This is a genomic window from Pseudomonas sp. Fl4BN1 (assembly GCF_009908285.1).
Taxonomy (GTDB): domain Bacteria; phylum Pseudomonadota; class Gammaproteobacteria; order Pseudomonadales; family Pseudomonadaceae; genus Aquipseudomonas.
Genome location: NZ_JAAARM010000011.1, coordinates 113,558 through 170,079, shown reverse-complemented (window position 1 = coordinate 170,079; position 56,522 = coordinate 113,558). Strand labels below are relative to the sequence as shown.

The 56,522-nt window shown below is 60.4% G+C and carries 48 protein-coding genes, 3 tRNA genes and 2 pseudogenes (1 of these 53 cut by a window edge); 31 read left to right on the top strand and 22 right to left on the bottom strand.

Annotated features, from left to right (window positions below; translation table 11 throughout):
- Window positions 1–124: 124 nt before the first annotated feature.
- Window positions 125–1,195: pseudogene (locus GV818_RS35030) on the bottom strand (HAMP domain-containing protein); the annotation flags it as partial.
- A gap of 523 nt (window positions 1,196–1,718) precedes the next feature.
- Between GV818_RS35030 and GV818_RS15030 the strand changes: the two are divergent.
- Together GV818_RS15030 and GV818_RS35305 are read left to right on the top strand one after the other, a co-directional pair.
- A complete protein-coding gene (locus GV818_RS15030; RefSeq protein ID WP_368668914.1) occupies window positions 1,719–3,035 on the top strand; it encodes a Na+/H+ antiporter family protein in 1,317 nt (438 codons plus the stop codon).
- Window positions 3,036–3,227: 192 nt separating this feature from the next.
- Window positions 3,228–4,907, top strand: a complete 1,680-nt coding sequence (locus GV818_RS35305) for a methyl-accepting chemotaxis protein (RefSeq protein WP_161776904.1) — start codon at window positions 3,228–3,230, stop codon at window positions 4,905–4,907.
- 178 nt (window positions 4,908–5,085) lie between these two features.
- Here the strand turns inward: GV818_RS35305 and yegQ are convergent, their stop codons facing one another.
- Window positions 5,086–6,411, bottom strand: a complete 1,326-nt coding sequence (gene yegQ / locus GV818_RS15020) for a tRNA 5-hydroxyuridine modification protein YegQ (protein WP_161776903.1) — start codon at window positions 6,409–6,411, stop codon at window positions 5,086–5,088.
- Between the two features lie 158 nt (window positions 6,412–6,569).
- On the opposite strand from yegQ, the gene GV818_RS15015 reads away from it, so the two are divergent.
- The gene (locus GV818_RS15015) at window positions 6,570–7,631 is read left to right on the top strand and encodes an AI-2E family transporter (RefSeq protein WP_161776902.1); all 1,062 of its coding nucleotides are present in this window, start codon (window positions 6,570–6,572) and stop codon (window positions 7,629–7,631) included.
- Here GV818_RS15015 and GV818_RS15010 read toward each other — a convergent pair.
- From GV818_RS15010 to GV818_RS15000, 3 genes are all read right to left on the bottom strand, one after another.
- The gene (locus GV818_RS15010; RefSeq protein ID WP_161757359.1) at window positions 7,628–7,810 is read right to left on the bottom strand and encodes a hypothetical protein; all 183 of its coding nucleotides are present in this window, start codon (window positions 7,808–7,810) and stop codon (window positions 7,628–7,630) included. The two genes, GV818_RS15015 and GV818_RS15010, sit on opposite strands and share 4 nt — an antisense overlap.
- Window positions 7,811–7,925: 115 nt before the next feature.
- Window positions 7,926–8,120, bottom strand: a complete 195-nt coding sequence (locus GV818_RS15005; RefSeq protein ID WP_161757360.1) for a hypothetical protein — start codon at window positions 8,118–8,120, stop codon at window positions 7,926–7,928.
- 249 nt (window positions 8,121–8,369) lie between these two features.
- Window positions 8,370–8,723: a hypothetical protein gene (locus tag GV818_RS15000; protein ID WP_161757361.1), complete on the bottom strand. Its 354-nt coding sequence runs from the start codon at window positions 8,721–8,723 to the stop codon at window positions 8,370–8,372.
- 255 nt (window positions 8,724–8,978) lie between these two features.
- Here GV818_RS15000 and GV818_RS14995 point away from each other — a divergent pair, with 255 nt between their 5' ends.
- Window positions 8,979–9,797 carry a shikimate 5-dehydrogenase gene (locus GV818_RS14995; protein WP_161757362.1) on the top strand — a complete coding sequence of 273 codons (819 nt, stop codon included), beginning with the start codon at window positions 8,979–8,981 and terminating at the stop codon, window positions 9,795–9,797.
- Window positions 9,798–9,823: 26 nt separating this feature from the next.
- Here GV818_RS14995 and GV818_RS14990 read toward each other — a convergent pair whose 3' ends face one another.
- Window positions 9,824–10,474, bottom strand: coding sequence for a YceH family protein (locus GV818_RS14990; RefSeq protein ID WP_161757363.1), 651 nt, complete (start codon window positions 10,472–10,474; stop codon window positions 9,824–9,826).
- A 233-nt stretch (window positions 10,475–10,707) separates the two neighbouring features.
- Window positions 10,708–13,227 carry a flavin-containing monooxygenase gene (locus tag GV818_RS14985; protein ID WP_161776901.1) on the bottom strand — a complete coding sequence of 840 codons (2,520 nt, stop codon included), beginning with the start codon at window positions 13,225–13,227 and terminating at the stop codon, window positions 10,708–10,710.
- 175 nt (window positions 13,228–13,402) lie between these two features.
- Here GV818_RS14985 and GV818_RS14980 point away from each other — a divergent pair, with 175 nt between their 5' ends.
- Complete coding sequence (locus GV818_RS14980) at window positions 13,403–14,431, top strand: AraC family transcriptional regulator (RefSeq protein ID WP_161776900.1); 1,029 nt, start codon at window positions 13,403–13,405, stop codon at window positions 14,429–14,431.
- Between the two features lie 71 nt (window positions 14,432–14,502).
- On the top strand, window positions 14,503–15,012 hold the full coding sequence (locus tag GV818_RS14975; RefSeq protein ID WP_161776899.1) for a DUF1993 domain-containing protein: 510 nt from the start codon (window positions 14,503–14,505) through the stop codon (window positions 15,010–15,012).
- Between the two features lie 114 nt (window positions 15,013–15,126).
- On the opposite strand, the gene sstT is transcribed toward GV818_RS14975, so the two are convergent.
- Window positions 15,127–16,359 carry a serine/threonine transporter SstT gene (gene sstT / locus GV818_RS14970; RefSeq protein WP_161776898.1) on the bottom strand — a complete coding sequence of 411 codons (1,233 nt, stop codon included), beginning with the start codon at window positions 16,357–16,359 and terminating at the stop codon, window positions 15,127–15,129.
- Window positions 16,360–16,713: 354 nt separating this feature from the next.
- On the opposite strand from sstT, the gene GV818_RS14965 reads away from it, so the two are divergent.
- Window positions 16,714–17,871 (top strand): MFS transporter, encoded by a 1,158-nt coding sequence (locus GV818_RS14965; RefSeq protein WP_161757368.1) that lies wholly within the window; start codon window positions 16,714–16,716, stop codon window positions 17,869–17,871.
- On the opposite strand, the gene nhaR is transcribed toward GV818_RS14965, so the two are convergent.
- Window positions 17,872–18,777: a transcriptional activator NhaR gene (nhaR, locus tag GV818_RS14960; RefSeq protein ID WP_161757369.1), complete on the bottom strand. Its 906-nt coding sequence runs from the start codon at window positions 18,775–18,777 to the stop codon at window positions 17,872–17,874. It abuts the gene before it with no gap.
- 134 nt (window positions 18,778–18,911) lie between these two features.
- On the opposite strand from nhaR, the gene GV818_RS14955 reads away from it, so the two are divergent.
- On the top strand, window positions 18,912–19,160 hold the full coding sequence (locus GV818_RS14955) for a hypothetical protein (RefSeq protein WP_161776897.1): 249 nt from the start codon (window positions 18,912–18,914) through the stop codon (window positions 19,158–19,160).
- 30 nt (window positions 19,161–19,190) lie between these two features.
- A complete protein-coding gene (locus GV818_RS14950) occupies window positions 19,191–19,946 on the top strand; it encodes a TerC family protein (protein WP_161757371.1) in 756 nt (251 codons plus the stop codon).
- Window positions 19,947–20,019: 73 nt separating this feature from the next.
- Here GV818_RS14950 and GV818_RS34130 read toward each other — a convergent pair whose 3' ends face one another.
- The gene (locus GV818_RS34130; RefSeq protein ID WP_178124920.1) at window positions 20,020–20,190 is read right to left on the bottom strand and encodes a hypothetical protein; all 171 of its coding nucleotides are present in this window, start codon (window positions 20,188–20,190) and stop codon (window positions 20,020–20,022) included.
- 223 nt (window positions 20,191–20,413) lie between these two features.
- Between GV818_RS34130 and GV818_RS14945 the strand changes: the two genes are divergently transcribed.
- Window positions 20,414–21,088, top strand: coding sequence for a peptidase C39 family protein (locus tag GV818_RS14945; protein WP_161757372.1), 675 nt, complete (start codon window positions 20,414–20,416; stop codon window positions 21,086–21,088).
- A 56-nt stretch (window positions 21,089–21,144) separates the two neighbouring features.
- Here the strand turns inward: GV818_RS14945 and pbpG are convergent, their stop codons facing one another.
- Complete coding sequence (gene pbpG / locus GV818_RS14940; protein ID WP_161776896.1) at window positions 21,145–22,083, bottom strand: D-alanyl-D-alanine endopeptidase; 939 nt, start codon at window positions 22,081–22,083, stop codon at window positions 21,145–21,147.
- A 297-nt stretch (window positions 22,084–22,380) separates the two neighbouring features.
- Window positions 22,381–23,235, bottom strand: a complete 855-nt coding sequence (folD, locus tag GV818_RS14935) for a bifunctional methylenetetrahydrofolate dehydrogenase/methenyltetrahydrofolate cyclohydrolase FolD (RefSeq protein WP_161757374.1) — start codon at window positions 23,233–23,235, stop codon at window positions 22,381–22,383.
- A gap of 280 nt (window positions 23,236–23,515) precedes the next feature.
- On the opposite strand from folD, the gene GV818_RS14930 reads away from it, so the two are divergent.
- The 9 genes from GV818_RS14930 (at window position 23,516) to GV818_RS14890 (ending at window position 32,763) form a co-directional block, all read left to right on the top strand.
- A tRNA-Arg gene (locus GV818_RS14930) sits at window positions 23,516–23,592 on the top strand.
- 32 nt (window positions 23,593–23,624) lie between these two features.
- A tRNA-His gene (locus GV818_RS14925) sits at window positions 23,625–23,700 on the top strand.
- A 57-nt stretch (window positions 23,701–23,757) separates the two neighbouring features.
- Window positions 23,758–23,842, top strand: a tRNA-Leu gene (locus GV818_RS14920).
- A 408-nt stretch (window positions 23,843–24,250) separates the two neighbouring features.
- A complete protein-coding gene (gene tig / locus GV818_RS14915) occupies window positions 24,251–25,561 on the top strand; it encodes a trigger factor (protein WP_161757534.1) in 1,311 nt (436 codons plus the stop codon).
- 92 nt (window positions 25,562–25,653) lie between these two features.
- Window positions 25,654–26,289, top strand: coding sequence for an ATP-dependent Clp endopeptidase proteolytic subunit ClpP (gene clpP / locus GV818_RS14910; protein ID WP_011062274.1), 636 nt, complete (start codon window positions 25,654–25,656; stop codon window positions 26,287–26,289).
- A gap of 112 nt (window positions 26,290–26,401) precedes the next feature.
- Window positions 26,402–27,685: an ATP-dependent Clp protease ATP-binding subunit ClpX gene (gene clpX, locus GV818_RS14905; protein WP_161757535.1), complete on the top strand. Its 1,284-nt coding sequence runs from the start codon at window positions 26,402–26,404 to the stop codon at window positions 27,683–27,685.
- A gap of 163 nt (window positions 27,686–27,848) precedes the next feature.
- A complete protein-coding gene (lon, locus tag GV818_RS14900) occupies window positions 27,849–30,245 on the top strand; it encodes an endopeptidase La (RefSeq protein ID WP_161757375.1) in 2,397 nt (798 codons plus the stop codon).
- Window positions 30,246–30,393: 148 nt separating this feature from the next.
- The gene (locus tag GV818_RS14895) at window positions 30,394–30,666 is read left to right on the top strand and encodes an HU family DNA-binding protein (protein WP_011062271.1); all 273 of its coding nucleotides are present in this window, start codon (window positions 30,394–30,396) and stop codon (window positions 30,664–30,666) included.
- Window positions 30,667–30,891: 225 nt separating this feature from the next.
- Window positions 30,892–32,763, top strand: a complete 1,872-nt coding sequence (locus GV818_RS14890) for a SurA N-terminal domain-containing protein (protein WP_161757376.1) — start codon at window positions 30,892–30,894, stop codon at window positions 32,761–32,763.
- A 93-nt stretch (window positions 32,764–32,856) separates the two neighbouring features.
- Here GV818_RS14890 and GV818_RS14885 read toward each other — a convergent pair whose 3' ends face one another.
- Both GV818_RS14885 and GV818_RS14880 read right to left on the bottom strand, forming a co-directional pair.
- The gene (locus GV818_RS14885) at window positions 32,857–33,138 is read right to left on the bottom strand and encodes a hypothetical protein (protein WP_161776895.1); all 282 of its coding nucleotides are present in this window, start codon (window positions 33,136–33,138) and stop codon (window positions 32,857–32,859) included.
- A gap of 42 nt (window positions 33,139–33,180) precedes the next feature.
- A complete protein-coding gene (locus tag GV818_RS14880) occupies window positions 33,181–34,386 on the bottom strand; it encodes an MFS transporter (protein ID WP_161776894.1) in 1,206 nt (401 codons plus the stop codon).
- A 122-nt stretch (window positions 34,387–34,508) separates the two neighbouring features.
- On the opposite strand from GV818_RS14880, the gene GV818_RS14875 reads away from it, so the two are divergent.
- Both GV818_RS14875 and GV818_RS14870 read left to right on the top strand, forming a co-directional pair.
- Complete coding sequence (locus GV818_RS14875) at window positions 34,509–35,408, top strand: LysR family transcriptional regulator (RefSeq protein WP_161776893.1); 900 nt, start codon at window positions 34,509–34,511, stop codon at window positions 35,406–35,408.
- Between the two features lie 92 nt (window positions 35,409–35,500).
- On the top strand, window positions 35,501–36,349 hold the full coding sequence (locus GV818_RS14870) for a DUF2242 domain-containing protein (RefSeq protein ID WP_161776892.1): 849 nt from the start codon (window positions 35,501–35,503) through the stop codon (window positions 36,347–36,349).
- A gap of 310 nt (window positions 36,350–36,659) precedes the next feature.
- Here GV818_RS14870 and GV818_RS14865 read toward each other — a convergent pair whose 3' ends face one another.
- Both GV818_RS14865 and GV818_RS14860 read right to left on the bottom strand, forming a co-directional pair.
- Window positions 36,660–37,700: an AraC family transcriptional regulator gene (locus GV818_RS14865; RefSeq protein WP_161776891.1), complete on the bottom strand. Its 1,041-nt coding sequence runs from the start codon at window positions 37,698–37,700 to the stop codon at window positions 36,660–36,662.
- Between the two features lie 4 nt (window positions 37,701–37,704).
- Window positions 37,705–38,835 (bottom strand): carbon-nitrogen hydrolase family protein, encoded by a 1,131-nt coding sequence (locus GV818_RS14860; protein WP_161757382.1) that lies wholly within the window; start codon window positions 38,833–38,835, stop codon window positions 37,705–37,707.
- A gap of 399 nt (window positions 38,836–39,234) precedes the next feature.
- Here GV818_RS14860 and GV818_RS34240 point away from each other — a divergent pair, with 399 nt between their 5' ends.
- From GV818_RS34240 to GV818_RS14835, 6 genes and pseudogenes are all read left to right on the top strand, one after another.
- Window positions 39,235–39,498, top strand: coding sequence for a hypothetical protein (locus GV818_RS34240; protein WP_218586303.1), 264 nt, complete (start codon window positions 39,235–39,237; stop codon window positions 39,496–39,498).
- Window positions 39,499–39,531: 33 nt separating this feature from the next.
- The gene (locus GV818_RS34235; RefSeq protein ID WP_368668915.1) at window positions 39,532–39,726 is read left to right on the top strand and encodes an HlyD family efflux transporter periplasmic adaptor subunit; all 195 of its coding nucleotides are present in this window, start codon (window positions 39,532–39,534) and stop codon (window positions 39,724–39,726) included.
- A 458-nt stretch (window positions 39,727–40,184) separates the two neighbouring features.
- Window positions 40,185–41,268: pseudogene (locus tag GV818_RS14850) on the top strand (fatty acid desaturase).
- Between the two features lie 204 nt (window positions 41,269–41,472).
- Entirely contained in the window at window positions 41,473–42,618 is a 1,146-nt protein-coding gene (locus GV818_RS14845; RefSeq protein WP_161776890.1) for a serine hydrolase domain-containing protein, read from the top strand.
- A 362-nt stretch (window positions 42,619–42,980) separates the two neighbouring features.
- Window positions 42,981–45,020: an NADPH-dependent 2,4-dienoyl-CoA reductase gene (locus GV818_RS14840; RefSeq protein WP_161757384.1), complete on the top strand. Its 2,040-nt coding sequence runs from the start codon at window positions 42,981–42,983 to the stop codon at window positions 45,018–45,020.
- A gap of 257 nt (window positions 45,021–45,277) precedes the next feature.
- Window positions 45,278–46,207 (top strand): 1-aminocyclopropane-1-carboxylate deaminase/D-cysteine desulfhydrase, encoded by a 930-nt coding sequence (locus GV818_RS14835; protein WP_161757385.1) that lies wholly within the window; start codon window positions 45,278–45,280, stop codon window positions 46,205–46,207.
- On the opposite strand, the gene GV818_RS14830 is transcribed toward GV818_RS14835, so the two are convergent.
- The 3 genes from GV818_RS14830 to GV818_RS14820 form a co-directional block, all read right to left on the bottom strand.
- Window positions 46,198–46,752, bottom strand: coding sequence for a cytochrome b (locus GV818_RS14830; RefSeq protein WP_161757386.1), 555 nt, complete (start codon window positions 46,750–46,752; stop codon window positions 46,198–46,200). The two genes, GV818_RS14835 and GV818_RS14830, sit on opposite strands and share 10 nt — an antisense overlap.
- 199 nt (window positions 46,753–46,951) lie before the next feature.
- Entirely contained in the window at window positions 46,952–47,779 is an 828-nt protein-coding gene (phnX, locus tag GV818_RS14825; protein WP_161757387.1) for a phosphonoacetaldehyde hydrolase, read from the bottom strand.
- A gap of 117 nt (window positions 47,780–47,896) precedes the next feature.
- Window positions 47,897–49,006: a 2-aminoethylphosphonate--pyruvate transaminase gene (locus GV818_RS14820; RefSeq protein ID WP_161757388.1), complete on the bottom strand. Its 1,110-nt coding sequence runs from the start codon at window positions 49,004–49,006 to the stop codon at window positions 47,897–47,899.
- Between the two features lie 110 nt (window positions 49,007–49,116).
- Here GV818_RS14820 and GV818_RS14815 point away from each other — a divergent pair, with 110 nt between their 5' ends.
- The gene (locus GV818_RS14815) at window positions 49,117–49,977 is read left to right on the top strand and encodes a LysR substrate-binding domain-containing protein (RefSeq protein ID WP_161757389.1); all 861 of its coding nucleotides are present in this window, start codon (window positions 49,117–49,119) and stop codon (window positions 49,975–49,977) included.
- A gap of 124 nt (window positions 49,978–50,101) precedes the next feature.
- Here the strand turns inward: GV818_RS14815 and GV818_RS14810 are convergent, their stop codons facing one another.
- Window positions 50,102–50,989 carry a LysR family transcriptional regulator gene (locus GV818_RS14810; protein WP_161757390.1) on the bottom strand — a complete coding sequence of 296 codons (888 nt, stop codon included), beginning with the start codon at window positions 50,987–50,989 and terminating at the stop codon, window positions 50,102–50,104.
- A 287-nt stretch (window positions 50,990–51,276) separates the two neighbouring features.
- Here GV818_RS14810 and GV818_RS14805 point away from each other — a divergent pair, with 287 nt between their 5' ends.
- The 3 genes from GV818_RS14805 (at window position 51,277) to GV818_RS14795 (ending at window position 54,889) form a co-directional block, all read left to right on the top strand.
- Complete coding sequence (locus GV818_RS14805) at window positions 51,277–52,602, top strand: MFS transporter (protein ID WP_161776889.1); 1,326 nt, start codon at window positions 51,277–51,279, stop codon at window positions 52,600–52,602.
- A gap of 82 nt (window positions 52,603–52,684) precedes the next feature.
- Window positions 52,685–54,076: an FAD-dependent oxidoreductase gene (locus GV818_RS14800; RefSeq protein ID WP_161776888.1), complete on the top strand. Its 1,392-nt coding sequence runs from the start codon at window positions 52,685–52,687 to the stop codon at window positions 54,074–54,076.
- 108 nt (window positions 54,077–54,184) lie between these two features.
- A complete protein-coding gene (locus GV818_RS14795; RefSeq protein WP_161757393.1) occupies window positions 54,185–54,889 on the top strand; it encodes a YebC/PmpR family DNA-binding transcriptional regulator in 705 nt (234 codons plus the stop codon).
- A gap of 76 nt (window positions 54,890–54,965) precedes the next feature.
- Here the strand turns inward: GV818_RS14795 and GV818_RS14790 are convergent, their stop codons facing one another.
- Both GV818_RS14790 and GV818_RS14785 read right to left on the bottom strand, forming a co-directional pair.
- On the bottom strand, window positions 54,966–56,279 hold the full coding sequence (locus GV818_RS14790) for a leucine-rich repeat-containing protein kinase family protein (protein ID WP_161776887.1): 1,314 nt from the start codon (window positions 56,277–56,279) through the stop codon (window positions 54,966–54,968).
- A 100-nt stretch (window positions 56,280–56,379) separates the two neighbouring features.
- Window positions 56,380–56,522, bottom strand: the end of a protein-coding gene (locus GV818_RS14785) for a hypothetical protein (RefSeq protein WP_161757395.1). It continues 232 nt past the right edge of the window; 143 of the gene's 375 nt are visible here — the last part of the coding sequence; the start codon falls outside the window, past its right edge; its stop codon occupies window positions 56,380–56,382.

Genomic DNA, 56,522 nt, shown 5'->3' with positions numbered 1-56,522 from the left:
CCTGGCGGTATTGCTGCTCCATGCCGGCACTGGTCTGGGTGGCGATGGCCGATGACTGATCGGCGGTGCCGCGGGCATCCTGCACCGAGCGTTTGACCTCGGCAATGATCGGTTGCAGTTTGTCGAGGAAGCGGTTGAACCAGCCGGCCAGTTGCCCCAGTTCGTCCTGTTTGTCGTAGGCCAGGCGGCGGGTCAGGTCGCCTTCGCCGCTGGCAATGTCTTCAAGCATGGCGGCCACGCCAAGGATCGGTCGGGTCACGCTGCGGGCCATCAGCCACACCAGCAGCAAGCCGACCACCGCGGCCAGCAGGCCCAGGCCCAGTTCGATCAGGGTGCCGCTGCTGTTGCTGGCGTCCAGTTCGTTTTTCAAGGCTTCGGCCGGGCCTACCAGGACTTTTTCCGGTACATCCAGCAGCACGCCCCAGGCTTTGCCGCCGGGGATCGGCGTGAACGGGGCCAATATTTTGAGTTTGCTGTTGCTGTGCAAGCTGTGGGTCTGGGTGCTGCTGGCCAGTTGGCGGATCAGTTCGGCACCGTTGGTGCTGTCGACGCTGTCCAGGCGCTGGCTGAGTTTGCTGGCGTCGGGGCTGTAGCCGGCCAGCAGGCCCACCGGGCTGAGGATGCTGACGTTAGTCTGGCCGGCGTAGAGTTTGCGGCTGGCGTTTTCGCTGACTGCCTGCAGGCTGTTGAGATTGATGTCCACCGACAGCGAGGCGATGACTTTGCCGTCCACCATCAGCGGGAAGACGATGCTGGTCATCAGCACCTTCTGGCCGTCGATGTCATAGAAGTAGGGTTCGATCACGCAAGGCTTGAGGGTGCTGCGCGGGCAGGTGAACCAGGCGTTGGCCGGCTGGCCGCTGGGGCCGGTGCGGGTGTCGCTCATGTCGCTTTCCGGTAGCGACATGGAGGTCAGCTTGCCGGGGGTGGGTTGCGACCAGTACAGGGCGAAGCGGCCTTTCTCATTGCTGCCCAGTTCGCTCTGGCCACTGAACAGCGAGTCCTTGGCGTCCAGGGCGTTGGCCTCGAACACCAGGGACAGGCCCAGCAGGTCGGGGTTGGCCTGCAGCGCCGACTTGACCTGGCGGGTCAGGTCTTCACGCAGGTCGAAGGCGTCGAGAAAGCGCTTCTCGGCCTGTTCGCGCAGGAACAGCACCTGGCGGGAAAAGCCGTGGCCGTATTGATAGGCGTCCATGAACTGCTGACGAATCCCCAGTGCCTGGACTTCACCCTGGGCCTCGATCCGCGACTGAGCGGCTTCGTTGAGCATCTCCATGCTCGAAGCTTTCACCAGCTCGGAACTGTGCTCCATGCGATACAGCGAAAGCCCCACCAACAGCGACACGATGCCCAGCAGACAGAGTCCGGCCAGCAAGGTGATCTTCCATTGAATGGAAAGTTGTCTGAGCGGCATGGAGGCGTCCTTTATTCGATAAATATCTGAGACTTTGCATTGTTACGGCCGACGAACGGTATTCTTTAAACACTTGTTCGAAATAACCCGGCGTTGCTCATTGCACCCTGTCGCCGCTGCCGCAAGGGGCGGGGCAGGGGCAGCGGGCAAAGCGCGCCCGGGTTTTGACAAGCCGGGCCCGCTGCTGCAAAGTGCGCGCCCTCTAACAAGACCCTCTTTTCATTCGATGTCGGCAGTCCGCTGCCTTCCGGTCGGTCACAGGCTTTTGCGCCGTTTTTGCCGGCGCAGTAATGAGGTAACGATGATTAACGCAGTAATTGCCGCGGTTGGCGTGATGTTGGTGCTCAGCCTGTCCCGCGTGCATGTAGTGATCGCCCTGATCATTGGTGCGCTGGTGGGTGGCCTCACCGGTGGCCTGGGGATCGAGGCCACGCTCAAGGCATTCAACAGTGGCCTGGGCGGTGGCGCTACCGTGGCCCTGTCCTATGCCTTGCTCGGTGCCTTTGCCGTGGCCATCGCCAAGTCCGGCCTGGCCCACGCCCTGGCGGACAAGATCCTGTCGCTGGTGGACCGTCAGGACAGCAGCGGCGGTGGGCAGGTCAAATGGTTGCTGATCGGCCTGTTGTGGGTGGTGGCGATTGCTTCGCAGAACATCCTGCCGATCCACATTGCCTTTATTCCGTTGCTGGTGCCGCCACTGTTGTACGTGCTGACCAAGCTGCAACTGGACCGGCGGCTGATCGCCTGCGTCATCACCTTCGGCCTGATCACGCCTTACATGTTCCTGCCGGTGGGTTTCGGCAACATCTTCCTCAATGAGATTCTCCTGGCCAACGTGGCCCGCAGTGGGGTCGATGTCAGTCAGGTCAACGTCACGCATGCCATGGGCATTCCCGCCCTGGGCATGTTGTTCGGCCTGGCGATGGCATTTTTCAGCTACCGCAAGAAGCGGGTCTACGACCTGGGCAAGATCGAGAAGGTCGAGCAGGTGGCGGTGCAATACAACCCGCAGACCCTGCTGGTGGCGGGGCTGGCGATTGTCGCCGCCTTCGTCGTCCAGTTGCTGCTGGACTCGATGATTATCGGGGCTTTGTGCGGCTTCCTGGTTTTTTCGGTGTCGGGCATCGTGCGCTGGCGCGAAACCGACGGCCTGTTTACTGAAGGCATGAAGATGATGGCGATGATCGGCTTCATCATGATCGCCGCCTCAGGCTTTGCCGAAGTGATGAAGGCCACCGGTGAAGTGCAGACCTTGGTCGAAACCTCGGCCGGTTGGATCGGTCACAGCAAGGGCGTGGGTGCGCTGCTGATGCTGCTGGTGGGCCTGCTGGTGACCATGGGCATCGGCTCGTCGTTTTCCACGGTGCCGATCCTGGCGGCGATCTTCGTGCCTTTATGTGTGCAGTTGGGCTTCAGTCCCCTGGCCATTGTCTGCATCGTCGGCACCGCCGGGGCGCTGGGCGATGCGGGCTCGCCCGCCTCGGATTCAACCCTGGGGCCGACCTCGGGGTTGAATATCGACGGCCAGCATCACCATATCTGGGACACCGTGGTCCCGACTTTCCTGCATTACAACCTGCCGCTGCTGGCCTTCGGCTGGGTTGCGGCGATGGTCCTCTGATTATCTCGCTCTCGTAGAAACCTGGGGCTGTTGTAGGAGCGGGCTTGCCCGCGAAGGCATCGGCAAGGTCGGTGCAAGGCTTCAAGGGCCTCTTCGCCGGCAAGCCGGCTCCTACGGGCTCAGGCTCAACTTTTGTTTTGGCGTGCCGTTAACGCGGTTATCACGCCAATAAAAACTTAGAGTGAGCCCACTATGCGCTTGAGCCTGAAGGCCAAAGTCCTGTCCCTGGCGGTACTCCCGGTACTGCTGTTCGCGCTGGTGATCAGCCTGAGCACGGTGTTCATGTTGCGCCAGCAAGCCCAGAAAGAGGTCGAGGAAACCCGTCATCGCCTGCTGGGCGAGGCCAAGGCCACGTTGCAGAGCTATGTCGAAGTGGCCCTGAACACGGTCAAGCCGCTGTACGACGCGGCGGCGCCAGGGGATCTGGCGGCCCGGGCCGAGGTGGTCAAGCTGCTGTCGAACATCAGCTATGGCAAGGACGGCTACTTCTTCGGCTACGACTCCGAGACCGTACGCCTGTTCAAGGGCAACAGCGCGGACGGGGTGGGCAAGAGCTTCAAGGACAACCGCGACCCCAACGGCGTGTACGTCAACCGCGAGCTGGTGCGGGTCGGCAAGGAGGGCAGCCACTACGTGCAGTACAGCTCGACCCAGCCGGGCAGCGATGTGCTGGTGCCCAAGCTGGGCTACACCGAATACCTGCCCAAGTGGGACATGGTGCTGGGCACCTCGGTCAACCTCGATGGCATCGACGCCCAGGTGGCGGCGGTCGAGACCAGTGTCAACCAGCGCATGGAAGGCATGGTCCTGAGCATTCTCGGGATTGCCGCGGTGGTGCTGCTGGTGATTGCGGGCCTGGGCATGGTGGTGGCCAATACCATGCTGCGTCCGTTGAACCTGATGAAAGCCAACCTTGATGACATCGCCGCCGGCGAGGGCGACCTGACCCGGCGCCTTGAGATCACCAGCCAGGACGAACTCGGCGACCTGGCCTGCTCGTTCAACCGTTTTGTCGACAAGATCCACGGCCTGGTGCGGCAGATCACCGAAATGACCGGGCAGCTCACCGAGCTGGTGACCCAGGTTTCTGACCAGGCCCAGCGTTCGGAACAGGCCATGGAGCGTCAGCGCCACGAGACTGACCAGGTGGCCACGGCAATCAATGAAATGTCTTCGGCGGCCCATGAAGTGGCGCGCAGTGCCCAGGGCGCGGCCGTTGCTGCCCAGCAGACCGATGAAGAAGGCCAGGCGGCCAAGCGCGTGGTGGATGGCAGCATCCAGCAGATCCATGCGCTGGTCAGCGATATCCGTAACAGCGGCACGTCCCTGGACAGCCTGCAGCAGGACGTATCGTCGATTGTCAGCGTGCTGGATGTGATCCGCTCGATTGCCGAGCAGACCAACCTGCTGGCCTTGAACGCCGCGATTGAAGCGGCCAGGGCCGGCGAGGCCGGGCGTGGTTTTGCCGTGGTCGCCGATGAAGTGCGGGCCCTCGCCAGCCGGACCCAGCAGAGCACCCAGGAAATCCAGGGCATGATCGATCGCTTGCAGCAGGGCACCCGGGTGGCGGTGGACGCCATGCGCCGTTCCAGCGACGCCGGCGACGGTACTTCGGTCAAGGCCAACGAAGCCGGGGCTTCGCTGGACACCATGGCCCAGTTGATCGGCACCATCAATTCGATGAACGCGCAGATTGCCAGCGCGGCGGAAGAGCAGACCGCGGTAGCCGAAGAGATCAACCGCAGCGTGCACCAGATCGCCGTGGCGGTGGACAGTGTTGCCGATGAAACCCAGCGCGGCGCCCAGACTTCTCGCAGCCTGGCCGATCTTGGTCAGCGGCTGGGGCGGCTGGTGGGGCAGTTCCGGATCTGAGGCGCTCGGTACTCTTGTGGTGTTTTGCCGGCTTTCGCCAGCCGCTGGCGAAGGCTGCGATCAGGCCGCAGGCCTTCGGTGTTTTGAACGTGCGGCCTGTACCGTCGAAATGCCGCCCACATCGTTTTTCCGGGCCAGCCAGCTAGCAGTCGCAGCCTGGCGCAAAGGCCCGGCTCGGTCAGGCGCTGACGTCGCGCATCAACAGACCGAAACGCAAGTCCACCTGATCGGGGATCGGCAGGTACACGGTGTGACCGTCGCCCGGCGCGACTTCGATGCCTTCACCCTTGGCGTTCTGCAGCTCATGCAGGTCGAAGTGGAAGTTGCCCTTGGGGGTCATCAGTTCCATGTGGTCGCCCAGGGCAAAGCGGTTCTTCACTTTCACTTCTGCCAAGCGATCACGGCGTTCGCCGGTCAGTTCACCAACGAACTGCTGGCGCTCCGAGACCGAGCTGCCGTTCTGGTAGTTCTGATATTCATCGTGCACATGGCGCCGCAGGAAACCTTCGGTGTAGCCACGCTGGGCCAGGGATTCCAGGTCGTTGAGCAGGCTGCGGTCGAACTCGCGTCCGGCTGCGGCGTCATCGATGGCCCGGCGATACACCTGGGTGGTGCGCGCGCAGTAGAAGTGGGACTTGGTCCGCCCCTCGATCTTCAGTGAATGCACGCCCATGCGGGTCAGGCGGTCCACGTGCTGCACCGCCCGCAGGTCCTTGGCATTCATGATGTAGGTGCCATGTTCGTCCTCGAAGGCCGGCATCAGTTCGTCCGGACGATTGGCCTCTTGCAGCAGGAACACCTGGTCAGTGGGTGCGCCCAGGCCCAGGGTCGACTCTGGTTGGTAGGTCTGGACGATTTCCCCGAGGGTGTTCTCGGTGGCTTCCTCGGCCTTGTATTTCCAGCGGCAGGCATTGGTGCAGGTGCCCTGGTTGGCGTCGCGCTTGTTCATGTAGCCCGACAGCAGGCAGCGCCCGGAATAGGCCATGCACAAGGCGCCGTGGACGAATATTTCCAGCTCCATGTCCGGCACTCGCTGGCGGATTTCCTCGATTTCCTCCAGGGACAGTTCCCGGGACAGGATGATCCGGGTCAGGCCCTGTTGCTGCCAGAACTCGACGCTCGCCCAGTTCACCGTGTTGGCTTGCACCGACAGGTGGATCGGCATGGCCGGGAAGTGCCGGCGCACTAGCATGATCAGCCCCGGGTCGGACATGATCAGCGCATCCGGAGCCATTTCGATCACTGGCGCCAGGTCCTTGAGGAAGGTTTTGAGCTTGGCGTTGTGCGGTGCAATGTTGACCACCACGTAGAAACGCTTGCCCTGGGCCTGGGCCTCTTTGATGCCGAGGGCCAGGTTGGCGTGGTCGAATTCGTTGTTGCGTACCCGCAGGCTGTAGCGCGGTTGGCCGGCGTACACCGCATCGGCGCCGTAGGCGAAGGCGTAGCGCATGTTCTTCAGGGTGCCGGCGGGAGCCAGGAGTTCGGGTTTGGCGAGGAGCGTCATGGGGCTGTCGATCGCAAAAGGTCGCGAGGGTAAGCCAGAGCCGCGGGGCATTCATTGACTTGGGTCTATGTCGGGCGCAGAAAAAACGCACTCGGCGGCGCGGCTGCGGACTAAACCTTAGGGCGCCGAATCCTGGCGTTGACTGAGTCGGATCGAAGATGAATCAAAACAACCTGCAAAACAAAAGCCTGGTGCTGTTATTGGCGCTGGTGACCCTGGCCTTTATCTGGATTCTGCTGCCGTTCTACGGCGCGTTGTTCTGGGCGGTGATTCTTGGCATCGTCTTCGCGCCCTTGCAGCACCGCCTGCAATTGAAGTTCGGCTGGCCGCGCAATTTCACTTCCTTGTGCACCCTGGGCATCTGCCTGGTGATCGCCATTTTGCCGGTGATCATCACCAGCGTGCTGTTGGTCCAGGAAGGGGCCGAGCTGTACCGCAAGATTGAAAGCGGCCAGCTGGACATTGCGGGCTACCTGGCCCAGTTCAAGCACAGCCTGCCAGCCTATTTACAGCACCTGCTGGACCGTTTCGGCCTGGGCGAACTCAAGGGGCTGCAGGATAAAGTGGTCAAGAGCGCGATGCAGGGCAGTCAGTACCTGGCAACCCAGGCTTTCAGTTTCGGCCAGGGCACCTTCGAGTTCATGGTGAGCTTCTTCATCATGCTGTACCTGCTGTTCTTCTTTTTGCGCGATGGCCCGGAGCTGGTGCGCAAGATCCGCACGGCGGTGCCCCTGGCGGAGTACCAGAAGCGTCGGCTGCAACTGAAGTTCAATCGGGTGGTGCGGGCCACGGTCAAGGGCAATGTGCTGGTGGCCGTGACCCAAGGTGCCCTGGGTGGGCTGATCTTCTGGTTCCTCGATATTCCCAGCGCGTTGCTGTGGGCGGTACTGATGGCTTTTCTATCGCTGTTGCCGGCGGTGGGGGCGGGGATTGTCTGGGGCCCGGTGGCGGTGTATTTCCTGGTCAGCGGGGCGATTTGGCAGGGGGTGGTGCTGGCGCTGTTCGGGGTGCTGGTGATCGGCCTGGTGGACAACCTGCTGCGGCCGATCCTGGTGGGCAAGGACACCCGGATGCCGGATTACTTGATCCTGATCTCGACCCTGGGCGGGATGGCGATCTTCGGCCTCAACGGATTCGTCATCGGGCCATTGATTGCCGCGCTGTTCATGTCTAGTTGGGCACTGTTCGTCGAGACCCGACCCCGGGTGCAGCTGCCTTAGGTGTGCATGATCCTTTCATTGAGTTGCCGCGACAGGGCCTGGGCGGCGGGTCGCGAGGTCAATGGGCCGCTGATGGGTTCGCCATCGCGCAGCACGTACCAGCAGGCAAGCACTCCCCGCTCTCTGAGCGGTGTGGGAACGGCGCTGCCGATGACCGACATGATCTGTACCTTGGGCATGGCAATCTCCTCATTACGAGGGGTTACCCTACACAGCGCCAAGTGCTACGAAAAATCACCCAGATCGATTGTGGACATTGATGGGGCGAGGGGGAGCGGGCGCGAAAGGGGGGGCTCAGTCCACCACCTGGTCGAGCATATTCAGCACTTCCTGCTCACTGAGCAGGCCCTTGCGCACCAGGTTTTGCGCCAGCAGCGAGAGAAACTTGGCGCTGCGGTGGCCTTCCAGGTGCTTGAGCTCGGTCAGGGCGTCATACACCCGGCTGGAGGTGCAGAGACCGGCAACGCGGTGCGGGTTTTGCGTGGGCATGAGGGTCGTCCTTGTTGTTATGGGCCTGGGGCAGTCGGACTCTTCCGATCTTGCAGGCCTTGAATGACACAAATATGACAGTCGTATGTCGCTCAGGGCATCCGTGCGAGCAACACACTATTGCCGGATTTAACAGCAAATACTGTTCCAATCGCGACATTCAACAGAATTATTCAGACATTCGGGTGGTGGCAAAATACAACAAGCCCCGCTTTGTGGGCGAGGCCTGTGGGTTCATGCGTCTGCCAATTACCAGCGACCGGGGCCGTAGTAGTAATGCGGGCGGCCGTAGTAGCCACGGGGCGGGCCGTAGTACACCGGTGCCGGTTGGTAGTAGACCGGCTGTTGCACATACACCGGTGCCGGCTGGTAGTAGACCGGTGGCGGCGGTGCGGCATACACCGGCTGGGGTTGTACATAGACCGGCTGTTGCACGTAGACCGGCCGATCCTGGTTGGCGATCACCGAGCCCACTACGGCAGCACCGACCACTGCACCCAACGCGGCGGGCCCTACCCAGCCACCACCACCGTGGGCTGAAGCCTGGCCTGCGACAGCGAGTGCACCTATGAGCAAGGCTATCTTGGGGATTTTGGAGATCATGGTTTTTCCTCGGTTCAACCCCTGCGTTTATGGTCTGCACCAGACTCAAGAACTGACGCGGGGATACTTCTAAGACAGCGGCACTTTCAAAATCTGCACAGCCGCTGAGTAAATATTGTGTAAGGTCTGTACCGGCCTCTTTACCGTCATCCCTGGGCGGTGGCGGAGGCACTGGAACAAGCGCCGATATGATCAGGCACAAGCACGGGGCTGACCAATCCCGTCTATCCGAAAGTGTCTTGCGAGGAGATGAATATGCAAATGAACCCCAACAAAGACACCCAGTTGTGCATGTCGTTGTCTGGGCGTCCGGGGAATTTCGGCCTGCGTTTTCACAATCATCTGTATGAGCAGTTGGGGCTGAATTTCTACTACAAGGCATTCAGCAGCCAGGACCTGCCTGGCGCTGTGCGCGGGATTCGGGCACTGGGGATTCGCGGGTGCGGGGTGTCCATGCCGTTCAAGGAAGAGTGCATTGCCCTGGTGGATGAGCTGGATGCGTCGGCCGAGGCGATTGCCTCGATCAATACCATCGTCAACACCAACGGTCATTTGAAGGCCTACAACACCGATTACATTGCCGTGGCGCAGTTGCTGGCGAGCCACGCAGTACCCCGGCAATCGACCTTCGTCTTGCGTGGTAGTGGCGGCATGGCCAAGGCGGTGGCCAGTGCCTTGCGTGACGGCGGTTATACCCAGGGCGTGATCGTCGCCCGCAATGCAGTGGCCGGTCGGGCCTTGGCCAGTGCGTTGGGTTATGAGTGGCAGGCGGAGTTGGGTGACCTGCGGCCGCAGATGCTGATCAACGTGACCCCGATTGGCATGAGCGGCGGGCCCCAGGCGCAGCAACTGGCGTTCGACGCCGAGGCGATTGCGGCGGCGCAGACGGTGTTCGATGTGGTGGCGGTGCCGGCTGAGACGCCGTTGATCGTACAGGCGCGAGCCGAGGGCAAACGGGTTATCACTGGGTTGGAGGTGATTGCGATCCAGGCGTTGGAGCAGTTTGTGCTGTACACCGGCGTGCGCCCGAGCGAGGAGCAATTCCACCAGGCGGTGGCCTTCGCTCGGGCTTGAAACCTGACGCTTTCTATCGCCGCAGATCAGCCTTCGAGTTGAGCCAGGCGCTCTTCCAGGGCGGCGATCCGCGCTTCCAGTTCTTCGATGCGCTCCACTGAGACGGCGCCGCCGGCACTGCGCTCCTGCGGATTGCTGCGGGCGGCGAGGATGGCTTCGATGTCCGCGGGGTCGCCCAGGGAGTGGGTATAGCGGTCTTCGCGCTGGCCGGCCTGACGCGGGATGTGCAGGGCCAGGCCCCTGGCAATCAGGCGCTCAAGCTGGTGCAGGACCTGCTCGTGGTCTTCAAAATCATGCATGCGCCCGCTGCGGGTCAGCAGTTCGTTGACTGTTTGTGGGCCCCGCAGAAACATCAGGCCGCACAGAATCAGCTGCGCCGGCACCAGTTCCAGGGCTTTGTCCAGGCGCTGTTCCCAGCGATCGGCACGGCTGCCCATCACCAGCCGGGTGAAACCTTGGGCTTCGAGGGCGCGCAGGCTTTGTCCGACCTGGCCCTGGGTCAGGTTCATCACCGGTTCGCGGCTGGTTTTCTGATTGCAGGCAATCACCAAGGCATTGAGGGTCAGGGGATAGGTTTCCGGGCTGGTGGCCTGCTTTTCGATCAACGAACCCAGGATGCGGATTTCCGTACTGCTCAGTTGCAGTGCTTCGCTGGGGGTTTCGTGCTCGCTGCTCATAAGTGCTGGTCCCTTGGTCACTTGATGGGTGGGGTCGTGGAAAACCCGGCGCCTTGCGCGCAATCGGTGTCGTGGGTTTTCCGTGGCCGTGTCGGCCACCTTCGAGGGGCTCTGTTTTACCTTCACAAGCCGGTTCTGGCCATCAGAACTTGGTCGAGCAGGGACAAACTGCAGGATTCCAGGCTGGTAACGCCGCCGCGCCTCCTGTAAAGGCCGGCGCGGCGGCGATTGCTTCAACCCGGTTGTGGCTCCGTTGCCGGTGCTGGTGCAGGTATCGGCTCTGCGGTAGGCGCGACCGAGCAGGATGCCTCCAGGCGCTGGCGAGCAAACCGGGCGACATTGCGCAGGGCGTCTCTGGCGGAGCGCAGGTACAACGCCTGTAGCTGAAAGACGTGCCAGCGGCCCTCGTGGATTTCCAGCTGGCAGGGCACCCTGGACTGTCGCGCGCGTTCGGCCAAGCGGCTGGAGTCGGACAGCAGCAGTTCCTGGTCGCCGACCTGCACCAGCAGCGGCGGCAGGCCGCGCAAGTCTGCCTCCAGGGGGCGGTGCGTGAGTGCCTGTGCGGGGGCGGCATAGGCCTGGAGGGCTTGTTCCAGCCAGTCGCGGCGAATCATCGGATCGGCGGCCATTCTGGATTGCATGCTGGTTCCGCCAAGGTCGGGGTCAGTGACCGGCGAGAGAAGAATCAGCCCGGCGGCGATCTCATCGCCACGCTCTTTCAAGGTCAGGGCCAGTGCCAGGACCAGGGCGCCGCCGGCGGAATCACCGGCAATCAGCAGTTTGTCCGCCGGACAGCCCTGGGCGCGGATCGCTTCGTAGCAGGCCAGGCAATCGTCCAGTGCTGCCGGGTAGGGATGTTCCGGCGCCAGGCGATAGTCCGGCACCCACACCGCGCAGCCACTTTCCCTGGCCAGGCGGCTGGTAACGCTGTAGTGGGTGCGTGGATTGCCAAGGCAGAAGGCGCCGCCGTGCAGGTAGAGAATCACCCCCTTGGCAGCCGCAGCTTTGGGTTCGACTACCTGCAACTCCAGCGCCCCGATGTGGCGCTGCTGTCGGGTGACGCCGAGACAGCCGGGCATCAGCCATGCAAGACCGTTGACGATCTTGCGCTGGGTGGCCAGATCCCGGGGCGGGGCCACTAGGGCCCTGAAGCTGGCACGCAGGAACAGTCGCAGGAAGGCGGCATTACCCCGTTCCAGCCAATTCCGCGGGGGCGCCACGCAGTGTCCATCCGCAACTGGGGACGGGCTGGGCAGCGGACTGGAAAGTCGATAGGCCGACAATCCGGCATACCGAGTCAGCCAGCGATAGGACCAGGTGAAACCTGGCCAGTTGGTGCTGTTGTGACCCTGCGCGTCGACATACCAGCTCTTGCACCTGCTCCATACCGAGGTGGCCAGGCATCGCTGGATCCGCTGTTGAAAGCGCTGGTAGGGCAGATCATCTACTTCCAGGGTTTTCGCCCCACTGTCCAGCAGCGCCCGGCGGGCATTGATGACGTGGGAGATCTGGCTTTCCAGCATATGGATGATGGAGTTGTGGCCGAGGTTGGTGTTGGGCCCGTAGAGCATGAAGAAGTTGGGGAAGCCGGGCACGCTGAGCCCCAGGTAGGCGGCCGCACCGTGCTGCCAGGCCGTGCGCAGATCGACGCCGTCGCGGCCGACGATGCGCATGGGGGCAAGAAACTCGGTGGCGCTGAAACCGGTGCCATAGATGATTGCATCCACTTCATGTTGCTGGCCGTCCAGGGTCTCGATGCCCTGTTCGGTGATCTGCCGGATGCCCTGGGTCAGCAGTTCGACGTGGGGTTTGTCGAAGGCCTTGAGGTAGTCGTTGGACAGCAGGATGCGCTTGCAGCCGATGGGGTAGTCCGGGGTCATTTGCCGGCGTAGTTCGGGGCTGGACACCGAGGCGTTCAACAGCTTGCGAAAGGGCCCGCCGACGACCCATTTGGTCAGGCCCTTCAGGTGGGTGAATGCCAGTGCCCGGGATTCGAAGTGTAGGTAATGGGCCATGCGCACCAGCTTCATCCAACCGGGATGGCGGAGGTAGCGCTGCTTTTCCGTTGGGCTGTAGGCGCGGTCGGCCTTGGGCATGATGTAGGCCGGCGAACGCTGGAAGACCTTGAGAGCTGCCACCTGGTCGGCGATCGCCGGAACGAACTGGATGGCCGAGGCGCCGGTACCGACGACCGCCACGCGCTTGTTGGCCAGGGGGTAGTGGTGATCCCAGGACGCAGAGTGGAATACATGGCCCTGGAAGCGTTCCATGCCAGGCAGGTTCGGCAGGGCGGGGCGGCTCAACTGGCCGGTGGCGCTGATCAGCAGGCGGGCGACATGCACCTGGCCGTTGCAGCAGGTAACGCGCCAGCAGCTGTTGCTTTCATCGAAGATGGCGTCACGCACTTCGCTGTCGAAGTGGATATGTCGCTGCAGGTCGTAGGCGTCGGCACAGTGCTGCAAGTAGGCATGGATCTCTACCTGGGGGGCGAATACCCGGGACCAGTTCGGGTTGGGCTCGAAGGAAAACGAATACAGGTGCGAGGGCACGTCGCAGGCGGCGCCGGGGTAGGTGTTGTCGCGCCAGACGCCACCGACGTCCCGGCCTTTTTCCAGCACGATGAACTGGCTGACGCCGGCCTTGCGCAGGGCGATGGCCATGCCCAGACCGCCGAAACCGGCGCCGATGATGATCGCCTCAAGGGGCGCAGTGGAGCTGGACTGCGCGTGCGCAGCAGGTGCGGATTCTGGCATGACGACCTCGTTGTTATTGTTGTGCGGCGCAAGGTTGATCGAACCGGGGCCTCTTCCTTGTGTCAGCGGTGCAGCCCCGATCAGTGAAGCATGCGGGTAACAAACCGTGGACCCCATGCTGTAACGGGACAAGTGTTTTAGTATTTGGGCCAAATCAGCCTTTTTGAGTCAGGCCATGAGCATTCAGTCGTTCACCCGGGGGCCGTCCAGCGCATTGCTGCTGGTGAGTTTCGGTCGTGAAAAGGGCCTGTCGGCAGCGCGTTTGCTGGCCGGTTGCGGATTGTCCCTGGAGCAACTGCAGGACCCCAACAGCCTGTTGTCGGCGGCCCAGGAGCTGCGTCTGGTGAGTAACCTGCTGACGCTGCTGGGGTATCCCCGGGGCCTGGGTTATGAAGTCGGCGCGCGCTATCACTTCTCCAGCTACGGTCTGTTCGGTTATGGCCTGATCAGCAGTGCGACCCCGGCGGATGCCTTGAGCCTGGCCTTGCGTTTCCTGCCGCTGACTTATGCCTTCGCCTCGATCAGCTACCGGCTGGAGCCTGGACTGGGGGTGCTGAGCTTCGTTGAGCCGCAGGTGGCGGATTCGTCGGTGCGGGAGTTTCTGCTGCAGCGGGACATGGCCGCCGCTGCGGTGTTGATGAAGGAAATTGTTGGCCCGGACTTTCGGCTGACGCGGTTTACCCGCAGCACTGCGTGCCCTGTGGAGCGCCCTGTGGGTGAGTCGGAGCAGATACTCGGCCTTGCTCCCGAGTATCGGGCTGACAGTCATGGCTTGGCGTTTGACCAGCGCTTCTTGAGCCGCCCCTTGCCCCAGGCCAATCCGCTGACGGTGTCCATGTGCGAGCAGATGTGCGTACAGCTACTGGAGCGTCGGCAGGCACATCAGGGCGCTGCAGCGCTGGTTCGCCAGCACCTCGATGTCTTGCCCGCAGGCTGCGTGCCGGATCTGCTGAGCATGGCCCGGCTGAGCCGCACCAGCGTGCGTACCTTGAAGCGGCGCTTGCAGGACGAGGGCACGAGCTACCGTCAACTGCTGGCCCAGCAACGTAGCGCCCGGGCCCTGGAGTTGCTGGGCAATCCAGGGCTGAACCTGACGCAGATTGCCGAACGGCTCGGCTTCAGTGACCTGTCGAGCTTTTCCCAGAGCTTCAAGCGCTGGTTCGGTGTTCCTCCCAGCGCTTATCGGCAAGGTCGGCCCGGATAAAGGCCCCTGGCCCATCCGCAGTGGCTATAATCGCTGCTCGCTGTATTCCCGCCATCCATGTCGAGACTGTCATGACTATTTCCCTGTACGCCGCTTCCGTTCCTGTCTTCAAGCAAATGCTCAACGCCTTGAGCGATGTGCTGAACAAGGCCGAAGCTCACGCCACGGCGAAGAATATCGAGCCTAACGCCTTGCTCCAGGCACGCCTGTACCCGGACATGTTCCCGCTGGTGCGTCAGGTGCAGATCGCCGTGGACTTCGCCAAGGGCGTGTCGGCCCGTCTGGCCGAGGTCGAGCTGCCCAAGTACGACGACACTGAAACCACTTTCGCTGACCTGCAGGCGCTGATCGCCAAGGTCCTGGCCTTTATCGAGGGCATCCAGCCTGCGCAGATCGACGGCAAGGAAGGCATCGAGATCGTCACCCGTCCTGGCACCCCGAAAGAGAAGCGCTTCAGTGGCCAGGCCTACCTGCTGACCTATGGCTTGCCGCAGTTCTTCTTCCACGTCACCACCACCTACGCGCTCCTGCGTCACAACGGTGTGGAAGTGGGCAAGCGCGACTACATGGGCGCGTTCTAAAGCTCCCGGCTACGTTCTCCGTGAGCATTTGCCGAGCGCTGATCAGGCAGTTTTCATAGCGTACAAAAAAGCCCGGCCAGGTTGATCCTGGCCGGGCTTTTTAGTGCCTGTTGATCAGGCCGAGGCTTGCGCCTTGTCTTCCTGGGCCATGCAGGCCGCCGCAGTGAAGAGTACGTCGGTGGAGGAGTTCAGCGCGGTTTCCGCCGAGTCCTGCAGCACGCCGATAATGAAGCCCACGGCCACTACCTGCATGGCGATTTCGCTGGGAATGCCGAACAGGCTGCAGGCCAGGGGAATCAGCAGCAGCGAGCCGCCGGCAACACCGGAAGCGCCGCAGGCGCAGACGGCTGCGACCACGCTGAGCAGCACCGCGGTGGGCAGGTCGACGGCGATGCCCAGGGTGTGCACGGCGGCCAGGGTCAGCACGGTGATGGTGATTGCTGCACCAGCCATGTTGATGGTGGCGCCCAGCGGGATTGATACCGAGTAGGTGTCTTCATGCAGGCCCAGGCGCTTGCTCAACTCCAGGTTGACCGGGATGTTGGCCGCCGAGCTGCGGGTGAAGAATGCGGTGATGCCACTTTCGCGCAGGCAGGTCAGGACCAGCGGGAACGGATTGCGGCGGATCTTCCAGAACACAATCAGCGGGTTCATCACCAGGGCCACGAACAGCATGCAGCCGATCAGCACCGCCAGCAGGTGCAGATAGCCGAGCAGGGCATCGAAGCCGGAAATGGCCAGGGTCGAGGCCACCAGGCCGAAGATCCCCAGGGGCGCAAAGCGGATTACCACGCGCACGATTAAGGTCACGCCGTTGGACAGGTCGTCGAGCACGGTACGGGTGGTTTCGCCTGCGTGGCGGATGGCGATGCCCATGCCGATGGCCCAGGCCAGGATACCGATGAAGTTGGCGTTCATCAGGGCGCTGACCGGGTTGTCCACCACGCTCAGCAGCAGGCTTTGCATCACTTCGCTGATGCCGCCAGGGGCGCTGATGGCGACGTCGTGGGTGGCCAGTACCAGGGAGGAGGGAAACAGGCTGCTGGCGATCACCGCCACGACCGCTGCGGCAAAGGTGCCCAGCAGGTAGAGCACCAGGATCGGCCGGATGTGGGTTTCCTGGCCGTGCTTGTGGTTGGCGATCGAGGCCATGACCAGCACGAACACCAGGATCGGTGCCACGGCCTTGAGCGCCGAGACGAATACCTTGCCGATGAAGGTGGTGGACTTCGCCAGTTCCGGCGCCAGCAGGGCAAGGATGATCCCGGCAATCAGGCCGATGATGATCTGCGTGACCAGGCTGAGGCGCTTGAGGGAGTGCAGCAGGGGCGGAGGTGAATCGCTCATAACGGTATCTCTGTTTTTTTAATGTGTGGAGCCTGCCTGCCGTGAGCCCTTGACTGCTAGGGAGTCTGGATTGAAACGGCAGGCGCTGGTGCGGTCGGAAACAGCGACGGGCCATCGAGCGGCTTGAGTGGTAAGTGCGCGCGAGGGCCTGATTTTTTGGCAGGGGCGGACTTTATCACAGCGATCCGGGTTACCGCGCCGATGTGACGATCTGCCACCTGCCTCGGCAGGGTGGGCGGCCACTAGGCGGTTCCCTTGACCCGTGCCGACTCTGTTAAGATTCGCCATCCCCTTTTCTATCCAGTCAGCGGGCCCTTCGGGCTGTCGCTGCTGTCGGTGTTTCTGGAGTTGTCGATGTTGTTGCCCATCCTGCTGTTGTCGGCCGCGGGGTTTACCGTGTTGACCACGGAATTCATCATCGTCGGCCTGTTGCCGTCGATTGCCCGCGACTTGCAGGTCAGTGTGTCCCAGGCCGGTTTGCTGGTGACTTTGTTCGCTTTTACCGTCGCCGCTTTTGGGCCGTTTCTGACGGCCTATTTCGCGCGATTCCCACGCAAGCAGCTGTTTATCAGTGTGCTGGTGCTGTTCGGCCTGGCCAATGCACTGGCGGCCCTGGCGCCGAATATCTGGGTGATGTCCCTGGCGCGATTGGTGCCGGCCCTGGGGCTACCAGTGTTCTGGGCCCTGGCCAGCGAGACTGCAGTGGACATCGTCGGTCCGGATTATGCCGGGCGCGCTATCGCCAAGATTGGATTCGGCATTGTCTGTGCCACGGTGTTCGGGATTCCTGTGGGCACCCTGATCGCTGATGCCTTCGGCTGGCGCAGTGCCTTTGGCATTCTGGCGGTGGTGGCCTTTGCCAAGGCCTTGTTGCTGTTTATCTATCTGCCGGTAACCAAGCGGCACAACCAGCAGGCGAGCCTGCGTTCGCAGTTCCGCATCCTGTACAGCCCGTTGATGCTTGGGCACGTGTTGTTGTCGATCCTGGTGTTCAGCGGCATGTTCACGGTCTACACCTACCTGGCGGACATTCTCGAACGCCTTGCCGGTTTCAACGGCACGCTGGTGGGCTGGTGCCTGATGGGCTTCGGCGCAGTGGGGCTGATCGGCAACTCCCTGGGTGGCAGGGCGGTGGACCGCCATCCGTTGATTGCCTCCATGGTGTTCTGCGCGTTGATGGTTGGCGGCATGGTGGCCCTGGTACCGAGTATTCATTCACCCCTGGGGCTGGTCGCAGCCATGGGTATCTGGGGGGTGACCCAGGCGGCGTTGTTCCTGGTCAGCCATGTGCGGCTGATCAAGGCGGCCCCGCAAGCCCCGGCATTCGCCGCGTCGTTGAACATCGCCGGGGGCAACCTGGGGATTGGTCTGGGGGCGATGGTCGGTGGTCGGGTGATCGATACCCTGGGCCTGGGTAGCCTGGGGTTCGTGGCGTCCGGCTTCATTCTGCTGTCGATCGCCCTGGCATTGCTGCTGATGAATCTGAAAGCGCCGGAGGCGTGCGCTTCCTGATCAGTGGTTGAGGGGCGGGAACAGTTCGCGGCGCGCGCCTTCGGTGATGGCCACGATGCCGGGGTGCTTGACCTTGCGTTCCACGGAAATGGCATAGAACGATTCGGTCACGGCGTCGGTCTGGCCAATCAGTTGCACGCCGTACTGTTGCCTGACTTCGTCGGCGATCACGCTGGGGGCGATAAAGATTCCGCTGCCGGATTGGCCGAACGCCTGCATCAGGGCGCTGTCATCGAACTCGCCGATGATTCGCGGCTGCAGCTGTTGTTCGGCGAACCAGCGCAACAGCCGGCTGCGGACCACAGTTTCCTGGCCGGGAATCAGTAATGGTGCGCCGTGCAGGCCGCGGGGGAAGTCCGCGCCGTGCACTTGGGCCAGGGCCTGGGTGGCGAAGAAGCTGATCCCGCATTCTCCGAGTTTCTGGCTATAGCCCTTGATGTCCAGGTGCGTGGGCATCGGGCTGTCGGAGATCACCAGGTCCAGGCGTTGGATGGCCAGGTCCGCCAGCAAGCGTTCGAGTTTGTCTTCACGGCAGGTCAGGCGGATAGGCTCGCTGAGTTCCATGGTCGGGGCGATCAGGCGGTAGACGATGGATTTGGGTACCACGTCCGCCACACCGACGCGGAACTGGATCTGCTGTTCATCGGGGCGGGCCCGGAGCATGGCTTCCAGTTCGCCGCCGAGCTGGAACATCTGCTCGGCGTAGGGCAGGGCTTGGCGCCCGGCTTCGGTCAATTCCAGCTGGCGTCCGACTCGGCGAAACAACTCGATGCCATAGGTTTGCTCCAGCAGGCTGATCTGTCCGCTGATGGTTTGTGGCGTCAGGTTCAGCTGCTCACAGGCGCGGACGATGCTGCCGGTCTTGGCCACAACCCAGAAATAGTGCAGTTGGCGGTAGTTGAGCATGGCGATTACAAGTTCGTAAAAACCGAAGTATAACTGCTAAAAATACGAATTTTCCTGAAGTATTGGCCTCCTTAGAATGCCTCGCTATCGACGGGGCCTTACTTGGCCCTGTCCGTTCTATCGAGGAAAACGGCATGTCATTCAAATCTTTAGCTGCGGCGTCGGTGCTGGCCCTGTCTATGCTGACCCTGGCAGGTTGCGAACAGGCGGAAAAGAGCGCCCAGCAGGCGCTGGACAAGGCTGCGCAATCGGCCAAGCAGGCCATCGACGACACCCACAAGGCGGCGGAGCAGGCATTGAGTGATGCGACGCAAGGCGTGATCGGCAAGGAAAAACCACAAGACGACAGCGAGAAACCGGCGTCGCCGTCCCAGGAAATCTGATCTTTCATACAACCGATTCAGGATTGACCCATGGATTACCTTTTACAGCTCGCTGCCAGCCCCACCGCCTGGGTCGCCCTGGCCACCCTGATAGTGATGGAGATCGTGCTTGGCATCGATAACCTGATCTTTATCTCTATCCTCACCAACAAATTGCCGGAAAAGCATCGGGCCAAGGCACGGCGCATCGGTATCGGCATGGCGCTGATTCTGCGTCTGGCGTTGCTCAGCACGATTGCCTTCATCGTCCAGCTCACTGAGCCGGTGATTGAGGTGATGGGACAGAGTTTCTCCTGGAAGGACATGATCCTGATTGCCGGCGGCTTGTTCCTGGTGTGGAAAGCCACCACGGAAATCCACCACAGCATGGATCCAGAGCCTGAAGAGACTGCATCCGCAACTTCCGGGGTGAGCATCGGCTTTGCGGCGGCCATCGGCCAGATTCTGATGCTGGACATGGTCTTCTCCATCGACAGCATTATCACTGCGGTGGGCATGACCGAGCATTTGCCGATCATGATCATTGCCGTGGTGGTGTCGGTGCTGGTGATGTTGCTGGCTGCCGAGCCGCTGGCCAAGTTCATCAATGACAACCCGACCGTGGTGATGCTGGCCCTGGGCTTCCTGATCATGATCGGTATGACCCTGATCGCCGAAGGTTTTGGCGCTCATGTACCCAAGGGCTATGTGTATGCGGCAATGGCTTTCTCGGCGGCCATTGAAAGCCTGAACATGTTGGCCCGCAGGGCTCGGCAGAAGCGTCAGGCGGATCAGGCCGGCGCCTGATTCAACGCTATGGCAAACGGCCGTCTGTACTCTTTCGAGTCAGGCGGCCGTGTTGTTTGGGGGAAAAACGCGTTCATTGCACGGTGGCTGGGCGCCGGGCAATTTTTTCCGCATTGATGTCAGGAGCGGACTGCTGGGGTTGATGATGACGGCGGCGAGTGATGCGCAACACGCCCCAGAGCATCGCGGCAGCTACTGCCAGCCAGCCCAGGATCAGCATCACAATGGTCGTTGTCAGGCTCATGAGTGCCTCCTTTCATGCCCCGTCCAGGGCACCGGCTGTTACCAATGCACAGTCTAGTAGCCTCTGTGTTTCAAGCTATTGACCAATAGTCGAGAGTCTTCGAATACTTCGCTCTATGGTTTTCAATTAACTGCGGCCTAACGCTATACCCTCGTCCACGAGCACCCTATGATCAAGGCCCCAGCCGGGAGAGGGTGATCCGGCGTCTGAATAGAGAGCAATGATGGTGCGGGTATTTCCTCGATATCGAGCGGTGTTGCTGGCCAGCGCCTGTGTCTTGAGCCTGGCCGGTTGCGCTGGCAGCGTGCAGCCTGAGATTCAGCGCCTGCCTGAGCGGGTGGAGCTCAGCAGCGTGCCATTTTTCCGCGGGGAGATGTATCAGAGTGGCCCTGGGGCCCTGGCCAGCATGTTGTCGCAGCAGGGCATCGTGATTACCCCCGGGTTGCTGGACAAGCCTTTGCACTTGCCGGGTGGCGAGGCGCAGCTACAGCAGAACATGCAGAGGCTGGCGCGGGAGTACGGTATGGTCGTCTATCCCTTGGATGATCATCTGTCGGCCTTGCTGACCCAGGTCGCCGCAGGTTATCCGGTATTGGTACGGTTCACCGAGGGCTCGACGTTCTGGGCCGAGCCGCGTTATGCGGTGTTGGCCGGATACAACCGGGACAAGCAGACGGTACTGTTGCGCGGCGCGAAAAGTCGCCGTCAGTTGATGAGCTTCAGCGCGTTTGAGTCGGCCTGGAAAAGTGCCGGTAGCTTTGCCGTGTTGATCCAGGCACCCAACCAATTGCCGGCCAAGGTTGATCGTCAGCGTTGGTTGAGCGCAGCCAGCGAGCTGGCTCAGGCGGGTCAGGAGCAAGCGGCGGCCAGGGCGAGTAAGGCGATTGACAGCCACTGAGTTGCTCGCAAACGACAACGGCGCCTAAGGGCGCCGTTGTCGTCAGGGTAACCGGATCAGTGGGACGCTTGAGCGGTACCGGTCGGGCGATTCTTGAGGTTTTTGTCGGCCTTGTAGCGCAAGGCTACGTCCGGTACCGACGTGCTTTTTCCGGTCTCCACCCAGTTGCGGATGCGGCTGGCATCGGCAAAGTGGGTGTATTTGCCGAATGCATCGAGAATCACCAGGGCTACCGGACGATTAGCCATGCTGGTGACCAGCACCAGGCAGTGGCCGGCCTGGTTGGTAAAGCCGGTCTTGGTGATCTTGATGTCCCACTTGTCCTTGTTGACCAAGTGGTCGGTGTTGCGAAAACCCAACGTGTAGTTGGGTTTGCGGAATGCCACGGTCTTTTCCTTGGTGGTGCTCAGCTCGCTCAGCATTGGGTATTTGCGTGCGGCCACCAGCAGCTTGCTCAGGTCGCGCGCGGTGGAAACGTTATGGATCGAGAGGCCGGTAGGTTCTACGTAGCGTGTGTGAATCATGCCCAGGGACTTGGCTTTGGCGTTCATTGCGGCAATGAAGGTGGCATAGCCCCCTGGGTAGTGATGGGCCAGGCTGGCTGCGGCGCGGTTCTCCGAGGACATCAAGGCGATCAGCAGCATTTCCCGGCGGCTCAGCTCACTGTTGAGCTTGACGCGGGAAAACACGCCCTTCATTTCCGGGGTGTCACTGATGTTTACCGAAATGTATTGGTCCATGGGCAGCTTGGCGTCTAGTACCACCATGGCGGTCATCAGTTTGGTGACCGAAGCGATGGGCACTACGACGTCCGGGTTGCTCGAATAGATGACTTTGTTGGTTTGCAGGTCCAGCAGTAGCGCGCTGCCGGAGGCAATGTGTAATTGTGAAGTGTCTCTTGGCGCCGCGGTGGTTTCGCTGGCATCGACGCTATGCGCGATCAAGGTGCCGGACACAGCAAACAACAAGCTGAGAATGGAGAGACGAATTTTCACGCGGGCGGACTCGATAAAAATGGATATGCCGTTTTGCAACGGGCTTTTTTTGGAAAAACGTTACATTTTATGAATATAGCTGAAGAACTGTCGATTGTTCTTCGACGGTCAGCCGAAAACCCTTAAAAACAAAGAAAAAACACGGTTTTTCCCCGAGTGACAAGGCTTCGGCAGAATAGGCCAGATGGGTATCTGAAGGCTAAGCGTCAGGGGCGATAAAGAGAGGGGGGGGTGTTGTGTCATTACAGAATAAAAAAAGCCCGCCAATGGCGGGCTTTCTTGTACGCAGTCGAGCACTTAGTCGTGCAGTGATTCGGCAGCGTACAGGGTGTTTTCCAGGAGGCAGGCACGGGTCATGGGGCCGACGCCACCAGGCACCGGGGTGATCCAGCCAGCACGGGGCAGAGCGGTTTCATAAACCACGTCGCCCACCAGCTTGCCGTCTTCCTGGCGATTGATGCCAACGTCGATGACGATCGCGCCTTCCTTGATCCATTCACCTTTGACCAGGCCTGGCTTGCCAGCGGCAACCACTACCAGGTCGGCGCGGCCGACATGGCCGGCCAGGTCCTTGGTGAAGCGATGGGTCACGGTCACGGTGCAGCCGGCCAATAGCAACTCCATAGCCATCGGGCGACCGACGATATTGGACGCGCCTACCACTACTGCATCCATGCCATACAGATCGGCCCCGGTGCTTTCCAGCAGGGCCATGATGCCTTTAGGAGTGCAGGGACGTAGCAGGGGGATGCGCTGGGCCAGGCGGCCGACGTTATAAGGATGGAAGCCATCAACGTCTTTGTCCGGACGAATGCGCTCTAGTAATAGAGAGGCATCCAGATGTTCGGGGAGCGGCAGTTGCAGCAGGATGCCGTCGATGTTCGGGTCATCGTTGAGGCGATCGATCAAGCCAGCCAGGGCTTCTTGAGTGGTGTTGGCGGGCAAGTCATAGGCTTGTGAAAGGAAGCCGACCTCTTCGCAGTCTTTACGCTTGTGCGAGACATAAACTTGAGAGGCCGGGTCGCTGCCGACCAGAATCACCGCGAGGCCCGGAGTACGCAGGCCTTGCTGGCGACGCTCGGCGACACGTTTGGCGATCTGCTGGCGCAGGCTAGCGGCGATCGCTTTGCCGTCGATTAGTTGTGCAGTCATGACGCGTGATTAACCATCGAGAGGGTGAGAAAAAGAGAACGTATTCTCGCATGTCGGAACGTGAGGGCAAAGGCGCTTGGTCTGCAAATTCCCCTAACCCCTTTAATTAAATGAATTTTTTTCAAAAAAGAGTTGACGACCTAACGGACCGTCTATAACATTCGTCGCACTTGTCGGGCACAGCCTAGCACTGGTTAAGAAGGTCGGGCAGAGTTGATGTTTAATTCGTAACGACTGAAAGCAATTAGTTTGTAATCGTTAAAGAATACAGATTAATAAGGCGCCCGTAGCTCAGCTGGATAGAGCATCCGCCTTCTAAGCGGATGGTCGCAGGTTCGAGTCCTGCCGGGTGCGCCATTAGGCAGCTTTGGCACAAGTAACGCAATATGGTGGGCGTAGCTCAGTTGGTAGAGCACAGGATTGTGACTCCTGTTGTCGTGGGTTCGATCCCCATCGTCCACCCCATATTCGAAGGAGGCGCCAGATTAACAGTCTGGCGCCTTTGCTTTAAAAGCTTGTTAAGCGGACGTGGTGGAATTGGTAGACACACTGGATTTAGGTTCCAGCGCCGCAAGGTGTAAGAGTTCGAGTCTCTTCGTCCGCACCAATAAAGTAGCTAGTTAATAGCAGATGACGGCGCAGCACCTGAAAAGGGCTGCGCCGTTTTCGTTTCTGGGTTCGACGCTGGCATGGCTGTATGTGCTGGGTTGGCCAGGCGATGAAATGGTTGCCCCTTGGTCGCAGAGTGTTTGGCTCCGGCTGGTGGGTGGTGGTTGTCGGGGGTGTGCTGATCGATGCCTTCTATATATAGAGGGGTTGGTGCAGAGGCCCTGGTTTGATTCGTAGTATTTGCTCTCATGGCGAGGTTCAATCCTTTGTCCCCGCCTTCACATTGTCGGCTGTTTTTTACCTGTTTCCAGTAGGGTGACTTCTTGAGTTTGACCCACTAGAATGCATGCCCTTGATTCTGGGGTCGGAAAACGGCCGGCTAACGTCTGTGCAACGAGGAATATCCATGCAAGTTTCTGTTGAAAATACTTCTGCTCTTGAGCGCCGCATGAGCATCACCGTGCCGGCTGAGCGCATTGAGAGCCAGGTCAACAAGCGTCTGCAGCAGACTGCCCAAAAGGCCAAAATTGCCGGCTTCCGTCCTGGCAAGGTTCCAATGAGCGTGATTCGTCAGCGTTATGAGGCTGATGCGCGCCAAGAAGCAGTGGGCGATGTGATCCAGGCTTCCTTCTATGAGGCAGTTGTCGAGCAGAAGCTGAACCCGGCTGGTGCTCCTTCGGTCGAGCCTAAAGTGCTAGAGAAGGGCAAGGATCTGGAATACGTTGCCACTTTCGAAGTCTTCCCAGAGTTCACGGTTGCCGGTTTTGAAAACATCGCTGTTGAGCGCCTGAGCGCTGAAGTGGCTGATGCTGACCTGGACAACATGCTGGAAATTCTGCGTAAGCAGAACGTACGTTTCGAAGTGACTGATCGCGCAGCACAAAACGATGACCAGTTGAACATCGATTTCGTGGGCAAGGTCGATGGCGAAGTCTTCGCCGGTGGCTCGGCCAAGGGTACTCAGCTGGTGCTGGGCTCCGGTCGTATGATTCCTGGCTTCGAAGAAGGCCTGGTCGGCGCCAAAGCTGGTGAAGAACGTGTTCTGAACCTGACTTTCCCAGAGAACTATCAGAACCTGGATCTGGCCAACAAGGCTGCCGAGTTCACCGTTACCGTCAACAGCGTCTCCGAGCCTAAGCTGCCAGAGCTGACCGAAGAGTTCTTCGCTCAATTCGGCATCAAGGAATCGGGTCTGGAAGGTTTCCGTGCCGAAGTTCGCAAGAACATGGAGCGCGAGCTGCGTCAGGCCATCAAGTCTAAAGTGAAGAATCAGGTGATGGACGGTCTGCTGGCCTCCAACCCGATCGAAGTGCCAAAGGCGCTGCTGGACAACGAAGTCAACCGCCTGCGCGTTCAAGCTGTTCAGCAGTTCGGTGGCAACATCAAGCCTGATCAGCTGCCAGCCGAGCTGTTCGAGGAGCAAGCCAAGCGCCGTGTAGTGCTGGGCCTGATCGTCGCTGAAGTTGTTAAGCAGTTCGATCTCAAGCCTGACGAAGCGCGTGTTCGCGAGTTGATCCAGGAAATGGCTTCGGCTTACCAAGAGCCTGAGCAGGTCGTGTCCTGGTACTACAAGAACGAGCAGCAATTGAGCGAAGTCCGTTCTGTTGTGCTGGAAGAGCAAGTTGTGGATACTGTTCTGCAGAAAGCTAGCGTGACCGACAAATCGGTCTCTTACGAAGAAGCGGTCAAGCCGGTAGAAGCACCTCAAGCCGACTGATTTTCTTCTCGTTCGAAGCACACACCATAAGCCAGCCTTCGCGCTGGCTTATGCGTATTCAAGACGTGACTATTTGGGAGTGACTGCAGAGCATGTTCCGTAATTCGTATATTCAGCAGAACTCTGATATCCAGGCCGCAGGCGGCCTGGTCCCGATGGTTGTCGAGCAGTCTGCTCGTGGCGAGCGCGCCTATGACATCTACTCGCGCCTCCTCAAGGAGCGAGTGATCTTTCTGGTAGGTCCAGTAGAAGACTACATGGCCAACCTGATTTGTGCGCAACTGCTGTTCCTTGAAGCGGAGAACCCGGACAAGGACATCCATCTCTATATCAACTCCCCGGGCGGCTCGGTGACAGCTGGTATGTCTATCTACGACACCATGCAGTTCATCAAGCCTAACGTTTCAACCACCTGTATTGGTCAGGCATGTAGCATGGGTGCGTTCTTGCTGACGGCCGGTGCTCCTGGCAAGCGTTTCTGCCTTCCGAACTCCCGAGTGATGATTCACCAGCCACTGGGCGGTTTCCAGGGTCAGGCGTCGGATATCGAAATCCATGCCAAGGAAATCCTTTTCATCCGTGAGCGTCTCAACACGCTGATGGCCAAGCATAGCGGGCGCACTCTGGAAGAAATCGAGCGCGATACCAATCGCGATAATTTCATGAGCGCCGAAGCTGCGCGTGAGTACGGGTTGATCGATGAAGTAATCAACCAGCGTCCCGCTTAAAATAAGCAGCTCAAAATAGGCTTGGTCGGTTGTTCCGATCAGTGGCGGGCTTGAAAAAGCCCGCAATAGCCTTCATCTTGTGTTGCAAGCCTATCGGATTTGGATCGAACGAATGACTGACACCCGCAACGGCGAGGACAACGGCAAACTGCTTTATTGCTCCTTCTGTGGCAAAAGCCAGCATGAAGTACGCAAATTGATTGCCGGCCCCTCGGTCTTTATCTGCGACGAGTGCGTCGACTTGTGCAATGACATCATCCGTGAGGAGGTGCAGGAAGCACAGGCCGAGAGCAGCGCGCATAAATTGCCTTCGCCTAAAGAAATCAGCGGCATCCTTGATCAGTATGTGATTGGTCAGGAACGCGCGAAAAAGGTTCTGGCGGTAGCGGTGTACAACCACTACAAGCGTCTGAATCAGCGCGACAAAAAGAGCGACGACGTCGAGCTCGGCAAGAGCAACATCTTGCTGATCGGCCCTACAGGTTCGGGCAAGACGCTGTTGGCGGAAACCCTGGCTCGCCTGTTGAATGTGCCTTTCACTATTGCTGACGCAACCACCCTGACCGAAGCCGGTTATGTGGGTGAGGACGTCGAGAATATCATTCAGAAGTTGCTGCAGAAGTGCGACTACGATGTAGAAAAAGCTCAGATGGGCATCGTCTATATCGATGAAATCGACAAGATTTCCCGCAAGTCTGATAACCCTTCGATTACCCGGGATGTTTCCGGCGAAGGCGTGCAGCAAGCCCTGTTGAAGTTGATTGAAGGCACGGTTGCCTCCGTTCCGCCTCAAGGCGGTCGCAAGCATCCGCAGCAGGAGTTCCTGCAAGTCGACACCCGTAACATCCTGTTCATCTGTGGTGGTGCATTCTCCGGTCTGGAAAAGGTTATTCAAAACCGTTCCACCCGCGGCGGTATTGGTTTCAATGCCGAAGTGCGCAGCAAGGAAGAGGGCAAGAAAGTTGGCGAGTCCCTGCGTGAAGTCGAACCTGACGATTTGGTCAAGTTTGGTCTGATCCCGGAGTTCGTCGGTCGCTTGCCAGTTCTTGCAACCCTGGATGAGTTGGACGAAGCGGCGTTGATTCAGATCCTCACCGAACCCAAGAACGCCTTGACCAAGCAATATGCCAAGTTGTTCGAGATGGAAGGTGTCGACCTGGAGTTCCGTGCCGATGCACTGAAGTCGGTCGCCAAGCGAGCGCTTGAACGCAAGACTGGCGCTCGTGGTTTGCGCTCGATTCTTGAAGGCGTTCTGCTCGACACTATGTATGAAATCCCCTCGCAATCCGAGGTGAGTAAAGTAGTGATCGACGAAAGCGTTATTGAAGGCAAGTCCCAGCCACTGTACATCTATGAGAACAGTGAGCCGACGGCCAAGGCAGCGCCAGACGCGTAAGCGTCGCACTGTCGGAATGAAAGAAGGGGCCTTCGGGCCCCTTTTCTTTTAGTGCTTTTAAAGTGCTGTCTTTAAGCTTGTTTTTTTTGCAGGCAGCCCCCATCTTGGTTTCAAGCTTACTTCCATCTGTTTACGGCCTTACGGCCGCCGTAGAGGCGAAATCATGAAGACAACCATTGAATTGCCTCTCCTGCCATTGCGTGATGTTGTGGTTTATCCGCACATGGTTATCCCGCTGTTCGTGGGGCGCGAGAAGTCGATCGAAGCCCTCGAGGCAGCGATGACGGGCGACAAGCAGATTCTCTTGCTGGCACAGAGAAATCCTGCTGATGACGATCCCGGTGAAGATGCACTCTATCGCGTAGGTACCATTGCGACTGTCCTGCAGTTGCTCAAACTGCCTGATGGCACCGTCAAGGTTCTGGTTGAAGGCGAACAGCGCGGTGCTGTAGAGCGCTTCAGTGAAGTTGATGGTCACTGCCGCGCTGAAGTCTCCCTGATTGACGAAGTGGATGCTCCTGATCGTGAGTCGGAAGTGTTCGTGCGCAGCTTGCTGTCCCAGTTCGAGCAGTACGTGCAACTGGGCAAGAAAGTCCCTGCCGAGGTGTTGTCCTCCCTCAACAGCATCGATGAGCCAAGCCGCCTGGTAGATACCATGGCCGCGCACATGGCGTTGAAGATCGAGCAGAAGCAGGAAATCCTCGAGATCATCGATCTGTCCGCTCGGGTCGAGCACGTCCTGGCGCTGCTGGATGCCGAGATCGACCTGTTGCAGGTGGAAAAGCGCATTCGTGGTCGCGTCAAGAAGCAAATGGAGCGTAGCCAGCGCGAGTACTACCTGAATGAGCAGATGAAGGCCATTCAGAAAGAGCTCGGCGACGGTGATGAAGGTCACAACGAAATCGAAGAGCTGAAGAAGCGCATCGATGCTGCTGGCCTGCCAAAAGATGCGATGACCAAGGCTCAAGCCGAGTTGAACAAGCTCAAGCAGATGTCGCCGATGTCGGCCGAGGCGACTGTTGTTCGTTCTTACATCGACTGGTTGGTTCAGGTGCCGTGGAAAGCCCAGAGCAAGGTTCGTCTCGATCTCGCGCGCGCCGAAGATATCCTCGATGCCGACCACTATGGTCTGGAGGAAGTCAAAGAACGAATTCTTGAATACCTCGCCGTACAAAAGCGGGTGAAAAAGATTCGTGGTCCGGTGTTGTGCCTGGTTGGTCCTCCCGGGGTGGGTAAAACGTCCCTGGCGGAGTCGATCGCCAATGCAACCAATCGCAAGTTTGTCCGCATGGCCTTGGGTGGTGTGCGTGATGAGGCGGAAATCCGCGGGCATCGTCGGACCTATATCGGTTCGATGCCGGGAAGATTGATTCAAAAAATGACAAAGGTTGGCGTGCGCAACCCGCTGTTCCTGCTCGATGAAATCGACAAGATGGGCAGCGACATGCGCGGTGATCCGGCCTCGGCACTGCTTGAGGTCCTGGACCCTGAGCAGAACCATAATTTCAATGATCACTATCTGGAGGTCGATTACGACCTGTCCGATGTGATGTTCCTCTGCACCTCCAACTCGATGAACATTCCGCCGGCATTGCTGGATCGGATGGAAGTGATTCGTCTGCCCGGCTACACCGAAGATGAGAAGATCAACATCGCGGTCAAGTACCTGTCGCCCAAGCAGATACAGGCCAACGGCCTGAAGAAGGGCGAGTTGGAATTCGATCCGGATGCGATCCGCGATATCATTCGTTACTACACTCGCGAAGCCGGTGTCCGGGGCCTGGAGCGTCAGATTGCCAAGGTTTGCCGCAAGGCGGTGAAAGAGCATGCAATGGAAAAACGCTTCTCGGTGAAGGTCACTCCCGAGCTGTTGGAGCACTTCCTGGGTGTGCGTAAGTTCCGCTACGGCCTGGCCGAGCAGCAGGATCAGGTTGGTCAGGTAACCGGTTTGGCGTGGACTCAGGTCGGTGGTGAGTTGTTGACCATCGAAGCCGCTGTGGTTCCCGGCAAAGGCCAGTTGATCAAGACCGGCTCTCTGGGTGATGTCATGGTCGAATCGATTACTGCGGCATTGACCGTGGTGCGCAGTCGGGCGAAGAGCCTGGGCATTCCCCTGGACTTCCATGAGAAGCGCGACACTCATATCCATATGCCGGAAGGGGCAACACCCAAGGATGGCCCTAGCGCAGGCGTAGGCATGTGCACGGCGCTGGTTTCGGCTTTGACCGGCATCCCGGTACGGGCTGATGTAGCGATGACCGGCGAGATCACCTTGCGTGGTCAGGTGCTGGCCATCGGCGGGCTGAAAGAGAAATTGCTCGCGGCTCACCGTGGTGGAATCAAGACGGTGATCATTCCGGAAGAGAATGTGCGTGATTTGAAGGAAATTCCTGACAATATCAAGCAGGATCTGCAGATTAAACCGGTTAAATGGATTGACGAAGTCCTGCAAATTGCGCTGCAATACGCGCCGGAGCCCTTGCCGGATGTGGCTCCCGAGATAGTTGCAAAGGACGAAAAACGCGAGTCTGACTCTAAGGAAAGAATTAGCACGCATTAATACGCATTAGCTTGAGGGGCTTCCTTGACAGCTTTTTAGAGCCCTTGTTATAAAGCGGCTCTTAAGTGTCTGTAGGCCATTCAGCACTCGTTTTTGCTTTCACCAAAAAACTTAGAATCATACTCATAGATATATAAGGGGACTTAGAGTGAACAAGTCGGAACTGATTGATGCTATCGCTGCATCTGCTGATCTCCCGAAAGCTGCTGCTGGCCGTGCGCTGGACGCTGTAATCGAATCCGTTACTGGCGCTCTGAAGGCCGGTGACTCTGTGGTGCTGGTTGGTTTCGGTACTTTCTCCGTAACTGATCGTCCAGCGCGTATCGGTCGTAACCCACAGACCGGTAAGACTCTGGAAATCGCTGCTGCTAAAAAGCCAGGTTTCAAAGCCGGTAAAGCACTGAAAGAAGCTGTTAACTAAGTTTCTTCAGGGTCTTTGCCCATCCGGGTCAGGGTCATGCCTGATCTGGCAGCGGAGCGCTAGTCGGCCGGTGTATCACCGGCTCACGCCGAGGGTCGCGGTTTCACTCTCGTCCGCTCCGCCAGTTACGAGAAGGCGCATCCTCGGATGCGCCTTTCTTCTATCCGGACTCTACCCACGCTCCACGGTTGCTCAAATTGAAGTACAGCCGTTTCTGGGGGACGCATGCTGCAGAATATCAGGGACAATTCACAAGGCTGGATTGCCAAAACCATCATCGGGGTCATCGTCGCGCTGTTGGCGTTGACCGGTTTCGATGCCATTTTCAAGGCCACAACCCATAGCCAGGACGCGGCCAAGGTCAACGGTGAGGAAATCACTCAGAACGAGTTGAGCCAGGCCGTCGACATGCAACGTCGTCAACTGATGCAACAGTTGGGCAAAGACTTCGATGCCTCCCTGCTGGATGAGAAGATGCTGCGCGAAGCCGCCCTGAAAGGGCTGATCGACCGCAAGCTGTTGCTGCAAGGTGCGCAGGATTCCAAGTTCGCTTTCTCCGAGGGCGCGCTGGATCAGGTGATCCTGCAGACACCGGAATTCCAGGTTGAAGGCAAATTCAGTCCAGAGCGTTTCGATCAGGTGATTCGTCAGCTGGGCTATACCCGCCTGCAATTCCGTCAGATGCTGGCTCAGGAAATGCTGATCGGCCAGGTTCGTGCCGGCCTCGCGGGTAGCGGTTTTGTCACCGACGCTCAGGTACAGGCGTTCGCTCGTCTGGAAAAGCAAACCCGTGATTTCGCTTCCCTGGCCATCAAGGCCGATCCGGCAGCGGTCAAGCTGACCGATGAAGAGGTCAAGGCCTACTACGACCAGCACGCCAAGGAGTTCATGACTCCGGACCAGGTGGTGATCGACTACATCGAGTTGAAGAAGGCCGCCTTCTTTGATCAGGTCAGCGTCAAGGACGAAGACCTGCAAGCGCTGTATCAGAAGGAAGTTGCCAATCTGTCCGAGCAACGTCGCGCGGCGCACATCCTGATCGAAGTCAACGACAAGGTGAACGAGGCTCAGGCCAAGGCCAAGATCGAAGAGATCCAGGCGCGTCTGGCCAAGGGCGAAAGCTTTGAGGCGTTGGCCAAGGAGTTCTCTCAGGACCCGGGTTCGGCCAACAATGGCGGCGACCTGGGTTACGCAGGTCCCGGTGTTTATGACCCAGTCTTCGAGAAAGCGTTGTATGCGCTGAACAAGGACCAGGTGTCGGCGCCGGTGCGTACTGACTTCGGTTTCCACCTGATCAAGCTGCTGGGTGTTGAAGCACCGGAAGTGCCAAGCTTTGCCAGCCTGAAGGACAAGCTGACCCGTGAGCTGAAAACCCAGCAGGTCGAGCAGCGTTTCGTCGAGGCGACCAAGCAACTGGAAGACTCGTCTTTCGAAGCTTCCGACCTGGCGCAGCCAGCTCAGGACCTGAAGCTGACCGTTCATACCTCTGCGCCATTCGGCCGTGAAGGTGGCGACGGCATTGCCGCCAACCGTGCAGTGGTGCAAGCAGCTTTCAGCACCGAAGTCCTTGATGAGGGTGCCAACAGCACCGCCATCGAGCTGGACCCGGAAACTGTCGTGGTACTGCGTGCCAAAGAGCATCGCAAGCCAGAGCAACTGCCGCTGGAAAGCGTTGCCAGCAGCATTCGCACGCAATTGGCCAAGGAGCACGCGAGTGCCGCGGCCAAGACCAAGGCTGAAGAGCTGATCGCCAGCCTGCGCGATGGCAAGACCGCGCTGAACAAGCCGGTGGATGGCCAGAACTGGAAAGTCGCGCAAGCAGTGACCCGTGGCCAGGACGGTATTGATCCGACTGTTCTGCAGGCCTTGTTCCGTATGGCCAAGCCTGAATCCAAGGACAAGCCGACCTTCACCAGCGTGACCTTGCCTAATGGCAATCTGTTGGTGCTGCAGCTCAACGGCGTCAACGAAGCCGCTGCGCCGAGTGAGGAAGAGAAGGCGCAGTACCGTCGCTTTCTGGCCTCGCGCGTGGGGCAGCAAGACTTTGCTGCCTATCGCAAGCAGCTGGAAAACCAGGCGGACATCAAGCGTTATTGATGCCTGATCCGCAGCGTTGAAAAGACCCCGTCCGCAAGGCCGGGGTCTTTTTTTCGCCCGGATAAATCTCAGGGCGCAGAGGTCTGCCAGCGTTTACGTGCATGCAGGTGAGCTGCCAGATCGTTGTAGCCCAGCTGTACAGCAACAGGCCAGCACCGGCTTCACTGGAAAGTCGGCGCCACGACGCAGTTGAGTGATGGACATGACGCCGTAGTGCTCAAGCAGGTAGCGCGCCAGTTCCACCGAGCTGTCGATATGGATCTCGATCCCCGACCCTCGGGCATCTTCCATCGGCTTGACGCTGTCGGTGTCCCGCACCCAGAGATCCATGGCCAAGGCAAGGTTGGAGCAGCAGAGGCTGGCGCAGGCAATCACGTGCCAAACCTGGAACAGTCCGCTGGATCGCTGGCGATTGCATCAGCGGTGAGCCGGAAAGCCTTGGTGCCTGGCGTTCACCGCCACCAGCAAGGTCATCAGCAGCAAGGCGCCAATCACCCAGGGGAAGGTCACGACCCCTGGCCCCTGCAACAGCAACGCACCGCCCAGGCCGCCCCCGGCGATTGCCAGGTTCCACAGGGTGACCAGCATCGACTGGGCGGTATCGGCATGCTCGCCTGCGGCCTTGGCCAGTGCGGTTTGCAGCAAGGTGGCCATGCCGCCGAACGACAGCCCCCAGATCGCCGTTGCACTGTAGATTGCTGCAGCCGAGTGACTGAACAGGCCCAACAGCACAGTCGAGGCGATAAACAACAGGCAACTGATCAGCACCAACTCGCGCAGCCAGCGGTCAATCAGCAAGCCGACCACCCAGATACTCAACAGCGCAGCCAGGCCGAACACCAGCAGCACCCGCTCGATCTGCCCGGTGAGTCCGACGGGCTCGAGAAATGGTGCGATGTAGGTGTAGAGAATGTTGTGGCCCAGTACATAGGCGAAGGTCACGAACAGCACCGGCCTGATTCCCGGCAAGGTCAGGACTCGGCGCAGGGGCAGGCGTTTTTGCGCACGCAGGCCGGGGAAGTCCGGCACTTGCCAGAGCACCCAGCCGATCAGCCCCAGGGTCAGCAAGGTCATGATGGCAAAGCTCATGCGCCAGCCCACCAGATTGCCCAGCAGGGTGCCAGCGGGAATGCCCACTGACAGCGCCACCGGAGCACCGAGCATGGCCAGGGCAATTGCCCGGCCTTGCAGGTGAGGTGCCACCATGCGGCTGGCATAACCGGCCAGCAGGGCCCAGAGCAGGCCGGCGAAGACTCCGGCGCAGAATCGGGCGACCAGCGTGAGGCTGTAGTCGGTGGACAGGGCGGTGATGCTGTTGACGATGGCAAAACCGCCGATGGCGATCAGTAGCAAGGGGCGTCGCCGCCAGCTCTGGGTGAGGATCACCAGGGGAATGGCGGCCAGCAATGAGCCCAGGGCATACAAGGTCACCAGTTGGCCGATCAGCGACGGCGATACCGCCAGGCTGGTGCTCATCTGTGGCAGTAGCCCCGCGGGAAGGGCCTCCGTCAGCAGGGTGATGAAGCCCGCAGTCGCCAGGGCCAGAAGGCCGCCGACGGGAAGTCGTTCACGGGTTGCGGCGGGGGTTTGCAGCAGCTCGCCGGCATTGACGGAGTTGTTCATGGAGGGTCCCGATTCGGATGCTCAGAAGTGAGGGACACAGGGTAGAGCGCTGTGCATGGCGGAAAAATAGGCTAAGGTTCCGAACTTATCGGACTCAGAAGTCCTTAATCATGGAGTGCCGAATGGATTGGCTGGGCAGTATTCCGGTGTTCATGCAGGTGGCGGAAACCCGCAGCTTTACCGAGGCTGGGCGTCTTTTAGGGGTGTCGTCCTCAGCGGTGGGCAAGAGCATTGCGCGGCTGGAAGAGCGTTTGGAAACCCGCCTGTTCCATCGCACCACCCGCAGTATTAGCCTGACCGCCGAAGGCGCCGGGTTCCTCGAGCGCTGTCGCAGGATTGCCGCCGAGGCCGAGGCCGCTGAATTCCAGCTGTGTGATTCCTCCAGCGCCCCTGTGGGTAAACTGCGGGTCAGCGCGCCTCAGGTCCACGGCTTGCTGATGCCGGTGCTGGCGGAGTTCATGCAGCGTTATCCGCAGATCGAACTGGACGTCGACCTTTCCGACCGCATGGTGGATGTGGTGGAGGAGGGTTTCGATCTGGTGGTGCGTACCGGCAACCCCAAGGACTCCAGGCTTCTGGCGCGGCAGCTGGGACGCTTTCACATGGTGCTGGTGGGCAGCCCCGGGTATTTCCAGCAGCGAGGTATGCCCCAGTCCCCCCAGGAGCTGCGGAACCATGCCTGCCTGCGACACACATTTCATCACACCGGCAAACCTGAGCCCTGGCCGTTCCGCCCCGAAGCCCATCTGTCAGAGCTGGTATTACCGACCCGCCTGACCAGCAGTTCCATCGAGGCCGTGGAGCACGCTGCACGCAGCGGCCTGGGCATCGCCTGCCTGCCGGACTTCATGGTGCAAGCGGCGGTACAGCGCGGTGAGCTGCAAACCGTGCTTGATGGGTACCTGGAGTACCACGGCGCGTTCTGGGTACTGTGGCCATCGAGTCGACATGCGGCAGCCAAGCTGCGGGTGTTGATTGAACATTTGAGCGAGCGACTTTTTCCGGCAAATCGCGGTCAGTAAACCTGTGTGAAATTTAAGACACCATTTACCCGCGCTGCGGGGCGCTGATCTGTTGCACAATACGCCCCAGAGCGTTTTCCTCAGGATTTTCGATGTTTAGATCATTTCATCTGCGCGCCACGGCCGGGGCGTTGCTGCTGTCCGCGGTCGCAGGTTGTTCGTCGCACAAGACCGCCATCTACGAGCATGAAAGCTTCGATGATTCTGGCACCTTCTCGCGCAATTACCCGGTGAGCGATGCTGCCTCATGTGAAGCCGCGCGGCGGGCCCTGCTCAGTCAGGGTTACATCATCACCAGCAACGACCCGAAGCTGGTCAGTGGCCACAAGAGTTTTCAGCAGACCGGCGAAACGCACCTGGAGATCAGCTTCAATGTGGTTTGCGCCGAGGATGGCAGTGGGGACCACCGCTCGACGATGTTCGCCAACGCGCTGCAGGATCGCTACGCGCTGAAGAAGGTGAACAACTCGGCGAGCCTGGGGGTTGGCGTGCTGGGTTCGGTGTCGATGCCGATTGGCTCCACGGACGATTCGATGGTCAAGGTGGCCAGTGAGACTGTGTCCTCCGCCAAGTTCTACGAGCGTTACTTCGCCCTGGTGGAACTGTTCCTGCCCCAGGAGGCGAAGAAGGCGGCGCATATCGAAGACAAGCCCAAGACGGATCTGGGAATGCCGGAGAACAAGCCGCAAATCCAGCCTGAGGCCAAGCCGCAGGGCCCGGTGCACGAGCCAGTGCCTGCGCTGAGCACGCCATTGGCCCCTGTCAGTGAACCCGAGCCTGCCGTTTCGCAACCAGTGGCCCCACCGGCTGAGGCCGCGCCTATCGTCGTGGCGCCTGTCAGCGAGTCAGTCCCGGCAGCTGAAACCATTACCCCGCCGCCTGTCAGCAACCTGCCGCCGCCGACCGAGCCGATTCCTACCCTGCCAAGCAGTGGCCACTAAGACGTTGGAACTGTGTTTGGGTCGGCTTTTTCACTGTCGATCCGTTAACAGCACAAGGCATCAACGGCCGCCATACAGGCTGTTACGTTTTAACGACAGAAATCTTGACCTGAGGGGTAGTATTTTTTCTGTCATCCCGGCACTTTATGCTGATCCCGATGGTCATTAGGCACAGGGTTATTCAATCAACGGGAAAAGGAGTCCGCGATGGACGATTACCAAGAGGAACTGCTGGAGTATCAAGCTTTCGAGCTGGATTCCCTGGAACCAGCAGATGACGCCACCGAGCTGTAACGCCGGTGGCTTTTTTTTAGCCAAATTGTCGATGGCTGCGCCGGAACTCCCCAGGGGTCTGACCGTTCCAGCGCTTGAACGCCCGTTGAAATGCCTCGGCTGAGGCAAAACCCAGCAGATAGGCAATCTCGCCGAACGCCAGTTCGGTATCGCGGATATAGGTCATGGCCAGGTCGCGGCGGGTGTCATTGAGAATTGCCCGGAACTGCGTCCCTTCTTCCGCCAGTTTGCGCCGCAAGGTCCAGGTCGGCAGCTTCAGGCGTGTCGCCACTTCTTCCAGGCCCGGCTCCCTTCCACCATTGAGCAACGGCCCGAGTAACTGAATGATGCGCTCGCGCAGGCTGCGGGTGCGGGTCAACTGTTCCAGCTCCCTTTCGCACAAGTGCACGAGATGACGCCAGGTGCTCGGGCAATGTTCCGGGTTACGCAGCGCCAGGCTGGCCTGGTTCAGGCGCAGTTGGTTCTGTTCGGCAGCGAACTGGATCGGTGCAGGGCCGAGCAGGGCGTAGGCGTCGTGATAGTCCGGGCGCTCGAACTCGATGTCGATCTGCTCGGCATGGATGGCTTGACCACAGAGGCTGGACAACTGCTGTAGCCAGCCAGACATGATCGAATCCACCACGAAGCGGTTATAGGCGTTGTACGGGCTGATTGAATAGAAGCGCAGCCACGCGCCATCGGCGTCTTCTTGAAAGCTCGACTGGCCACGATAGTTGGAACCGTACAAGGCTTCGAAACGTGTCAGGCAACGGGCCGCCTCACGCACGCTAGGGGCTTGCGCCGCGGTCACTCCGGCGAGGCCGGCCTGGCTCAGGCGGCTCAGGCGACCCATGCGCAGGCCCAATGCCGGGTCGCCGGTGAGCTGGATCGCCGCGTGGCCCAGGCGCATGTAGCGGGGGATCGACAGCCGCGCCCCAGCTTCTGCCAGCCTGGCAGGGTCCAGGGCGTATTGCGCCAGCAGGGGCGCAGGATCCAGTCCATGGCTGTGGATCGCGTCCGCCAGGCTGTGGACGAATCCCACCGACAAGTCGCCGAGGCGCATCTGTGGGGGCTTCATCGGCTTACAACCAGATGTTCAGCAAGCGAGCGCCTCGGGCGCCCTCGTCGGCAAAGGTCTGCCCATTGCTGTTGATGAAGCTGTGGCCACTGCTGCTCTGGTCCCAGAAATGGCCGCGCAGGAACACGCTGACCCCCGCAGTGGCCAGGCTGCTGGGGGGGCGGGCGGTCAGGGTCAGGCGATGCCAGGCGTCGCCTTCGCTGGTCTCCTCGGGCTTGAGGCTGACCTCACTGGGGGTGGTGATGCTCTTGTAGCCGTGCCAGGGTTTTTCCCAACTGCCTTTGCCCATGACAAAGGCCGGAACCGCCACCAGTTGCGCGTCTTGCTCATTGAGCTTGCGGTAGTTGTCGGGGTACCAGCTGTCGCTGCCGATCAGCACCCCGAGGCGGCCAGCAGGGGTGTCGATGACCTGGACCGATTGCCGGGTGTCGCCGTGGACGTAGCCACTTTCGGCATAGGTCGGATAGATCTGGCGCTGGGGCTGGCCGATGGGCAGGCCGTCGCTGCCGAACACCAGGCTACTGTTGTACAGGGCACCGCTGCCGATCTGCAGGTTGCCCTGGTTGACGCTGGGCTCCGGCAGAATGATCGAGCCGGCCACCAGGGTCACGTGGAATTCCTTGGCCAGTCCGCCGAACAGCAGTTGGTAGTCCTTGGCCATTTTTTTTGCCTTCATGCGCAGATGTGCATCATCCAGGCGGCTTTCCCCCTTGGCAGTGATCAGCGCCTTGAGGAAGGGCAACGGGTTGCTCACCGCGAGCCAGTTCATGGCTTCTTTCAAGGATGTGGCCTGATACAGCTCATTCTTTTCGCCGCTGACCATCAGCCAGGTGCCGACATGTTCCGGCAGCACGACAATGGTCTTGTCATTTACCAGGCCATGATCACGGGCCTGTTGCAGGTAGGCCGCGAGCTTGCGATGCAGGCGTTCGGTGCTCTGGTAATCGGTGGGAAAGAGTTCGGGCTCAATAGCCAGCAGGTTGCCGTGATCGGCGGGCACGCCTTGATCAACCGCGAGCTGGATACGCAAGTCCGACAGGTAGTGCGCCCCCGGACGGTCGCGGGTCCAGAGTGCATAACTGGTGATGGCGGCAAGCAGAGCCAGGGTGAAGGTGATGTAGAGAAGTTTGCGCATGGGAAAACAGTCAGCGGCCGTGTGCTGGATCGTGATATTTCTCTGATATTTGGGCTAAAGGTACAGCAGAACAATCTGTTAGATCGTTTTTTTGCACGAAATTGCATTTTTTTTGGTGAGCCGTTGAATTTTCACTGCATTGGCCGCCAAGGCACAATCTGCGGCGCCCAGATGCCTTCGCCACATAGCCCCGCGACGCAGTCACAGATTGGCGGCGGGCTTTGCAGTTGAGCGTCTTTGAAGGCTGTCGAGCTTGAGGTTTGGCCTCCACTGCTCTCAATGCATATATCGGCAGCTGACAGCGGGTGTTCGCCTGTTTTCAAAGGGCCCGAGCCTGATTCGAAAGCCTGCATGAGGAGCCTGGGGGGTTGACGTGCTTTGAGTACGACAGCGAGCCAGATGCGCAAAAAAGGTCCTGCGATCTATGCCTACAAGCTCGCAGACTTCACGGGCGTTTTTGGCCGAGCTTTTTTGCCGCTGGTACGCAGCGGCACTGCCAACGAAGTTGAGGTCTTGCGTTTGCAGCAACGGCTGGCCGAATTGACCAGCGGCTATCAGTCGACCCGCGACGACTATTTTGTGCGGCCCAAGGACGACTTCAGCAAAACCCACTCCGAGCTGGACCTTCGCTCAACGTACGCGAGGGCCGGGTCGACCAGCTGACCCGCACGGTGCTCACCGCACCGACCCACGGTTATCGTCAAGGATGTCTGGACTTCGGGCATTGGCGGGGTGTTGGCGCTGGGGGGCGAGTTGATGGAAATCGCGCCCTTGGGCGACCAGTTGCTGATCGAGGCGCGGATCAGCCCGCGGGACATTGCCTTTATCCACCCCGGGCAGGAAGCCAATGGGAAAAATACCGCCTACGGCTCGTTGCCGGGCAGGGTTTAGCGCATATCGCCAGACATCATCTAGGACGATGTCGATCGTCGCCTGCGCTGGGCAGCCTATTTTGGATGGTGTTGGCGAACCGGGAGCTCATGTGGCTTAACCATACCGATGGTTTTTTATGGCTCGCCAATGTTGCGGAATATAAACGCTCTGATAAGAGCTTATTCCAATTCTTCATTGAATTATGTGGTTAAGGTTGGTGTTTTTCATGGGTTGTTAGACAGGAATTAAGAATTCAATGCTCTTTTACTGTTATTACGTTCTGTAGCAATTCTAGGGACTTTATAGTGCAGATTTAGACCGGTCGGTCATTCATAACAGTTGCTGGGTAAACATGCGGCTCAGGCCGCCGCTTAGCTGGAGTAAGTACCTTTCATAGTTAATGGCTTGTTTCGTGATTCAAATATGTTTTCCTGTTTGGGCTCCTCTCCCACTCATTGTTTTTAAAGGATGAAGTGATGAATCCAATAATTAAGGAACCTGCTAACGGTCGTCCCATGACAGACCAGCAAATAATCGAAGATGTCACCCGGAAAATTTCCGAGCATGGCAATCAACTGCGCAAGCGTTATCCCATTTTGAAATATCAGAATACCTTGGGTGCTGGTGTCATGGTGTCATGGTGTCATGGTGTTTTCGGTATTCGGGATGGTGACTACTGGAGCCTTGTATATACAAGGCGCTATACCGGCGTGGTTATGTATTCTGGCGAACGCATTACTGACGTCATTTATTCATGAGGTTGAACATGACCTGATTCACCGTTTGTATTTTAGAAAGCAACCCCTGGCGCATAATCTCATGATGTTGTTGTGCTGGTTGGCTCGCCCGGGAATGCCCAGCCCCTGGGTCCGGCGCGGCTTGCATTTTCACCATCATAAGGAATCCGGCACCGCTACGGACGTTGAGGCATGGATCACCACCAGTGGCAATCCCTGGGGCGCCCTGCGGCTGTTGAAGTTGATAGACGGTTTCCTGTTTGGTTTGGTGAATGCTGTTCGTGCACCGGGATGGCGGCAGAAGGTCAAATTGCTGGGCAGGATCATCCGGCTGAATACGCCCCTTGGACTGTTGTACTGGGGCTGTTGGTATATGTTCCTGGGGTATCACCTGGTGACTTGGCTCGGACCCATGGCGGGCCTGGAGGTCCAGAGTTCAGCGGCGATGTTGCAGGTGATGGAGGTGGTCAATAGTGCGGTGGTTATTGTTGTTGCGCCGAATATTATTCGCCAGTTCTGCCTGTATTTCATCAGTTCCAATATGCACTACTACGGGGATGTTGCTCCGCGTAATCCCTTGCAGCAGACCCAAGTGATGAATCACTGGTGGTTGTGGCCCTTCCAATTGTTTTGTTTTAATTTTGGTAGTACCCACAGTATTCATCATTTCGTGGTAAGGGATCCGTTCTATCTTCGGCAGATGACCGCACCTGTCGCGCATAAAATCATGGCAGAGGCAGGTGTGAGATTTAATGACTTTGGTACCTATAAGCGTGCAAATCGCTTTGGAACTGAATCTGTGGATTTTCAGTCTAGGGGCTGATAACTGTTCATGAAACGCTGTACCTCTGCTGTTGCAACGGGCTTGTATCGCAATATGAGTGGCGCGGCTTAATTCTCGGATTCAACTGACTTTAATTAATGAAACTCGATAGGTGACATTGCTGTTGTCACTTGCGAGGGCTTCAGTTCGACCTTGGTTTGGCTAGGGCCAGGGTCAATATTCCAATTGAAAGGAGTTCTGGATATGGAAGCGAAAGGAACGTGCGCGAATGGCTTTGAAGCCGTTCAGCAAGCTTTCGAGGCGATTTTCGACGACCCCCACGAACGTGGGGGGGGTGTTTGCATACAGGTCGATGGTGAGACGGTTGTCGATTTGTGGGCGGGGGTAGCGGATGAGCAGGGCGACCAGCCTTGGACGCGTGACACCTTGGTCAACACCTTCTGCACGGTGAAACCCTTTGCTGCGGTTGCCACCTTGATGTTGGTGGAAGAGGGCAAGCTGGAACTCGATGTACCGGTCGCCCACTACTGGCCCGAGTTTGCCCAGGGTGGAAAGGGCCAGGTCACCCTGCGTCAGGTGATGACCCACACCTCCGGAATACCCGCACTGCGGGGCGCCAACCATAACGCGATGATGTATGACTGGGAGCACATGGTCGAGATCCTGGCCGCTGAGCCATTGTGGTGGGAGCCAGGCACCGCCATGGGTTATGCCACCACCATCTTCGGTTGGATTGTGGGTGAGCTGATTCGCCGGGCCGATGGTCGCGATCCTTGTACTTTCATCCACGAGCGAATCTCGCAACCCAATGACCTGGAGGTTCATCTGGGGGTGGATGAGCAGCATTTCCACCGTATCGCTCATTATGATGCGGCCAAGGGGCGGGTCGGCGACCCTTACTCCGAGGCATTGCGCAATGTGCTGATCTCCGAGCCGGAGCACGTTGCGACGCTGGCCTTCACCAATCCGGGCATGGTGCCCAAACGAACCTCCGATCCGCGCTGGTGGGCCTATCAGCAACCGGCGGTCAGCGGTCAGGGCACGGCCCATGGTCTGGCCGGTTTTTACAGTGCGCTGTTGGCCGGGCGTTTGATCGGGCCCGAGTTGCTGAAGGAGTTTACCCGGGAGCACAGCAATGGCATGGATCGCATCTGGATGCGGCCCATGCGTTATGGCCTGGGCTGCATGATGGAGCAACCGGCCGACCCGGCAGCATCACTAGGTATGGGGCCCAACACCTTTGGCCATATCGGGCTGGGCGGGCCGATCAGCTTCGCCGACCCTGATTGTGGTGTGAGCTTTGGTTTTGTGACTTCCACCTCGGGTCGCCACTCGATGATTGACCCTCGCCCGCAGGAACTGGCCGCGTTGGCCTACGCCGCGCTTTAGCGGCTGCTGACGCTGAGTTGTGGCCGCGACGACCCACCTCGTGGCGCAGGGCAGGACGCAGCAGTCTGATGAGGAGCGAGCAATAAACGGCTAGCGTCTGCGCTCTACGTCGTGCCTGGCCGAATTCGGCCAGGCAACGCGGCTCACAACGACACGTCAGCAGATTTGAAGTGCGACCTCTCACCTGGACTTCGGGGAGTGCACAGGCCAGTGATTGCGCAACGACGCTGCACATTTTGATCATTAAGTTGTCAGTTACGGTCATTGAGCGTCGGGTGCTGTGCTCTTAGTCTGTGGAGCACTACTGATGGAAGCCGCAGAGCTTCCACATTTTCCGTGATTGCCCGATCTGGAGTGACACCATGGCTGCCGCACCTTACCCGCACCTGCTGGCCCCCCTCGACCTGGGGTTCACCACCCTGCGTAACCGTACCCTGATGGGCTCGATGCACACCGGCCTGGAAGAGAAGCCCGGCGGCTTCGAACGCATGGCTGCGTATTTTGCCGAGCGCGCCCGGGGTGGCGTTGGCCTGATGGTTACCGGCGGTATTGGCCCGAACGACGAGGGCGGGGTGTATTCCGGTGCCGCCAAGCTGACCACCGAGGAAGAAGCACTCAAGCACCAGATCGTCACGCGGGCGGTGCATGAGGCGGGCGGCAAGATCTGCATGCAGATCCTCCACGCCGGGCGTTATGCCTACAGCCCCAAACAAGTAGCACCGAGCGCGATCCAGGCACCGATCAACCCGTTCAAGCCCAAGGAGCTGGACGAGGAAGGCATCGAGAAGCAGATTCGCGATTTCGTTACCTGTTCGACCCTGGCCCAGAAGGCCGAGTACGACGGCGTCGAAATCATGGGCTCGGAAGGTTATTTCATTAACCAGTTCCTCGCCGCCCACACCAACCACCGTACCGACCGCTGGGGTGGCAGCTATGAAAACCGCATGCGCCTGCCGGTGGAAATCGTCCGTCGGGTGCGTGAAGCGGTAGGTCCGAACTTCATCATCATCTTCCGCCTGTCGATGCTCGACCTGGTGGAAGGTGGCAGCACCTGGGATGAAATTGTGCAACTGGCCCAGGCCATCGAACAGGCCGGCGCAACCATCATCAACACCGGGATCGGCTGGCACGAAGCGCGGATCCCGACCATTGCCACCAAGGTGCCGCGCGCTGCATTCAGCAAGGTCACGGCCAAGCTGCGGGGTTCGGTGAGCATTCCACTGATCACCACCAACCGCATCAACACCCCGGAAATTGCCGAGCAGATCCTGGCCGAAGGCGACGCCGACATGGTCTCCATGGCCCGGCCATTCCTCGCCGATCCGGACTTCGTCAACAAGGCTGCCGAAGGCCGTGCGGATGAGATCAACACCTGCATTGGCTGCAATCAGGCGTGCCTGGACCACACCTTCGGCGGCAAGCTGACCAGTTGCCTGGTCAACCCGCGTGCCTGCCACGAGACCGAGCTGAATTACCTGCCGGTCACGCAGATCAAGAAGATCGCCGTGGTCGGTGCCGGCCCGGCCGGTCTGTCCGCCGCCACGGTGGCTGCCGAGCGCGGGCACCAGGTGACCCTGTTCGACTCTGCGAGTGAGATCGGCGGCCAGTTCAACGTGGCCAAGCGGGTGCCGGGCAAGGAGGAGTTCTTCGAGACCCTGCGCTACTTCAAGCGCAAGCTGCAGACCACCCACGTCGAGCTGTGCCTCAACACCCGGGTCGATGTCGAGCAACTGGTGGCGGGCGATTTTGACGAAATCATCCTGGCCACCGGTATCGCGCCTCGGCTACCGGCGATTCCCGGGGTGGAGAGCCCCAAGGTCCTGAGCTACCTGGATGTGTTGCTGGAGCGCAAGCCGGTGGGCAAGAGCGTGGCGGTGATCGGCGCCGGCGGCATCGGCTTCGATGTTTCCGAGTTCCTGGTGCACCAGGGCGTGGCCACCAGCCAGGATCGCCAGGCGTTCTGGAAAGAGTGGGGCATCGACACCCAGCTTGAAGCTCGTGGTGGTGTGGCCGGGATCAAGCCCGAGCCCCATGCACCGGCGCGCCAGGTGTTCCTGTTGCAGCGGAAAAAGACCAAGGTCGGCGATGGCCTGGGCAAGACCACCGGCTGGATCCACCGCACCGGTCTGAAGAATAAGCAGGTGCAGATGCTCAACAGCGTCGAGTACCTGAAGATCGACGATGCCGGTTTGCACATTCGCATCGGCGAGGCAGGCGAACCCCAGGTGCTGGCGGTGGACAACATCGTCATCTGCGCCGGCCAGGATCCGCTGCGCGAGTTACAGGATGGCCTGGTGGCCGCGGGGCAGAATGTGCACCTGATCGGCGGCGCTGACGTGGCCGCCGAGCTGGATGCCAAGCGCGCCATCAACCAGGGTTCGCGCCTGGCGGCCGAGCTGTAACGACAAGCTCCCATCGCAGCGGCCCTCCGCGGCCGCTGTATCTCCCATCCCCACCGCTCGCTGCGATCGGGCTGGGCGGTATTTCGTAGCAAGACTCATCCTCTGAGCCAGGGCACTTCAACTGACAGACTCAGTTGCCTGAACTCGCGCGTTCTGCGCACTCGATCGCAGCCTGTGCTGAGCCAAGCGTGGTAACAACGCTGGTCAGGGGTCCGCGCTGCTAGACTGCGCTCCCTTGCTCACTGAACCCGCCGCCGATGTCGTTTGCCGATTCCTTCGATTGGTTACCCCATGCACCGCTGCAACGGCTGGAGCTGGACTGGCTGTCCCAGGCCGAGGTCGAGGTGGCGGTGTTGCGCCTGGACCTGATCGATCCGCTGATTTCCGGCAACAAGTGGTTCAAGCTGATCGAGCATTTGGCGGCGGCGCGCCTGGCCGGTGCCCAAGGCATCATCAGCCTCGGCGGTGCCCACTCCAATCATCTGCATGCGTTGGCCGCCGCCGGTCAGCGTTTTGCCTTCAGCACGGTCGGGCTGTTGCGCGGTCATCCCCAAGACACCCCGACGGTGCTCGATTTGCAGCGTTTTGGCATGCAACTGCATTGGCTAGGCTACGCCGGTTATCGGGCGCGGCACGAGGCGGGTTTCTGGGCGCCCTGGCAGGCGCAGTATCCAGCGCTTTACCCAGTCCCCGAGGGCGGTGGCGGCCTGGCCGGTGCATCCGGCTGCATGCAATTGCTGCAACAGGTGCGGCAGCAGTTGCCGGCCCTCGGCTGGGCCGACTATCACGGTTGGTGGCTGGCTGCCGGTACCGGCACCACCCTGGCCGGGTTGGTGCTGGCGGAGGCCGGTGCGCATCCGGTGTATGGCGCGTTGGCAGTTCCGGAAGATCATGGGGTGGCGCAGCAAGTACAGGGCATTTTGCGAGAAGCCGAACAGGACTGCGGTCGTTATGAACTGCTGGACAGCAGTCGTGGCGGCTTTGCCAAGGTTGACGGGGATTTGCGGGCATTTATCCAACTCACCGAGCAACACAGTGCGCTGCCACTGGAACCGCTGTACACCGGCAAGGCCTTGCTGGCCCTGCAGGAGCAGGTCCAGGCCGGGCGATTCGCTGCAGGCTGCCGGTTGGTTTTCGTGCACACCGGCGGCTTGCAGGGCCGCCGGGCACTGATGGATCAGGCCTGACCGCGTTTGCGCCACATCCGTTGCAAGGTGTTATCGCGCATCACGTAGTGATGGTACAACCCGGCCAGGGCGTGCAGGCCGATCAGCCAATAGCCGATAGTCCCCAGCAGTTCGTGCCAGCCCTGGAATTGCTTGGCCAGGGTTTTGTTTTCCTCCACCAGCAGCGGCAGATCGAGACCGTAGAACATCACTTGATGGCCCTTGGCGCTGGTGGTCAGCCAGCCGAGGATCGGCATGGCGATCATGAACAGGTACAGCGCCCAGTGCATCAGCGTTGACAACAGCTTCTGCCAGAGTGGTGGAGTGGGCACGATCTTCGGTGCCACGCCCTGGGTGCGGGCGAACAGGCGCAGCCAGACCAGCACGAACACGGTCAGGCCCAGCATGAAGTGGGCTTCGGTAATCAGCGTGCGACCACCACTGCCCTTGGGAAATATGCCGCGAAATTCGATGCAGGCGTAAACCACCGCCAGCAACACCAGCATCAGCCAATGCAATGCGATCGACACGGTACTGTAACGCGCGTCGGTGTTTTTCCAGGGCATACGGGTATTCCTCGGTCAGCAGGTCTGAAGCCTCCGTTCTTGAATGACGGAGTGCTTTAACTGTAATCCGCTTTCCGCCGGTTTGCCTGAGCTGCTCGTGGCTTTTATTGCGTTGCCCGGGGCTCTGCGCCGCTCGTTACCAATAAAAAACGGCGGAACCGGGTGGTGCCGCCGCTTTTCAACTGGCCGCATTACTTGCTCAGTTGCTCTGGGGCATTTCTCCCCGTGCCAGGCGCTGGTTGATATCGGTGATGACGTGCGGCAGATCGGCGATGGTGTCGATCATGTAGTGCGGGCGCGAGCCCTCGAACAGCGCGTGGATGCGCGTGCGCTCGGTGGCCAGGGCGTCGCTGGTGAGGGCCTGGTAGGCGTCGTAGGTCAGGCCCAGGGCGTTGCCTGAACACGCCAGGGCCACGGTCCACATGCCGGCGCGGCGGCCTTCGAGAATTCCCGGCACGGTGTCGTCGATCTTCACGCAGGCGGCGACATCGTCGATGCCCAGGGCAATCACATTAGCCAGGGCCTGGGCCGGCCAAGGGCGGCCGTTGGGCACTTCGTCAGTGGCCACTACGTGGTCGGCGACGTAGCCGTTGCTGGCGGCCAGGGCCACCACCTTGTCCATCACTTGCTTGGGGTAGCCGGAACAGGAGCCGATCTTGATCCCTTGCTCGCGCAGCTTGGCGATGACCTCCAGGGCGCCGGGGATCAGCGCCGAGTGCTCGGCGATCTTGTCGATCTGCAGCGGCATGAAGCGCTCGTAGAGGGCTGTGACGTCGGCATCGGTCGGGGTGCGACCGAAGACCTTGCGGTAGCGCTCGGCCACGTCCGGCAGGTTGCACAGGGTGCGGATGTGCTCCCATTTGCCCATGCCCATCGGGCCACGGGCTTCTTCGATAGACACTTGGACATCGAACTCGGCAAAGGCTTCGACAAAGATCTGGGTCGGGGCGAAGGAGCCGAAGTCGACCACGGTGCCGGCCCAGTCGAGGATGACGGCTTGCAGCTGGGTGGGGTTGCGGTAGTTCATGGGGCGGATTCCTGTTGCGGCGTGAGGCCGGGGTAAGAAAGCGGGGATTGCGCAGGCCGGTTCGCTGGCAAGCCAGCTCCTACAGGCCTTTTCCATAGAAAAGCGCTCGGTAGCGGATCAAATGTCCAGGACTTCCATTTCTCGCAGCACTTCAGCGATGGCGGCGATGGCGGCCTGCATGCCATGGCGGTCGACATGGCCGATGCAGCCCACGCGAAAGGTTTCGACCTGGGTCAGCTTGCCCGGGTAGAGGATGAAACCCTTGGCCTTGACCCGTTCATAGAAGTCCTTGAACTGGTAGTGCGGGTCTCGCGGGGCATGGAAGGTGACGATGATCGGTGCCTGGATCGATGCTGGCAGGAAGCTGCGCAGGCCCAGTCCGGCCATGCCATCCAGCAGTGTCTGGCAATTGTCGGCGTAGCGCGCATGGCGTGCGGGCAGGCCACCTTCCTCGTGGTATTGCAGCAGCGCTTCGTGCAGCGCGGCGACGATGTGGGTCGGCGGGGTGAAGCGCCATTGACCCGTCTTGGCCATGTAGTTGTGCTGATCGTAGAGGTCCATGGCCAGGGAATGGGCGTTGCCTGCGGCCTGGGCCAGGGAGTCCTTGTAGGTGAAGACGAAGCCCATGCCGGGCACACCTTCCAGGCATTTGCCGGAGGCGGCGATCAGCGCCTCGAAGGGGATCTTGTGGGCGTCGATGGGCAGGGCGCCGAAGGAACTCATGGCGTCGATGATCAGGCGCTTGCCGTGACGGGCGACGAGCTGGGCGATCTCCGGCAGCGGGTTGAGGATGCCGGTGCTGGTTTCACAGTGGATCAGCGCTACGTGGGTGATGGCGCTGTCGGCCTGGAGCAGGCGCTCGACATCGGCGGCGGTGGTGGGTTGGTCCTCGGCGGTTGCAAAGGTGCTGAAGTCGCGGCCGAGCACTTCGCAGATCTTTGCCAGGCGCTGGCCGTAGGCACCGTTGATCAGCACCAGGACCTTGCCGTCCCGCGGGACCAGGGTGCCGATAGCCGCTTCCACGGCAAAGGTACCGCTGCCTTGCAGGGGCACGCAGTGGTGGCTGTCAGCGCCGTTGACGATAGCCAGCAGTTGTTGGCACAGGCTGGCAGTCAGCTGGTTGAACCGCTCATCCCATGAACCCCAGTCCACCAGCATCGCCTGGCGGGTACGGGCGGAGGTGGTCAAGGGACCGGGGGTGAGCAGGATTGGCTCGGCGATGCTCATGCTGTGTCCTCGAGAAAGATGGGCTGAAGCTACGGGGACTAAATTGCAGTTTGCCTTGTCATCAATCAAATTGTTTGTTGTTATGCCTGCCATCAGTGAGGCCGATAGCTATGAACCTGTTTCAACTCCGTGCATTCGACGCCGTGGCCCGTGAAGGCAGCTTCACCCGGGCGGCGGCGCGGCTGTTCATTAGCCAACCGGCGGTCACCGGGCATATCAAGGCCCTGGAAGAGCATTACCAGATCACTTTGCTGCGACGCACCGCTCGACGGGTGGAGCTGACTGAGGAAGGCATCAAGCTGGCGGCGATTACCCGGGCCATGTTCGGCCTGGCGGAAGAGGCCCAGGTGCTGCTGGAGGCCAATCGGCAGTTGCTCACCGGGCGCCTGGAGGTGGCCGCGGACGGCCCGCACCTGGTCATGCCAATGCTGGCCAGCCTGCGGCTGCGCTACCCGGGGGTGACGGTCAACCTGCGCCTGGGCAATGCCCAGGAAACCCTGGCGGCGCTGTTATCCGAATATGCCGACGTGGCGGTACTGACCGAGGTCGAGGCGCGCAAGGGCCTGCACCTGCAAAGCCTGGGCGAATCTCGGATGTGTGCCCTGGTGCCCGAGGGGCATCCTTGGCTGGAGCTGCCTGAAGGCATTGCGATCGAGCAGCTGGATCAGGTGATCATGGTGCTGCGTGAGCCCAGCTCCATCACTCGGCGCACCTTCGATGAGGCCTGCGCGCTGGCCAAGGTCCAACCCCGGGTGCTGCTGGAGCTGGACAGCCGCGAAGCGGTGACCGAGGCGGTGGCGGCGCAGTTGGGGGTGGGGGTCGTCAGTTCGGTGGAAGTCGGCCACGACCCGCGGGTGCGTACCGTGCCGATTCGTGGTGCCGGGCTGGTCAACCGGCACATGATCGGATGCATGGCGCGACGCCGGGACCTGCGTTTGATCCGGGCGTTTTTCGCCCTGGCTCCCGCCTGAGCCCGCCTCCACTCTTGTAGGAGCAGGCTTGCCAGCGAAGAGCCCCGAAAGATCGCCTTTTCCGGCAAGCCAGGCTTCTGCAGTAGCGGTGCCTGGGCGATCGCCTTCGCCGGCAAGCCGGCTCCTACGGGGCGGTGGGGGAGCCCAGGCTTTCGCGGACGAGGTCGAGGAAGGTCGCGACGATGCGCCGTGAACTCTGTTCCCGCAGGCATACCAGGGTTTCTGTCATGCGCCGCTGACAGTCGATGATCGGCAGGGCGCAGACCCGCGAGTCAGCGCCAAATTCGGCCGCCGAGACCACGCCCACGCCAATCCCCACCACCACTGCCTCGCGCGCCGCTTCACGACCTTCGACCTGGATGGTCGGGCGAATCCGCAAACCGGCGCGATTCATCTCTTCTTCCAGGGTCTGGCGAGTCACCGAGCCGACTTCCCGCAGCACCAGCGGGGTGTCGTCCAGATCCGCCAGGCAGATGGATTGACGGTCGGCCCAAGGGTGATGGCGGGAGACAAACGCCACCATCGGGTCGTTGCGCAGGGTCAGCGACAGCAGGCGTTCGTCGTTGACTTCACGGCCGAGCAATGCTAGGTCGGCCTGGTAGTTGAACAGGCGCAGCAGGGATTCGTCGGTGTTGCCGGTCTCGATCTTCACATTGATCCCGGGGTAGCGCTCGCAGAAACGCGCGATCTGCGGCAGTACGTGCACCGGTGCGTCCACCGCCAGCACCAGGCTGCCGGTCTGCAGGGCCTGGGAGTCCTGCAACAACTCCTTGGCTTCGGCCTCCACCACGAACAGGCGCTGGGTGATGCCCAGCAAGCGCTCGCCGAGGTCGGTGAGGCGTACCGAGCGTTTGTTGCGATGAAACAACAAGACGCCAAAGCGCTCCTCAAGCTTGCGTACCTGATCGGAAATCGCCGGCTGGGTCAGGTACAGGCGCTCGGCGGCCCTGGTGAAGCTGCCGTGCACGGCCACTGCATGGAAGGCTTTCAACTGTGCATGGGAAACCGACACGGGCAGGTCCTCTTACAATCTGAACTTATATTTGAAATACGATAAATCGATTTCACTTATTAGTCCGTAATTGCTTCCATCTTTCAAGGCCTGGTGACCGGTCAGTCGACCGCCGCCCGGCCCTGATGCCTGTGCGTGCACCTCCAAGTCCCGAAACAGGGAAAGCAACAGGACTCATCTGACCAGCAGTGCCCGCCTCAAGGGCTCTGCTGCAGTGCTCAACAATAAAAAACACAGGCGTTTGCTCCTCATTCTGCCGGCACACTCACCCTGAGGTCAGAACCACAATGAACAAGCAGATTGGCACTCTCAAACGTTGGCGCGTGCAGATTTTCGCTATCACCTGGATCGCCTACGCGGCGTTCTACTTCACTCGCAAAGCTTTTTCCGTGGCCAAGCTGGGCATCGCCGACGATGCCGATTTCACCCTGGACAAGATGGCCATGGCCAACCTCGACGCCATCTACCTGGCGGCGTACGCAGTGGGCCAGTTCACATGGGGGATCCTCACCGACCGTTTCGGCCCCCGAGTGGTGGTACTCGGCGGCTTGCTGGTATCCGCCGCTGCGGCCCTGGTCATGGGCAGCTTCGCCACCTTGCCGATCTTCGCTACCTGCATGCTGATCCAGGGGCTGGCGCAGTCCACGGGCTGGTCCGGGCTGTGCAAGAACATCGGCAGTTTCTTTCCCGCCGACCAACGCGGCCGGGTCCTCGGATTGTGGAGCTCCTGCTACGCCTTTGGCGGCCTGGTGGCCTCGCCCTTTGCCGGCTGGTGGGCCTATACCCTGATGGGCACCTGGCACGCGGCGTTCATTTCCAGTGCCGTCGTGGTTGCTCTGACCGCCGTGCTGTTTTTCATCTTCCAGCGCAACACTCCCCAGGACGTGGGGTTGCCGGCGGTGGAGCCTTTGCCGCCGCAGAGCGCCGAAGAGGATGCCGCCGAGCGCCGCCTGAGTGTCTGGGAGCCGCTGCGGGAGATCCTGCGTAACCGCACGGTGCTGGTCCTCGGGCTGGCGTACTTCCTGCTCAAGCCGGCGCGCTACGCGATCCTGTTGTGGGGGCCGGTGATCGTCTACGAACAGATGCCTTCGGTGGGCAAGGTGGGGGCGGCGATCGTGCCTACCACCTTCGAACTGGCCGGGTTGCTGGGTCCGATCATGATCGGCCTGGCTTCGGACAAGCTGTTTGGCGCCCGGCGCATGCCGGCCTGTGTCCTCAGCCTGTTGGCGCTGACCGTGTCCCTGGTGTTGTTCATGGGAGTGCTGCACACCGGCAGTGTGGTGCTGGTGATGGTGCTGCTGTTTTTCATGGGCCTGACCCTGTACGGGCCGGATTCGATGATCAGTGGCGCTGCGGCCATTGATTTCGGCTCGGCCAAGGCCGGGGCCACGGCGGCGGGGTTCGTCAATGGCTGCGGGTCGGTGGGGGCGGTGCTCGGTGGTTTGCTCCCGGGTTACTTCGACACGGTCACGGTGTTCATCGTGTTTGCCGGTTGCGCCCTGGCCTCGGCGCTGTTGCTGATGCCGTACTGGAACAGTCGACCCGATGGGGTCGAACCGGTGCACGGGATGGTTCCCAATGAACCGTTGTTGATCAAGCCATTGCGCTCCTGACTTTCGGGCTTCTTCGCCGGCAAGCCGGCTCCTGCGAGGTGTTGCTAGGAGCTGGCCGGCCATTGCTTCCTGGAGATTCACCATGCGACCTTTCTGGCTGGAACAGGCCCTGCAACAGGAAAACCCGGACGCTTGCCCGCCGCTGCAAGGCGATACCACCTGCGAGGTGGCGATTGTCGGCGGCGGTTATACCGGGCTGTGGACCGCGATCATGCTCAAGGAGCAGAACCCCGGGCTGGATGTACTGTTGATCGAGGCCGATATCTGCGGCGCCGGTGCCAGCGGGCGCAACGGTGGCTGCGCGCTGTCCTGGTCGGCCAAGTACTTCACCCTGGAGCGTCTGTTCGGCATCGAGGAGGCGGTGCGCCTGGTCAAGGAATCGGAGCAGAGCATCCATGCCATCGGCGCCTTCTGTGAGCGTTACGGGGTGGATGCGCACTTTCGTCTCGACGGCACCTTGTACACCGCCACTAACCAGGCCCAGGTCGGCTCCACCGACGGGGTGATTGCCGCGCTGGAGCGCCGGGGCATCAACTCCTTCGAGAAGCGTTCGGTGGCCGATGTGCAGCGCATGGCCGGTTCCCGTCAGCACCTGGAAGGCTGGTATTCCCCGGCCGCTGCCAGCGTGCAGCCGGGGCTGCTGGTACGTGGACTGCGTCGGGTGGCCTTGCAACTGGGGGTGAGAGTCCACGAGAACACCGCCATGACCGGGCTGGAAGAGGGATGTCCGGCGCGGTTGCGCACGCCTCGGGGGCAGATCCGTGCCGAGCGCGTGGTGCTGGCGATGAATGCCTGGATGGCCCGGGCCTTCGCGCAGTTCGAGCGCAGCGTGGCGATCGTTTCCAGTGACATGCTGATCACCGAGCCGCGCCCGCAGCTGTTGCAGCAGATCGGTCTCACCAGTGGGGTGACGGTGCTGGATTCGCGGATTTTCGTGCACTACTACCACAACACCCCGGACGGCCGAATCATGCTCGGCAAGGGCGGTAACACCTTTGCCTACGGCGGCCGGATGTTGCCGGTGTTCGACCAGCCATCGCCTTGCGCCGGCTTGCTCAAGCAGAGCCTGGGGCAGTTCTTCCCGGCGTTTGCCGAGGTGCCGGTGGCGGCCACCTGGAACGGTCCGTCGGATCGATCGGTCACCGGTTTGCCGTTCTTCGGCCAGATGAGCCGCGCCGGCAATGTCTTCTATGGTTTTGGCTATTCCGGCAGCGGCGTCGGCCCCTGCCATATGGGCGGGCAGATTCTCGCCTCGCTGGTACAGGGCCTGGACAATCCCTGGACCCGTTCGCCGCTGGTCAGCGGTCCCCTGGGTTACTTCCCCCCGGAGCCGATCCGCTACTTGGGCTCGTTGCTGGTGCGCAACGCCATCCGCCGCAAGGAACACGCCGAGGATCACGGCCGCCGGCCGCGCCATCTGGATGTGCGTCTGGCGCGATTTGCCGCTGCGGCAGGCAAGGCCGACAAGGGCTGAAGCCGGAGGAATACCGACTTTTTGGTCGATCAGGGCCTTGAGGACGTATAAACTTGTCCATCGCGTCGGCCAAATCCAACTCGACGCCACAGATCAAGAGAGTGAGTAATGGGCGCACAGTGGAAGGTTAAACACAAAGAAGCGGCAGCCAATGCCAAGGGCAAGATCTTCGGCAAGCTGGTGAAAGAGATCACTATTGCCGCACGCAACGGCGCTGATATCAGTACCAACGCCCACCTGCGGCTGGTGGTCGAGCAGGCCAAGAAAGCCTCGATGCCTCGTGAGACCCTTGAGCGCGCAATCAAGAAAGGTTCGGGTCAACTGGGTGAAACCGTGCAGTACCACCGCGTGACCTACGAAGGTTTCGCCCCGCACCAGGTGCCGCTGATCGTTGAATGCGTGACCGACAACATCAACCGTACCGTGGCGGAAATCCGCGTGGCTTTCCGCAAGGGCCAGCTGGGTGCCTCGGGTTCGGTGTCCTGGGACTTCAACCATGTGGGCATGATTGAAGCCGCGCCGGACACTCCGGACGCCGATCCGGAACTGGCGGCCATCGAGGCCGGTGCCCAGGATTTCGAGCCGGGCGAAGACGGCGCGACCCTGTTCCTGACCGAGCCTGCAGACCTCGATGCGGTACAGAAAGCCTTGCCGGAGCAAGGCTTCACCGTGTTGTCGGCCAAGCTCGGCTACCAGCCGAAGAACCCGGTCACGGGCCTGAGCGATGAGCAGATGGCCGAAGTCGAGGCGTTCCTCGAAGGCCTGGACAACCATGACGACGTGCAGGACATGTTCGTCGGCCTGGCTGGGTAAGACAGACCCTGACGGCCCTTCGCCGGCAAGCCGGCTTCTGCAGGGTTTTGCAGAAGCCGGCTTGCCGGCGAAACGTTTAAACAGCCTCCAACACCTGGCTCACCTGCATGAAGTCGGGTCGTGCCAGTACCTCTGGCTGACAGCAGCTCTGCACCAATGCTTGCAGTTTCTGTCGCTGTTCGAAGGCCAGCGAGCCATCTCCTCGCTCCAGCAACTCCTCCAGCAAGATCCCGAAGGCACGTACTTCGAGGCGTTGCAGCGCCCGGGTTTCGGGGGTATCGCCTTGGGCGTGGAAGGAGGCCGCGCCAAAATCCCCCAACAGGCAGTCACCTTGTTCGTTCCACAAGATGTTGTGGCCGTAGAGATCGCCGTGGGTAATGCCCTGGGCGTGCAGGTGGCCGCCCACCGAGGCAATGCCACGGGCAATGCGCAGGGTTACAGCAGCGCTGTAGCGCGCTTCGTCCGGGTAGATGTCGCGGGAACAGGAGTCCAGGCTCGGCAGCGCTGCAAGGTTGCCGTAGCTGGAGTCGATCAACTGCATCACCAGGCCATTCTGCTCCTGGGGATGATCAACGATGCGGCCCTCGATCCGGATCAGGTTCGGGTGCAGCCCGGCGCTGATGCAGGCGTTCATTTCATGCAGCGGCGAGCCGTCGCTGGTCATCTCGCCCTTGTACAGCTTGACCGCCACCACTCGCGCCGGTTGTCCGGCCGGCTGCCACTGTGCCTGGTGAATCACCCCAGAGGCGCCTTCCCCCAAGCGCTGCTCCAGGGTCAGTTGGTTCCAGGGAATGTTCGGGGTGGACTCCAGGGCACTAGCGTCCGCCTCCGATTCCAGCGGGTTACCGGCGTAGGCCAGCCAGGTCAGGCTTGGCAGTGCCAGGAGGAACGGCGGCAGTGCGCTCAGGCGGTTGGCGGCGATTCGCAGCAGTTCCAGGCGGTGGCACTGGCTCAGGCTCTGGGGTAGCTGGGTCAGGCGGTTGCCGGCCAGCATGAGCTTTTGCAGCAGCGGGCGGTTGCCCAGCTCTTCCGGCAACTCGCTGATGCGGTTGTCGGTGAGGATCAGCCAGCGCAGTTGCGGCGGCAGGGCAGCGGCCGGCACCCGTTCGATACGGTTGGCCTTGAAGCCGATCATGCTCAGTTGTGCACATTGGCCGATGCAGGCCGGCACTTCATCGAACCGGTTGTCCGAACAGAACAGGATGCGCAGGCGGGTGAGCCGGTGCAGGTCGTCGGGCAGGCTGCTTAGCGCATTGCCGCTGAGGTTGAGAATTTCCAGGGAGTCGGCGAGATCGAAGATCTCCCGGGGGAACTCGGTCAGCCCGCAGGACAGGTCCAGGCGTTTGATTCCGGCCAATTGGCCGGCCCGCAGTTGGGCAAGGGTATCCATGAACAGCGTCAGCACTCGAAACAGGGGGAAGGGGCAGCAGGATAAAGGAGATCAGCCGGTTTGGCTGCCTGCCTGAGCCTTTGCTGCCGGGACCTGGGGGTCACTGTGTCTCCAATAGTCTGAATCTCAGGGCGGCTTGCCCGTGGTTTTCCGAGTAGTCGGCAATCAGGGTGAGATCCGTCTTCACGCCTGCGGACCATAACTGGCAAGCCACTCGCCTTGACTGGGGATCGGCCTCTGTCT

What these genes read in the sequence shown, in the direction of transcription:
- GV818_RS15010 (WP_161757359.1), bottom strand. Translation starts at nt 7,810, where the DNA reads ATGCCCAAGGTACAGATCATGTCGGTCATCGGCAGCGCCGTTCCCACA.
- GV818_RS14845 (WP_161776890.1), top strand. Translation starts at nt 41,473, where the DNA reads ATGGAAGCGAAAGGAACGTGCGCGAATGGCTTTGAAGCCGTTCAGCAA.
- GV818_RS14945 (WP_161757372.1), top strand. Translation starts at nt 20,414, where the DNA reads ATGGTGCGGGTATTTCCTCGATATCGAGCGGTGTTGCTGGCCAGCGCC.
- GV818_RS14985 (WP_161776901.1), bottom strand. Translation starts at nt 13,227, where the DNA reads ATGCCAGAATCCGCACCTGCTGCGCACGCGCAGTCCAGCTCCACTGCG.
- GV818_RS14860 (WP_161757382.1), bottom strand. Translation starts at nt 38,835, where the DNA reads ATGCGCAAACTTCTCTACATCACCTTCACCCTGGCTCTGCTTGCCGCC.
- GV818_RS14820 (WP_161757388.1), bottom strand. Translation starts at nt 49,006, where the DNA reads ATGAGCATCGCCGAGCCAATCCTGCTCACCCCCGGTCCCTTGACCACC.
- GV818_RS34240 (WP_218586303.1), top strand. Translation starts at nt 39,235, where the DNA reads ATGCGCAAAAAAGGTCCTGCGATCTATGCCTACAAGCTCGCAGACTTC.
- GV818_RS14865 (WP_161776891.1), bottom strand. Translation starts at nt 37,700, where the DNA reads ATGAAGCCCCCACAGATGCGCCTCGGCGACTTGTCGGTGGGATTCGTC.
- GV818_RS14990 (WP_161757363.1), bottom strand. Translation starts at nt 10,474, where the DNA reads ATGAGCAGCGAGCACGAAACCCCCAGCGAAGCACTGCAACTGAGCAGT.
- GV818_RS14840 (WP_161757384.1), top strand. Translation starts at nt 42,981, where the DNA reads ATGGCTGCCGCACCTTACCCGCACCTGCTGGCCCCCCTCGACCTGGGG.
- folD (WP_161757374.1), bottom strand. Translation starts at nt 23,235, where the DNA reads ATGACTGCACAACTAATCGACGGCAAAGCGATCGCCGCTAGCCTGCGC.
- GV818_RS14880 (WP_161776894.1), bottom strand. Translation starts at nt 34,386, where the DNA reads ATGAACAACTCCGTCAATGCCGGCGAGCTGCTGCAAACCCCCGCCGCA.
- GV818_RS14815 (WP_161757389.1), top strand. Translation starts at nt 49,117, where the DNA reads ATGAACCTGTTTCAACTCCGTGCATTCGACGCCGTGGCCCGTGAAGGC.
- GV818_RS35305 (WP_161776904.1), top strand. Translation starts at nt 3,228, where the DNA reads ATGCGCTTGAGCCTGAAGGCCAAAGTCCTGTCCCTGGCGGTACTCCCG.
- GV818_RS15000 (WP_161757361.1), bottom strand. Translation starts at nt 8,723, where the DNA reads ATGATCTCCAAAATCCCCAAGATAGCCTTGCTCATAGGTGCACTCGCT.
- GV818_RS14890 (WP_161757376.1), top strand. Translation starts at nt 30,892, where the DNA reads ATGCTGCAGAATATCAGGGACAATTCACAAGGCTGGATTGCCAAAACC.
- GV818_RS14950 (WP_161757371.1), top strand. Translation starts at nt 19,191, where the DNA reads ATGGATTACCTTTTACAGCTCGCTGCCAGCCCCACCGCCTGGGTCGCC.
- GV818_RS14965 (WP_161757368.1), top strand. Translation starts at nt 16,714, where the DNA reads ATGTTGTTGCCCATCCTGCTGTTGTCGGCCGCGGGGTTTACCGTGTTG.
- GV818_RS14870 (WP_161776892.1), top strand. Translation starts at nt 35,501, where the DNA reads ATGTTTAGATCATTTCATCTGCGCGCCACGGCCGGGGCGTTGCTGCTG.
- phnX (WP_161757387.1), bottom strand. Translation starts at nt 47,779, where the DNA reads ATGAACTACCGCAACCCCACCCAGCTGCAAGCCGTCATCCTCGACTGG.
- lon (WP_161757375.1), top strand. Translation starts at nt 27,849, where the DNA reads ATGAAGACAACCATTGAATTGCCTCTCCTGCCATTGCGTGATGTTGTG.
- yegQ (WP_161776903.1), bottom strand. Translation starts at nt 6,411, where the DNA reads ATGACGCTCCTCGCCAAACCCGAACTCCTGGCTCCCGCCGGCACCCTG.
- clpP (WP_011062274.1), top strand. Translation starts at nt 25,654, where the DNA reads ATGTTCCGTAATTCGTATATTCAGCAGAACTCTGATATCCAGGCCGCA.
- GV818_RS14795 (WP_161757393.1), top strand. Translation starts at nt 54,185, where the DNA reads ATGGGCGCACAGTGGAAGGTTAAACACAAAGAAGCGGCAGCCAATGCC.
- nhaR (WP_161757369.1), bottom strand. Translation starts at nt 18,777, where the DNA reads ATGCTCAACTACCGCCAACTGCACTATTTCTGGGTTGTGGCCAAGACC.
- GV818_RS14975 (WP_161776899.1), top strand. Translation starts at nt 14,503, where the DNA reads ATGACTATTTCCCTGTACGCCGCTTCCGTTCCTGTCTTCAAGCAAATG.
- GV818_RS15005 (WP_161757360.1), bottom strand. Translation starts at nt 8,120, where the DNA reads ATGCCCACGCAAAACCCGCACCGCGTTGCCGGTCTCTGCACCTCCAGC.
- GV818_RS34130 (WP_178124920.1), bottom strand. Translation starts at nt 20,190, where the DNA reads ATGAGCCTGACAACGACCATTGTGATGCTGATCCTGGGCTGGCTGGCA.
- GV818_RS14805 (WP_161776889.1), top strand. Translation starts at nt 51,277, where the DNA reads ATGAACAAGCAGATTGGCACTCTCAAACGTTGGCGCGTGCAGATTTTC.
- GV818_RS14835 (WP_161757385.1), top strand. Translation starts at nt 45,278, where the DNA reads ATGTCGTTTGCCGATTCCTTCGATTGGTTACCCCATGCACCGCTGCAA.
- GV818_RS14800 (WP_161776888.1), top strand. Translation starts at nt 52,685, where the DNA reads ATGCGACCTTTCTGGCTGGAACAGGCCCTGCAACAGGAAAACCCGGAC.
- GV818_RS14875 (WP_161776893.1), top strand. Translation starts at nt 34,509, where the DNA reads ATGGATTGGCTGGGCAGTATTCCGGTGTTCATGCAGGTGGCGGAAACC.
- GV818_RS14830 (WP_161757386.1), bottom strand. Translation starts at nt 46,752, where the DNA reads ATGCCCTGGAAAAACACCGACGCGCGTTACAGTACCGTGTCGATCGCA.
- tig (WP_161757534.1), top strand. Translation starts at nt 24,251, where the DNA reads ATGCAAGTTTCTGTTGAAAATACTTCTGCTCTTGAGCGCCGCATGAGC.
- GV818_RS14995 (WP_161757362.1), top strand. Translation starts at nt 8,979, where the DNA reads ATGCAAATGAACCCCAACAAAGACACCCAGTTGTGCATGTCGTTGTCT.
- clpX (WP_161757535.1), top strand. Translation starts at nt 26,402, where the DNA reads ATGACTGACACCCGCAACGGCGAGGACAACGGCAAACTGCTTTATTGC.
- GV818_RS14790 (WP_161776887.1), bottom strand. Translation starts at nt 56,279, where the DNA reads ATGGATACCCTTGCCCAACTGCGGGCCGGCCAATTGGCCGGAATCAAA.
- GV818_RS15015 (WP_161776902.1), top strand. Translation starts at nt 6,570, where the DNA reads ATGAATCAAAACAACCTGCAAAACAAAAGCCTGGTGCTGTTATTGGCG.
- GV818_RS14980 (WP_161776900.1), top strand. Translation starts at nt 13,403, where the DNA reads ATGAGCATTCAGTCGTTCACCCGGGGGCCGTCCAGCGCATTGCTGCTG.
- sstT (WP_161776898.1), bottom strand. Translation starts at nt 16,359, where the DNA reads ATGAGCGATTCACCTCCGCCCCTGCTGCACTCCCTCAAGCGCCTCAGC.
- GV818_RS14955 (WP_161776897.1), top strand. Translation starts at nt 18,912, where the DNA reads ATGTCATTCAAATCTTTAGCTGCGGCGTCGGTGCTGGCCCTGTCTATG.